This is a genomic window from Paenibacillus sp. J22TS3, assembly GCF_018403205.1.
Lineage (GTDB): Bacteria > Bacillota > Bacilli > Paenibacillales > Paenibacillaceae > Fontibacillus > Fontibacillus tuaregi.
The window spans coordinates 57,672-115,342 of sequence record NZ_BOSF01000004.1 but is presented as its reverse complement, the minus strand read 5'-3'; the positions used below and the strand labels follow the sequence as shown (position 1 = coordinate 115,342).

Genomic DNA, 57,671 nt, shown 5'->3' with positions numbered 1-57,671 from the left:
GTATGGCAGGAAGCCCTGGAGACTCCAGGACCGGTATTGGTTGAGTTCGTGGTACGCAAAGGGGAGAATGTGTACCCGATGGTTACGCAGGGTTCCGCCATTGATCAAATGTTGATGGGGGATAGCGAATGATGACGATGACTAAGAATCATGCCATTGCGGTATTAGTGAATGACCAGCCGGGTGTGCTGCAGCGGGTATCGGGATTGTTCGGACGCAGGGGCTTCAATATTGAGAGCATTACTGTAGGCCAATCTGAAGAAAAAGGATTATCGCGCATGGTCATCGTAACCCATGGTGACGATAAAACCCTTGAACAGATTGAGAAGCAGCTTTACAAGCTGATTGATGTTATTAAAGTTGTGAATTTGAGTTCCAAACCGATGGTAGCCAGGGAACTAGCCTTAATCAAGGTGAAGTCGGAGCCTTCTGACCGGCCTGAAATTATGGGTCTCGTTGAGACCTTCCGTGCGGCGGTTGTAGATATCGGAACCCACAGCCTGATGGTTCAGGTAGTGGGCGATACCGAGAAGATTGATGCTATGATTCAACTTCTTGAGCCGTACGGAATACGCGAATTATCCCGGACAGGGGTAACCGCAATGACCCGCGGCAATGCGTAATTCATATTAACCTTAACGATAGTCATAGACCCGCCCTAATGAGCGGGGGTTTGAGAGAGCTACCAAAAGGGCACTGCCGGTAATTCTTTGAAACACCCGTTCATTAAGTGGAGGGTTAGTACACTCGGCGGTGATCTGGAGGCATCTTGCGATCTTCAGGGCATCGACCAATAAATTTTTAGGAGGACAAACGAATATGGCAGTAACATTGTACTATGAACAAGATGCAGAGCTTAGTGTGTTGAAAGGGAAAACCATTGCAATCATCGGATACGGCAGCCAAGGGCATGCCCATGCGCAAAACTTGCGTGAAAGCGGATTGAACGTAGTCGTGGGTCTTCGTGAAGGTAAGTCTTTTGATAAAGCTAAAGAAGACGGTTTTGAAGTACTGTCCGTTGCTGAAGCAACCCGCCGTGCGGATGTCGTGCAAATTCTGATGCCGGATGAAACACAGGCTTCTGTGTACAATAGCGAAATTGCTCCTAACCTGAAAAAAGGTGCAGCGCTTCTGTTCGCACACGGATTTAACGTACATTTCGGTCAAATCGTACCTTCTAAAGACAATGATGTTCTGCTTGTGGCACCTAAATCCCCAGGCCACATGGTTCGCCGCACTTATGTAGATGGCTTTGGTGTGCCTGGACTTATCGCGGTTCATCAGGATGCAACTGGACAAGCCAAAGAAATCGGACTCGCTTATGCGAAAGGCATCGGCTGTACCCGCGCAGGGGTTATCGAAACTTCGTTCCGTGAAGAAACTGAAACCGATTTGTTCGGTGAACAGGCTGTTCTTTGCGGTGGTGTAAGTGCCTTGATCAAAGCAGGCTTCGAAACTTTGACTGAAGCTGGATATGCCCCTGAAATGGCTTACTTCGAGTGCCTTCATGAACTCAAGCTGATTGTTGACCTGATCTATGAAGGTGGACTTGCAACTATGCGCGACTCGATCTCCAACACAGCGGAATACGGTGATTATGTAACAGGTCCTCGCGTTGTGACTGAAGAGACGAAGAAAGCCATGAAAGCCGTACTTTCTGACATTCAACAAGGTAAATTTGCACGCGACTTTATCCTTGAGAACCAATCTAACCGTGCATTCCTTACAGCTACCCGCCGCAATGAGGCGAATCATCCGATTGAAGTTGTGGGTGCGGAACTTCGCGGTCTGATGCATTGGATCAAGAAATAATATTAAAGTGATACTGTAAAATATCCGGAGACTCTGAAGGCAGTTGATCTGCCGTACAGGGTCTCTTTTCTATATCGCCCTGCCAGGCTTATAGCCATAACCTATTGAGTTCATAGATTCTATATCTTAGTCTAACCATGCCGGATATGTTACAACAGAATGAGAATGTAAATTGGACTGAAGCAGATAAAAAAGGAGTGTACAATTATGGCAGATGTAAAAAAAATTGCGGTTATTGCTGGGGACGGCATCGGACCTGAGGTTGTGGCGGAAGCGGAAAAAGTGTTAAAGCGTACGGAGGAGCTGTTCGGATATCAATTCGAAACTGAACATGCGCTGTTCGGAGGAATTGCCATTGATGAGAAAGGGACTCCGCTGCCACAGGAAACGCTGGAAATATGCAAATCCGCAGATGCGGTACTGCTTGGTGCGGTAGGTGGACCGAAGTGGGATTCTAATCCGAAGGAGCTTCGCCCTGAGACAGGATTGCTGGGCATTCGCAAGGCGCTTGGTCTGTTCTCCAATCTGCGTCCAGCAGTCGTGTTCGACTGCCTGAAGGATGCTTCCACCTTGAAGCCTGAAGTTCTTGAAGGTACGGATTTAATGGTTGTCCGTGAACTGACTGGCGGGATTTACTTCGGTGAGAAGTTCCGCCGTGAAACTGAGAACGGTCAGGAAGCTGTGGATACCTGCGCTTATAATGTCTCTGAAGTGGAGCGTATTGTGCGGCAGGCTTTCGAAATCGCCCAGAAGCGCCGCAAAAAGCTGGCTTCAGTGGACAAAGCCAACGTACTTGAAACCTCTCGTTTATGGCGCGAAGTTGTAATCCGTGTAGCTCCGGATTATCCGGATGTGGAACTGGAGCATGTGCTTGTTGACAACTGTGCGATGCAGCTGCTCAGACGTCCGTCAAGCTTTGACGTTATTGTCACCGAGAACATGTTCGGAGATATTCTCAGTGACGAAGCCGCGATGCTGACCGGGTCCATCGGAATGCTATCCTCAGCTTCGATGGGGGAAGGCAGCTTCGGTTTGTACGAACCGGTTCACGGCTCAGCGCCTGACATTGCCGGACAGAATGTGGCCAACCCGATAGCTACGATCCTCTCTGTTGCCTTGATGTTCCGCTTAACCTTTGGTTATGCCGACGCGGCAGACGCGATTGAAGCGGCGGTTGCAGAGGTGCTGGATGCAGGACACCGTACTGGAGATATTGCCGTAGACAAGAGTCAGGCGATCAGCACAACGGCAATGGGCGATTTGATCGTTGCGGCAATGAAGAAATAATCAGTGAAAAGTTCGCTAAATTGACTTTGTTTATAATAATTATAAAAAAGAAATCCTTCTAATCTTGACTTTGCATTTTTCGGATGATACCATTTGTAATGTAGATTTGGAATTGCAATAGTTCATAGGGAGAACAGCTTCGGCTTGTTTTCTTACATATTTTAAAGGAGGATTTTAATCATGGCAGAACGTTTGGTAGGTAAACCCGCTCCGGATTTTGATCTTGAAATCGTAACAGGAGACGGTAAAGAATTTAGTCGTGCAAAATTGACGGATTACCGCGGTAAATGGTTGGTATTCTTCTTCTATCCACTCGATTTCACATTTGTATGTCCGACTGAAATCACAGCTTTGAGCGAAGCTTATGAGCAGTTCAAAGCATTGGATACAGAAGTTCTTGGTGCCAGCACAGACTCTGTGCACAGCCATAAAGCTTGGATCAACACACCTAAGGACAGCAACGGTCTGGGACAATTGAACTTCCCGCTTGCTGCTGATATTACGAAGAGTGTTGCCCGTGATTATGGTATTCTGATCGAAGAAGAAGGCGTAGCGCTTCGCGGCTTGTTCATCATCGATCCAGAAGGCGAACTGAAGTACCAAGTGGTTAACCACAACGATGTGGGACGCAGTGTTGATGAGACACTTCGTGTGCTTCAAGCTCTGCAATCCGGCGGATTGTGTGCGATGAACTGGAAACCAGGCGACAAAAACCTGAACGTTTAATTTTTTAGATTTGGACATGTTATGAGAAGGCCCCCTTATGGTGCTTTAGCGCCAGCCAGGGGGCTTTTTATCCCATATACCGGGACTATTTCCTCAATATTCTAGATTTTCTCAGTAGGAAGAGGAATTTACAATCCAGTTACCGAATACGTTATAGGAATCCAAAATGAATGAAGCGCTTCATAATTGAACCTAATTAAGGAAGGTGAAGGGGAATGAGTTTTTGCTGTGGAGCGAGTATGGTTGGAACGAAAGGTACATTGAAACATTATCGTACGCAAGTCCATAATGTTCCCCTGCTCTTCTGTCCGGTCTGCCACCGGGTGGAGGTTCATTATAAAGTAGAGAACGAGTATGAGATTCTGGCTGAATATGCGCATGATGATGGGGCAGCCGAAGTTGATTTCCAGGATTTTGTGATGGAAGATGAGGAAACGATCTTCGGAAACTGTGTCAATTATGAGAGCGAGGACCCGCTTGATATTGTGCAGAGCCAGATTGATATGTCCCTGGACTTATTGACGGTGGCGAAGCAGATCCAGGATGAGAAGTGGGAAAGCGAATTGAAGAAGCGGCTTGCGGTTATGAGTCAAAGACGGACCAAGCTGCTGAATAAAAAAAGCAAGGGCAGCACCAGATAGCTTCAGGTAATGGCCCTGATAAATAGATATATAATAAAATTTTAGAAACTCGGGCCTTTTTGGTTCGAGTTTTTTTGGCTTCATTCACTCAATTAAGCGAGGGTCTTATTTCTTTTTTTTGAAAATGGCTCAATTTGCGCATATCCCACCTTTTTCGACACTTTTTCTGATTGACGAGTTTTGACTTAGTTAATATGATAAATATAGCGGATTTCTAAGTTTTTCCAAGCTGTACAAGCTTAAGATTGAATGGGCCGAGAGAGCCCTGGCGGCAGAACTCAAGTTCTAACTTCTTTCGCAATATGGATTGAATAACATATGGACTACATAGCCTTCAGCTTCCAATCACAGCACATGAGAATCAGGCATCGTTAAGTTCATTCCATATGGATGATGGAATATTGTCGGATAGGCAGGTACATCATTAGTCAGAAAAGGGGGGATCAACTTGTTGAGTGAGTTTCAAGAAACTTTGCTTCAATCCGTTCAGGCATTTCAATCAACAGAGCTTGTCAAAAACAAGTATGAGAACGTACTGCAGCATCTTGACAGTGGTATTCTCTTGTTCGACAGCGAGGGTGTCTTAACATTCATTAATGTTCAAATGGCTAAGCTGCTTGAGCTTCCCCGTCAGTCTCTGATTGGCTGCAATCTGCTTCAGCTTCTGCGTCATCCTTACTTAAGCAGGTTTAAGCAGAAGAAGATCGTCAGAATCTACAGAGAGACGATATTTCACCGGCGCAAGTATCACGAATTGATTGATGAATATGGACGCCACTGGCTCATTACGGTTACCTATGGCGATCAAATGGATGGGGATTTTCTCCTCAGTGTGAAGGACGTTTCCGATTACAAGCAAATCGAGCAGACGGCTTATCAGAATGACAAGCTGGCCATGCTTGGGAAGATTTCGGCTGCAATCGCTCATGAAATTCGTAATCCTCTTACAGCTATACGCGGTTTTATTCAGCTTCTGCGTCCTCATCTTCTCCAACTGGGCAAGGATGAATATGCCCGCATTATATTGATGGAGATTGACCGGGCGAACGACATCATACATGAATTTCTTAACTCCTCTAAGCCTTCCGCCCCCCAGAAGACGGTTGTCTGTGTATCTTCCTTATTAAAGGATACACTGCTGCTTACAGAAAGTGAGGCTTTGATGATGGGCTGTGAAATGCGGCTTCATCATATCAGCGAAGAGCTGTTTGTCTCTATTGATGTTAAACAGATCAAGCAGGTTATTTTAAATATTATCAAGAACGCCATGGACGCTATCGAAGAGGTTGAAGGCGATCATGCGGGAATGATTGAAATAGGTGCAAAGCAGGAAGGAAACTATGTGAACATTTCTATTAAGGACAACGGTAACGGAATGGACAAGACCCTGCTAACCCGGCTCTTTGATCCTTTCTTTACAACCAAGGAGAAAGGCACAGGCCTTGGACTGTCCGTCAGCTACAAAATTATTAAAAACCATGGCGGAACCATCTCGGTCGATAGCATGAAGGGAGAGGGCACGGTTTTTATGGTATCGCTTCCATTAAGCGGCAGGTTTAAAGCTGAGTAATAACATGAACATCCTATGCAAAATGCTGTCAAGATGAGCACCCAAAGGTGCTTTTTCTTATGCTCATTTGGACATTTTAGGGATTTAAAGCGTTTATCCAAGTCCAGAAGTGGGAAATGTTGTTCATTTGCTCTAAATATCTTGGATATTGCCTTTACATTTGCTTTTGGCTTCAAGTAAGATGAATAGTAAAACAGATGAGAGAAGGTAACTTTGCGGATGAAGACGAATCATTGTAAAATTGTCGATTGCACAATTAGAGACGGCGGTCTCGTGAACAACTGGGATTTCAGTGTTGAGTTTGTTCAGCAGCTGTACAAGGGGCTGAATGAAGCTGGCGTTGACTATATGGAAATTGGATATAAAAACTCGCCTAAATTATTGACAGGCGCAGATTCGGCAGGTCCTTGGCGTTTCCTGAACGACGAGTTCCTTCGGGAAGTGATCCCGCAAAAAGGTACAACCAAGCTGTCTGCACTGGTGGATATCGGCCGTGTGGATGAGAATGATATTTTGCCGCGCTCGGAGAGCATGCTGGACCTGATCCGTGTGGCTTGTTACATTAAAGACGTGGACAAAGCGCTTCAGCTTGTACAGACCTTCCATGACAGAGGATACGAAACGACTCTGAACATTATGGCCCTGTCCAATGTAATGGAGAATGAGTTGATGGAAGCATTTGAGATGATTAATGAAAGTGTTGTAGATGTGGTTTACATCGTAGACTCTTACGGAAGCCTTGATTACAAGGATATGGAATACCTCGTACAGAAATTCAAGACCTACCTCCCGACCAAGAAGCTTGGGGTTCATACCCATAACAATATGCAGCTTGCTTTCTCTAATACTTTGGTGGCTGCCCAGAACGGCGTTGAGTTCTTGGATGCTTCTGTGTATGGAATGGGCCGCGCCGCCGGGAACTGTCCGACTGAACTGCTCGTTACACATCTGAAGAATACCCATTATAAACTCCGCCCTGTGCTGGAAGTCCTTGAGAACCTTCTTATTCCGCTGCGTGAAAAAGAAGAATGGGGTTACTTGATCCCTTACATGATCACCGGGACCCTGGACGAGCATCCACGTTCTGCAATGGCGATCAGAGCCTCGGCAGATAAAGACAAGGTTGTTGGCTTCTACGACAAATTGACGACACCTGAAGTCAGCTTTGAGAAAAAATCATAACTATAGATGAAACCGGAGGCGAGAAGCCTCCGGTTTTTTTTGCCAAAAAAGAAGGATAACCGCGAAAGATGTGGAATTTATGAGAAACATAGATTCTACATCTGGGGGTCGGAATAGCAATGCGGATCAGAACAGCAGAGAAGATGACAATATACCAGTGGTTGATAGGCTTTGTCATCTTGGTCTGGGCAGGAATGATTCCAGCTTCAGTATACAGCAGGGAAACTTACGAATGGTTCGGGAATCTTCACGTTATTGCCCTATTCTTTGCGGGGGCGTTCTGCTTCGCGATCTTTATTCAAGGCTGGATGCTGTTTACGGACAGGCTGTCCAGAATCAGGCTGTATAGTTCGGTGCTATTCGGGGCCCTTGGTCTAATCAGTCTGCTTAGAATGCCTGCCTATGGCAATATGGACTTTTTGAAGGACATGGGTTTGCAATTGAATACGTTGGTCTGGCTCACGCTGATTTCCCATGGACTCAGCGCTGTTGGTATACTTATTATCTTCAGCGGGAATGACGAAGAAGTCTCACGCAAACATAAATTTCTAACGGCCGCCCTTTCGGCAATTGTACTGGCCGGGGGCCTTTATGTTGTGTTTTCTTTCCAGGACAAGCTTCCTGAGCTGCTGCCCGCTTCGCCATCTAATCCGTGGATGATGTTTGTGAGTGTGGGCATCATGATTGCTTATGCCGCTTCATTTACTGCTATTCTGTACAAGAACAGAGTTGAACGTTCGGTTTCGGTATTATCAGTAATTACTGCATTAATTTTTATGATGATGGGGCATTATTTGATATTCCTGGCTGAGCCGGAGGTGCTAGGAATACAGCATTTGACCGGGGAAGCCTTCATGATGATGGCTTACTACTTTGTACTTAAAGGGGTGTATAAGCTCACTGTTGAGGAACCCCTGCGCTACCAGCAGGCAGCTGAGGCGAAGATCAAACATCTGGCTTTCTATGATGATTTAACTGGACTTCCAAACCGCCACAAATTGAAAATAACCCTCCAGAACCAAATCGAGAGGGCCTCCGGCACTGGGATTCCCGCTGCAGTGATTGTCGTGAATATTAACCGGTTTAAAGCGATCAATGACTCACTCGGTTATTCTGCTGGGGATCGGCTCCTATGTTTAATGGGTGAGAGACTCAGTCGGCTCTGCACCTCATCCGAGGAGGTGTTCCGTATGGGAGAGGATGAGTTCGCTCTGATTGTTGGCGGAGCTTCCAGCATTGAGGATATTCAAGATCGAATGGACCAGCTGCTTGTGTCTATGGAGTCTTCGCTTCTTATTGATAATTCGGAATATCATGTGTCCGTAAGCTTGGGACTGGCTGTATTTCCGGATGACGGCAGCTCTGCGGACCAGCTTCTTCAGAATGCGGATATGGCCGTGCATAATGCTAAGGAACAGGGCATAGAATTCAGCCGGTATACCCCGTTCATGCAGCTCCATGCCCAGTCGCGTTTCAAGCTGGAGAACGATTTGCGCAAAGGAATTGAAAGGCAGGAGTTCTACCTCGAGTTTCAGCCGCAGATTCATTTGGACACCGGCAAGATTGTTGGTTTGGAAGCCCTTGTTCGTTGGAATCATCCGGTCCGCGGGGTGATCTCGCCAGCTGAATTTATCCCGCTGGCTGAGGAGAGTGGACTGATCGTGCCGCTCGGAGACTGGGTTCTTCAGACGGCTTGCAGACAGAATAAGAAGTGGCAGCTTCAAGGGTATGAACCAATCTGCATCTCGGTGAATCTCTCCATGAGACAGTTCCGCCAATCTCATTTGTCTGAGCATATTGGCATGATGCTTGAGGAGATTGGACTTGCTCCCGAATATCTGGAGCTCGAAATAACAGAAAGTATGACCTTTGATAAGGAAGCGGCGTTTGAGCAGCTTCAGCGCTTGAAGGAGCTTGGAGTACATATCAGTATTGATGATTTTGGTACAGGGTATAGCTCGCTTCATTATTTAAAAAGCCTGCCTATCGACCGCCTAAAGATTGACCGGTCCTTTGTTAAGGAAGTTATGGAGGACAACAATGATGCGGCGATTGTGTCCACAATCACTTCCATGGCACATCACCTCAAGCTGAAGGTGACGGCTGAGGGCGTGGAGAACCAGGAGCAGCTGGAATTTCTGAAGCAGCAGCGGTGTCACGATGGGCAAGGGTATTTATTTAGCAAGCCTACGGCAGCAGCGGAGATCGAGAAGCGCTTCCTGAGCAGATCAGCCGGATAAAGAAAAAGGGCCAAGAAAGTAAATCTTGCTTGGCCTGTTTGAATTGATTTTATGTAAATTGTAAAAAACAGTTGCAAAATTAACCGTAAGATGATATATTTATTTTTGTCTTTACGAAATGTAATGCAAGATGACGGGACGTAGCTCAGCTTGGTAGAGCACCTGGTTTGGGACCAGGGGGTCGCATGTTCAAATCGTGTCGTCCCGACCATGATCATTTTGCGGGTGTAGTTCAATGGTAGAACTTTAGCCTTCCAAGCTAATAGCGTGGGTTCGATTCCCATCACCCGCTCCATACACAAACGACCAGGTTCTTCCTTTAGGAAGGGCCTTTTTTTTATGTCGAAAAAGTGTTGTTTTTCTCCGATTTATGGAGATACTATATTTAGTAAAACTGAGCAGAAGAGGTGGAATACACGCATTAAACGAACATAGCAAGTCAGATTTCAAGGATGAAACGCTAACATTATGTCAAATCCGTAAATTTATTGACCTTCGTTCATTAATGTGTGGATTTAATTTCGTTTTAATTGTATAATTTGGTCGACAGACCATGCTTTACATTTCTAAGGGGGATTATAAACATGAAAAAGACTTTTAAATTGTCGATGGTCATGCTGCTGGCTCTTACTGTAGTGCTTGCAGGATGCGGCAACAAAAAAAGTGAATCAAACGGCAACGCGGGTACTGAAGGTGGCAAATCCGAGGTCAAAATCGGTATGGTTACCGATGTGGGCGGGGTAAACGACAAATCGTTTAACCAATCTGCTTGGGAAGGTCTGCAGCAGATGAAAGCTGAAAAAGGGGTAGCTGTAGAGTATCTTCAAAGTACTAAAGCTGACGACTACAATACAAACCTGAATAAATTCGTTAAAGGCAAATATGCTTTGACTTGGGGTATCGGGATGAGCTTGGCTGATGCTGTTGGCAGCGTAGCTAAACAAAATAAAGATGCAAAGCTTGCGATTATCGATGCGGAAGTAGATCAGCCTAACGTTAAATCCGTAACTTTTGCTGAGCATGAAGGTAGCTTCCTGGTTGGTGTAGTAGCTGGTAAAATGACAAAAACTAATAAAATCGGATTTGTCGGCGGCGTTAAGCTTCCGGTAATCGAGCGTTTCGCTGCTGGTTTTGCGGCCGGTGTTAAAGCGGTTAATCCAAACGCAGTTGTAACCAATAACTTCACTGGCGCATTTGACAAGCCGGATCTTGGTAAGACTGCGGCTGCAACTCTGTACAACGATGGCGCGGATATCATTTTCCAAGCTGCCGGTGGTACAGGTACAGGCGTATTTAACGAAGCCCTTGGACGTGCGAAGAGCGGTCAGAAAGTATGGGTAATCGGTGTGGACAAAGACCAATCCATCGAATTCCCGGACGTAACTCTGACTTCCATGGTTAAGCGGGTTGACGAAGCTGTAAAACGTGTGAGCCAAGAAGTAATTGACGGTACCTTTAAAGGTGGTCATGAAACTCTTACCCTGAAGGACAACGGTGTAGGTATCGCTGATACTTCCAGCAAAACAGTTCCTGCTGACGTGCTTAAAATTGTTGACGAGTACAAAGCAAAAATTATCAGCGGAGAAATCAAAGTTCCTGAGAAGTAAGATTTGCTAATTGCGCTATCCACAATTTTCGAGTTTCGCTTAAACGTAATATAGGCTATATTTATAGAGCAAGGCTGGTTATTTAACTAGCCTTGTTCACTTGTTAAACAAGGTATTTCAAAGTCCTGTCCAGACTATCTTTATGAGAAGGGTGATCTCATGTCAGCAGCGACTCCTGTTCTGGAGCTTAAGGGAATTACCAAACGGTTTCCCGGTATCGTAGCTAATGACTCCATCAGTTTAAAGCTTAACAAAGGTGAAATTCATGCATTATTAGGTGAGAATGGTGCCGGTAAATCTACCCTGATGAACATTGTGTTCGGGTTGTACCAACCAGATGAAGGCAGTATTGAAATGAATGGTCAGCCTGTGCTTATTGATAATCCAAACAAAGCCATCGATCTTGGGATCGGGATGGTGCATCAGCATTTCAAGCTTGTGGAACCGTTTACCGTCACTGAAAATATCATTTTGGGAATGGAACCTCGCAAGGGATTGAATCTGGACTATAAGACAGCAGCAGCCAAAATTAAAGCTCTCTCGGAACAATATGGACTTAAAGTAAATCCACATGCCAAGATTCACGATATCTCCGTGGGTATGCAGCAGCGTGTTGAGATTCTTAAGACGTTGTACCGTGGTGCGGACATTCTTATTTTCGACGAACCTACTGCGGTTCTGACACCCCAAGAAATTTCCGAACTCATGGAGATCATGCGCCGGCTGGTGAATGAAGGCAAATCCATCATTTTGATTACACATAAGCTTAAAGAAATTATGCAGATTTCTAATGTGGTTACCATCATCAGACGGGGCAAGGTTATTGATACGGTGAAGACCTCCGAGTCAAGTCCGCAGGAATTGGCGGAGAAGATGGTCGGAAGAAATGTAACCTTTAAAGTTGAGAAGAAGCCTGCTGAGCCTAAAGAGAATGTGCTTACGATTGACAATATTTCAGCCAAGAGCAAGGATGGAGTTCCTGTTCTTAATGGACTCAGCCTGAACCTCAGAGCAGGTGAGATTCTGGGTGTGGCTGGAGTAGATGGAAACGGTCAAAGTGAATTGATCGAAGCGATCACAGGCCTTCGCAAGGTGGACAGTGGGACCATCAAAATTTTGGATAAAGACATCACGAACCAGTCGCCAAGAAAGGTTATTGAAAGTGGTGTTTCCCATATACCGGAGGACCGTCATAAACACGGGCTTGTTCTTGACTTCTCTATGAAGGAGAATCTGGTTCTGGAGACTTATTACAAAGAACCTTATAACAAGAAGGGCTTCTTGAATTATGACGCCATTGGAAAGCAGGCTTCACGCCTGATTGAGCAATTTGACGTTCGTACGCCGAGTATGGACACACTTGCAAGATCCTTGTCAGGTGGTAACCAGCAGAAAGCAATTATAGCCCGGGAAATAGATAAGAACCCGGACCTGCTGATTGCCGCACAGCCAACACGCGGACTCGATGTCGGAGCGATTGAATTCGTACAGCGCCAATTGATTGCCCAGCGGGATCAAGGTAAGGCCGTGCTTTTGATTTCTTTTGAACTGGACGAGATCATGAACGTTTCGGACCGCATTGTGGTTATTTACGAAGGGAAGATCGTCGGCGAAGTGTACCCGGAATCCACCAATGACCAGGAGCTTGGTCTTATGATGGCGGGCAGCACAGCAGGAGGTAAGGCACATGAGTAAATTGTACAAGATGTTTACTGGAAGCATCGTTATTCCTCTGGTTGCCATTGTGTTTGGTCTGATCGTTGGGGCAATTATTATGCTTGTGGGCGGTTATGATCCGCTGCTTGCTTATCAGTCCCTGTTCGAGCAGGTATTTGGGAATTTGTATGATTTCGGGGAGACGCTGCGTGAAATTACACCACTCATTCTAACGGGGCTTGCTGTGGCTTTCGCATTCCGTGCCGGTTTATTTAATATCGGTGGGGAAGGACAATTTATTGTCGGCATGACGGCTGCAACTTTTGTGGGTGTAAAGGTAACAGGGCTTCCTTCAATCATCCATGCTCCGCTTGCACTTATTGCTGGTGCCCTGTGCGGCGGCTTATGGGCGGCAATTGCCGGATATCTGAAAGCGAAGCGGGGTGTGAACGAGGTTATCACCACCATCATGCTGAACTGGACGGCTTTGTATTTGGGGAACTACATTGTAAATGCATTTATGCTTCCAGAAGGAATGGACCACTCCGAGGAGATTCAATCCACGGCTTCTATCTCTATCCCAAGTCTGGTTAACTTCTTCAATGATGCCCGTATGCACTGGGGGATGCTGCTTGCCGTACTGGCTTCTGTGTTCTTCTACTATTTCATGTGGAAGAGCAAGCAGGGTTACGAACTGCGTGCAGTTGGTCATAACCCGAATGCGGCTGATTACGCAGGTATGAACGTTGGCCGTAACGTAGTAAAGGCTATGTTTATCAGTGGTATTTTCGCGGGTCTGGCTGGAGCCGTTCAAGTACTGGGCGTGTTCCACTATCAGTCGATTATGTCAGGCTCACCGGGGATTGGCTTTGACGGAATTGCGGTTGCTCTGATCGGTATGAATCATCCGTTTGGTATTCTGCTTGGAGGCTCTTTGTTCGGGATACTGACCTATGGATCTGCTGGAATGAGCTTCGGCGCAGGAGTGCCGCCGGAATTGATCCGTATCGTAATAGGTTCCATCATCTTCTTTATTGCCGCACAAGGCATCGTACGCTGGGTGCTTAAACCTCTTTACTCCAAACGCAAGAAAGAGAAGGTGTTGTAAATGGATTGGGTAACTACATTAGGCCAACTTGTAAATACAACGCTTGTATTTTCAACGGCGCTTATTTTTGCAGCCTTGGGCGGCATCTTCTCAGAGCGTTCAGGGGTAACCAATATCGGTATTGAGGGTCTAATGACCTTCGGGGCCTTCTCAGCAGCGATCGCAACTTATTATGCGGACCAAGCTGGCATGGGGGCAGGTGCTCCTTGGGTGGGCTTGATCGCAGCTATTATCACCGGGGTTATCGCCTCACTCATTCATGCTTTGGCTTCGATTACTTTCAAGGCAGACCAGATTATCAGCGGGATAGTAATTAACTTTCTTGCGGCCGGTAGTACACTGTATCTCGTTAAGTTGATCTTCAACGGCAACGGGGAGACTCCGCTACTGAAGGTTGTAAGCAAATATCCGATCCCTGGTCTGTCTCAGATTCCAATTATCGGAGAAGGGTTGTTCAATAACTACCCAACCACATATTTAGCCATTATTCTGGTATTCGTGGCTTATTATGTGCTTTACAAAACCCCATTTGGGCTTCGTCTTCGTTCTGTTGGTGAGCACCCAAGTGCCGCAGATACCGTAGGGATCAACGTCCGCCGGATGCGCTATATCGGCGTGATGATCAGTGGTGCGCTGGCTGCCCTTGGGGGAGCCACAGTTACTTTGACAACAACCAGTACTTTTGCGCATAATACCATTTCTGGTCAAGGTTTTATCGCGATCGCTGCGATGATCTTCGGGAAATGGAATCCAATTGGAGCGTTTGGAGCGGCTGCGTTCTTCGGCTTCTCTCAAGCGATCCGCAGTTATGTTACGCTGTTCTCCTGGTCGAGCCACATTCCGATGGAATTCATTTATATGCTTCCATATGTGCTGACCATCATCGTGCTCGTTGCTGCGGTAGGGCGTTCCTCCGCACCATCAGCCCTTGGACAGCCGTACGATCCGGGCAAGAGATAAACAGAATAGAGCTTCAAAGAACAAAAGCAGAGCTTCCGAATGGAGCTCTGCTTTGTTGTTTTAGCTATAAGTTGAATTAATGATTTACACGTAAGGCAGATAGGTGAAATCTTCTTTAAGGTCGTTGTTGCTCTCAGACTTCTTGAATTCAACCGCCCTCTTTTAAATCCAACGCTCGTAATGTTAAGATTTGTCCGCTGCTATCACCTTTTGGGGCTACACATGCACTGTCTTAACTCTGCCTACCTGACCGTCTTCCAAGCGGACTTTGATTCCATGCGGATGGGTAGGGGAGTTGGTAAGAATGTCCTTCACAACACCCCGGGTAAGCTGTCCGGTGCGCTGATCTTTCTTGAGTACGATGTCCACGGTCCGTCCCGGAATAATGTTCTTGCGTTCTGTTCCATTCATAGCTGTGGGCTCCTTTTTCTGTAAATATCATTAACCATAACATACCCTTGTGGGAAACCAAAGCATACAGGGAAGATACGACTTGCCAATATGCTCATCTTTTGCATATAATATTGAACATAACATATGGATCGGCTTGTTCTTAGCCTAAGGTCCATGATGCATGACATGAAAATGCGATGATGGAGAAGAGTAAGCAGTGCCTCTATACAGGGAGGGAGCGCCGCAGATTGAGAGCGTTCCTACAGAATCAGGCTGTCTGAAGTTCGCTCCGGAGCAGCGCCTTGAACCGGAACCTTAGGGTTCACACATTAGAGGCTGCCGGCCGACGAACCGTTATTTCGAAAGAGTGAGTGAAATATCTTCATATCTGTAAGCCATAATGGCTTAACAGGGTGAGGTTATGGATCTAACAAGGGTGGTACCACGGTCTTTTCGTCCCTTACGGGAGAGAAGGCCTTTTTTTGTTGTCCTATACAGGTGCGAATACGCCTTAGGATACATGAGAATGGATACGTGGGTGTAAATATCGAAGGAGGGTCATACATGAAAGAACGTTTGGAATCGTTGAAAGCTGAAGCGTTAGAGCAGTTGAAGAATGTTGCGGATGCGGTGCAGCTGAATGATCTGCGGGTGAAGTATCTAGGCAAGAAAGGAGCATTAACCGAAATACTTCGGGGCATGGGTTCTCTAAGCGCGGAGGAGCGTCCAGTAATTGGCCAGGTGGGCAATGTGGTACGGGCTGCAATTGAGGAAGTTATCGAGCGCAAGCAGCAGCATTTCCAGGAGAAAGAGACGGAGCTGAAGTTAGCCTCCGAGAAAGTGGATGTTACTCTGCCTGGACGTCCGCTTCGCCAAGGCGGTGTTCATCCGCTGAATAAAGTAATTCAAGAGATCGAGGATATCTTCATCGGTCTGGGTTACCGCATTGCGGAGGGACCGGAGGTGGAGACGGACTATTACAACTTCGAAGCTCTCAACCTGCCGAAGAACCATCCGGCGCGGGATATGCAGGATTCCTTCTACATCACGGAGGACATCCTGATGCGGACCCAGACTTCCCCGGTTCAGGTTCGGACTATGGAAGCGATGAAGGGTGAAGTGCCGGTCAAAGTCATTTGCCCGGGCAAGGTATACCGCCGCGACGATGACGACGCGACACACTCGTTCCAATTCAACCAAATTGAAGGACTGGTAATCGGCAAGGGAATTCGCATGAGCGACCTGAAAGGGACCCTGCTCCAGTTCACCCGGGAGATGTTTGGCCCCAACACGCAAATCCGCCTTCGTCCAAGCTTCTTCCCGTTCACTGAGCCAAGTGCGGAAGTGGATGTCACCTGCGTGAAGTGTGGTGGTTCAGGCTGCCGGATGTGCAAACAGACAGGCTGGCTGGAAATTCTGGGCTGTGGTATGGTTCACCCAAGAGTGCTTGAGATGGGCGGTTACGATCCGGAGGAGTATACGGGCTTTGCATTCGGCATGGGCGTGGAGCGCATTGCGATTCTGAAATACGGCATTGATGATATTCGTCATTTCTACAGCAATGATCTGCGGTTCCTGCAGCAGTTTGCTCGATATTAATTAGCGAAGGGAAGGGACATATTCATGAAAGTATCAACCGAATGGTTGTCTGACTATATATCTTTGGAGAATGTGGTAGCGGAGGAATTGGCTGAGCAGATTACCCGCTCGGGGATTGAGATTGATTCCGTAGAGAAGAGAAGCCCAGGGGTAAGCCTGGTTGTTGTCGGGTATGTGAAGAGCAAAGAGAAACATCCGGATGCGGATAAGCTTAATGTGTGTGTGATCGATGCGGGACAAGGAGAAGATCTGCAGATTGTCTGCGGGGCGAAGAATGTTGATGTCGGTCAAAAGGTTCCTGTCGCACTGGTGGGCGCCAAGCTTCCAGGCGGTCTTGAAATCAAGAAAGCCAAGCTGCGCGGTGTGGCTTCCCAAGGTATGATCTGCTCTGCGAAAGAGCTCGGCTTGAATGAGAAATTTGTTCCCAAGGAGCAGCAGGAAGGGATTCTTGTTCTGCCGGAAGACACGGAGATCGGTGTTCCGATCAACGGCGTTCTCGGATTGGATGATGAGATTCTTGATTTCGATCTCACGCCGAACCGTTCTGATTGTCTCAGCATGCTAGGGGCTGCTTACGAGGTTGGAGCGATCCTTGGACGGGAAGTGAAGATTCCTGAGCCGGAGAAGAAGCTGATTGAAGTGGCGGAGCCGGCCAGCAGCCATATTCAGGTCCATGTGGAGGCACCTGATTTGTGCCACCACTATGCGGTACGATATTTTTCCAACGTGAAGATTGGGCCATCCCCTCAGTGGATGCAGAACCGTCTTGCTGCAGCTGGAGTTCGCCCGATTAATAACATTGTAGATATTACGAACTATGTCATGATGGAATACGGCCAGCCGCTGCATGCTTTTGATGCGGATCAAATCGCTGGAGGCTCGATCGGCGTACGCCAGGCAGTTCAAGGAGAGACGCTGGTAACGCTAGATGGGCAGAAGCGCAAGCTTGAGGCTGGAGCCCTGCTTATTACGGACGGGGAAGACAAACCTGTTGGCCTTGCCGGTGTAATGGGCGGATTGAATTCCGAGGTTACAGATGCAACCGTGAACATTGTACTAGAGTCTGCTCATTTCGATGGCGGGTCGGTGCGTAAGACTTCACGTCAATTGGGACTTCGTTCCGAAGCATCCCTGCGGTTTGAGAAAGAAGTGGACCCAAGCCGCGTCATCCCAGCGCTTAACCGCGCCGCGTCACTGATTGCAGTATACGCCGGTGGAACAGTACACCAAGGAATTGTCGAGTCTGTTGTCCGCACTTCAGAAGAGATAAGAATTGTGCTATCGCTGAACAAGCTGAACGGATATCTGGGAACAGACATTTCTATGCTTGAAGTGAAGACCATCTTCAATCGGCTGAATTTCGAAAGTGCCGAGCGAAGCGGTGAAATTGAAGTTCTGGTGCCAACACGTAGAGGAGATATTACCCGTGATGTGGATTTGATTGAAGAGGTTGCCCGTCTTCATGGGTACGCCAATATTCCTACCACGGCAATTGAAGGACCGACGACACCGGGGACCTATACGAAGGAACAATTCCTTCGCCGGAGCTTGCGGAATTTGCTTACTCATGGCGGCTGGCAGGAAGTCATCAGCTATTCCTTCACCCATGAGTCGTCCATCGGGCTGTTTCCGGATCTTTCAGGAGGCAGCCGGGGAGTGAAGCTGGCGATGCCGATGAGCGAAGACCGCAGCATTCTCCGCACGAGCACTTTGCCGCAGCTGATGGATATCGCCGCTTATAATCGTAACCGCAAACAGGATAATCTTGCTGTATTTGAGATCGGAAGTGTGTTCTGGACCGAGGAAGAGCAGTTAACCAGACAGCCTAAAGAGCTTCCGGTGCTCGGTTTCTTGTTAACTGGTCTCCGTCAGGAGAAGCAGTGGAATATCACTGCTGACAAGGTAGACTTTTTTGATCTCAAGGGTGCGGTTGAGAGTGTGACTGAATATCTAGGACTCAAAGAGAAGGTTGCTTACGTGGCGGACCGGCCAAGCGGCTTCCATCCGGGCCGTTCGGCTTCTATCTATCTAGAGGCCGGTGGGGAGAAGATCCGCATAGGTGTCATCGGACAGCTGCACCCTGATGTGCAGCGCCAGAAGGATCTGGATGATACTTACGTGGCCGAACTGCTTCTAGCTCCGCTGTATCAGTACTCAGACAGCACGATTGAATACCGGGAGCTGCCTAGATTCCCTTCCGTGGAAAGGGATATCGCTGTCGTGGTGGATGCTGATGTTGAAGCAGGCGCTCTGATCAAGGCAATTCAATCGGCTGCCGGAGAACTACTGGCGTCTGTTCAAGTCTTTGACGTGTTCACAGGTAGCAAGCTTGGTCACAACAAGAAGAGTGTGGCTATTTCCATGGTGTACCTTCACAAGGAGCGTACCCTGACCGAAGAGGACATTACCACGGTTCATGATCGTGTTCTGGAAGTCCTTGAACAAACTTTTGCCGCAGAACTTAGAAAATAGAAGGAAATTACAGAAGTCACATCGAATCTTGTATAATGGATTGAGTTGAAGAGTAACTATGTTGATTCATTCCCCATTACATGAAGATTTCATGTGACTTTTGTACAATTCATACAACAGGATCAGGCATAAGAATTGAAGGAGGTAACTCGCTTTGACTAAACCCGACAGAACCAGTGTTACCGTGGAGATTTACGGAACTTCTTATAAAATTGTTGGCAGCAGTGCTGATTATATGAAGCAGGTGGCCCGTCAAGTTAATGATCGTATGCATGCGATCGCCAGAGCGCACGCCTATTTGGATATTCCCCGAATCGCTGTTCTAGCGGCCGTACATATGGCAGAGGAAGTCCATAAGCTGGAAGCCTTGGAGAGAGAGCTTGCAGCCTTGACCGAGCAGAAGAGAATGCTTGAACAGAAGCTTGATGATCAAGGAACCCAGTATAGTGAACAGCAGATTAAGCTGGGCACACTTCAGGAATCCTTCAGCCGTCTCCAGGTGGAGAAGACAAGTCTGGAGGAATCATTGAAGACTGCGGGTGATGCCTTAAAGGTTCAAGAGAGCGAAATGAGCAAACAGGCGTCACGCATTCAGGAGTTAGAGAAGCAGCTCCGTGAAGAGCGCGGGAACAACAGCACTTTGGAAGAGAAGCTCAAAACCGCGGAGCTCAATCTGGGCAAGGAACGTGAGAATCTTTCCAAGCTGAATGAGCAGCATAAACAATCACTCCGCCGGGAAGAGCAGCTGACTGCGGAGTCGAAGCGGACCAAGGAGCAGAATGCCCATCTTGAGAAGCAGCTTAACGAATCGCTTGAAGCTTCAAAGGCTGTCCAGATCAAGCTGAACGGGCTGCAGCAGTCGCTTCAAGCGGCCAAAGTGCGCGAAGACAAGCTGCAAGCGGATTCAGCCAAGACTATGGAGGAAGCTGAAGCTTTGCGTAAGCTTGCCGAGAAGCGGCATGAGCAGATCAACCGGCTTGAAATTGAGCTGCTGGAGGCTGCCGAGCATAATGAGGCTTTGGAGCAGGGACTCAAGGTTTCCCAAGATGAAGTTGAGTCGTTGAAGGACCAGCTTGATAAGCATGGTAAAGACCGGCAGCAGCTTCAAGATGAGCTTGACGGGCTGCATAAGAAGTATCATGAGCTGGAAGAGGCCCATGAGAGTCTGATTCAGCGGGAGTTGGAATCGGAAGAGGAACAACAGGCTCTTCAAGAGGAAGCGGCGCAGCTGAAGAAGCAGCTTGAGGAACTTCAGATGAGCCTTCGGGAGAGCCGGGAGCAGGTTCAGAACGCGAAGAAAGCTCTGGAGGAAGCGGAGAATCGTGAGCTTGAATGGCAGATCCGCTGTGAAAGTGCTGAGGAAAGCTATAATGCGCTCCGTGAAGCGGAATCCGTGCTGCAGCAGCAGCTTGAAGATTGGCAGCAGCAGTGTGCCGCGGCAGGAGATTCATTAAACGTTGTCACAGAAGAGAAGTCGAAATTGACTCAGGAGAAGGACGCACTTGCCGCTCAACTCGAGGAAATCGGCGGACAGTTTGAACTGATCTCTCATGAATACAGACTGCTCAGCACAGAACGCGAGATGGAGCGTGAACGTATGCAGGCGATTCAGGAGGAGCATGGAAGACTGAAGGATGAGTATGCCAAGCTCCAGGCGGAATACAATGAATGGATCGAGCTGATTGAACAGGACCAGACATAGAAGGCTGCCCGGTGAGCAATTCCTTCCAGATATGAAAGTGTAATATAAAGGACACATCATGAGACAATTGATTATGCCTAAAGCCCAGTTCGAGGACATCCGAACATGGGAATGGAAATGCGCAGTCGAATGGCTATTCCTTGTCTGCCATTTTAGTATCAGCATATAAACGAAGTCGTCTCAAAAGCAAGTCATCTTACAGCAGAATGGACGTTTTTTTGCAAAAAAGTAGGCAATGCGCCAGTTCAAGGGGTTATCCCTGGGCTGGCGCTTTGCTGTGTTCTTCGAAAGTTACTTTGTAGATTCTCGCCATACCAGGCTTGTCTCCAGATATACTGTTTCGTTATGCCGATCGGGCTGGTCAATTCTGTTCAATAGAGACTCGACAACACGTTTACCCAATTCATAAGGGTAGGTATGGACAGTAGTTAGGGCTGGTTCAATAATTGCGGAATTTGGAATATCGTCAAAACCTGTAACTTCAATGTCAGCAGGAATGTTATACCCAAGACTTTTAAGAGAACGGATTACACTGATGGCAATATCGTCGTTTGCACATACAAAGGCCGTAGGCAGCTGATTCAAAGCTTTAATTTGTGAGGTCATCCAATCAACGGACAAATAAGGATTTGTATCTTCAAGCTGGATACTGAATTGACTACAGTCGCCTAAACCGCTATGGGACAGGGCGCGAGTGAAGCCAAGCCAGCGTTCATAAAAGCTTCTGCAATGAGCTGCGTCTCCAATAAAACCGATATTCTGATGGCCGTGCTCTATCAATAATTGGGTAAGCTGATAAGTTGACAATTCATTTTCCACCATAATGACATCATATTTGTGGAGTTCGAATACGGAATTGGGCAGTGAATCAATAAAAACCGTAGGGATACCAGTATTCAGTACTTTCTGCATGTAAGGTTTATCAAAAATTTCAACGCTGATGATCCCGTCAAGATTTGACTGATGTATGTTGGCTGGCAGGGTGCCTGACCGGATATCCTCTGGTTTCACCAGAGTCAGAATCAAATTGTAGCCATTTGCACTCAGACTTGTTTCAATCCCCCGAATCGTCTCGGAGTAAAAGCTGATCGTATTGATATCCCCCCTGGTTAGCAGAGCGATATTTCCCATTTTTAGTTTGGAGTAGTTTTTGTATTTAAGGTCTGCCGCTTTTTGAATGATTTTATCCCTCGTTTGCTCTGGAATTTGAGGGTGGTTATTAAGCGCTTTGGATACCGTATTTCGGGATAGTCCAAGGGCATTAGCGATATCCTGAATGGTTACTTTCTCTGCCATATGATTTACTCCTTTAATAAAAGCAGTTTGTGCTTTTTTATCAGCTGCTAGTCAATATAGTAACACAAAATTGTCCATAGATTTCGACATATCTATACTCATGCGCTGTCTAGTGGCTATCCCATTTGAATTCAAAAGTGATTGACACCACTATAATGTAAGCGTATACTTCAACATTGAACACTATTTGTTTACTTTTGTAATTAAAAATGTAAACGTTAATGAAAACTAAATGTTAATTAAATGGCAACTGAATACATCGTCTTAAATGAGTTATGTTTTAAACTTCTTCAATTCGACAGGGCAAGGAGGTGATTCGTATGTGACAATATTCTGGCTGATGCAGCTGCAAGTTTTCATGGCAAAGTTTTAATAGCGATATTCATGTTTGTTAAGCGGGGAGAGGGATAAATTATGAAACAACAGGCTTATTCAGCATTGAAACCACTGTTATCCGCAATAATGATCATCTCCATCATAATTCCTGTTAACGCTTATGCTGAAGCAGAGCCGTTAAAGAAGGGGGTACCCATGGCTAAACAATCTATTGTAAGCGTAACCAATACAAATACGAATCTTGCAGATTGGCACGTTGCGGGAGCGGGGAGGATGAGCGATAGCCCTGAGGGAATTCTGTTAACTTCTAATTCCGATGAGAACGTGATGGCTATCTCTGCCACGAAATCAGAGGATTTCATTTATGAAGCCGATGTGATGGTCAAAGACGTAAAGGCGGATGCCAGCTTGCTTTTTCGCTCCAATAATGATGGACAATCGTCCTATATGCTGCAAATTGTTCCAAGTGCCGGACTGCTCAGATTGCGAGACACAAATGAGGGAGCTGGAAGGCTAAACGAAGAACGTAAAGTCGAACTGAAGCAAGGAGAGATTTATCATCTAAAAGTCAAAGCGGAAGAATCTAATCTGAAGGTATATTGGGGGGCGAATTATAAACCAATTATTGATGTTAAGGATAAGGCTTATTCCACAGGCTTTCTGGGACTGCATGTGCGGAATGGCTCCGCATTATTTCAGAATATTCAGGTCAGTGACCTGCACACCAACCTGAATAATGAGATCTTGACACATGGGGAGTGGCTGCCACATTTAAAGGGATACAAAGCAACAGCCCAGAGCCGGGAAAAGGCGGTTAAGGTCTATGGCACCACGGCAAATGATTTTGAGATGGAGGGAGATGTCACGCTTCATGCTGGATCTTCAAATACCAACGCAGGGCTATTATTCAGAGCGAATAAGGATGGGTCAACAGGATATGTAGCTTCTATTGCGGGTCAGGGAGACCAGATCCAAGTTCTCTTAATGAAGGCTAATGGCACGATCGTTAGCAAGTCTGCACGCCTGTATCCTGGAGAGCGTGGCAGCAAGCATCATCTTGAGGTTAATGCCTCGGGCGATCATATACAGATATTTATGGACGGCTATACACCCGCAGCAATTGATATTAGAGATAAGAGCTATACGGACGGTAATTCTGGAATGATTGTTAATCAAGGCACCGCTTATTTTCAAGACGTCTATCTGACGCAGGCGACTGATTATTATACCGAGAGATACCGCCCGCAGTATCATTATTCCCCAGCAAGGGGATCGGCAAGTGATCCCAATGGCCTGGTATATTATGAAGGAGAATACCACTTGTTTCACCAGGATGGCGGGCAATGGGCCCATGCAGTTAGCAAAGATATGATTCATTGGAAAAGGCTCCCGATTGCTCTGGCCTGGAATGATCTAGGCCATGTTTGGTCTGGATCTGCTGTTGCGGATCTAACCAATGCCTCTGGACTGTTCACTAACACAGGCGGAAAAGGCTTGGTTGCTTACTATACTTCTTATACACCTGACATGCAGAACGGGAACCAGAAGATCGGCTTGGCCTATAGTACAGATGCTGGCCGAACATGGGCTTATTCGAAGGAACACCCCATTGTTATTCAGAATCCCGGCAAGAATGGTGCCGACCCGGGTGGATGGGATTTCCGGGATCCGAAAGTTGTACGTGATGAGGCCAATAATCGTTGGATCATGGTTGTATCCGGTGGGGATCACATTCGATTCTTCACCTCCAACAATCTAATCGACTGGACCTTCACGGACAGCTTCGGTTATGGAGAGTATGTCCGCGGCGGAGTTTGGGAATGCCCTGACCTTTTTCAGCTTCCGCTGGATGGGAATGGAGCCCGCAAGTGGGTATTGATGATCAGCACAGGAGCGAATCCAAAGACGGGCGGCTCGGATGCGGAGTATTTTATTGGCGATCTTACGGCGGACGGAAAGTTTAAGAATGACAATCCTGCCGGGAAGGTATTAAAAGTAGATTGGGGCAAAGAATTTTACGCTTCGATGTCTTTCTCGGATGCTCCTGGAGGACGCAGGATCATGATGGCCTGGATGACGAACTGGGATTATCCATTCAGCTTCCCTACGACTCCTTGGAAAGGGGAATTAACGATCCCAAGAGAACTATCATTGAAATCAACGGACTCGGGAATTCGGCTGGTTCAGACGCCAATAGCCGAATTAACTCCGCTCCGTAAGCCTCTTGCCACCGTCAAGAATCGTATAGTTACAGAAGCACAGGAGAACCTGCTTGAAGGCGTGGGCTCAGGCGCTTATGAAATCGAGGCCGTCATCCAGCTGCCCGAACAGGATGCTGCCTCAGAGTTCGGATTTAATCTACGAACAGGTGGAGATCAACGTACTGTAGTTGGTTATAACCAAGAGAAGCAAAAGATGTATGTAGACCGGTCAGCATCAGGAGCAACGGATTTCTCTAATCTGTTCACCACGTTTCATGAAGCACCGCTTGCCCCATCTGGTAATCAGGTGAACATGCGTATATTCGTGGATGAATCCTCGGTAGAAGTCTTCGGCAAGGATGGAGAAGTTGTAATCTCTGATGTCATTCTGCCGGATTCGGCACGAAGGGGAATGAGTTTTTTTACGAAGGGCGGTGCTGTGAAGGTCATCTCTCTGAAGGTGCATTCGCTGGATAATATCTGGAGGGTTACCGAATCATCTGCTCCTAGGGTTATAATGGACCGTCCAGAAATGGAACTGACAAGCGGACAAACCACAACTTTATTTGCCAGTTTAGAGAAATCCAAGGGAGTGAAAGAGCCGCTCACCTGGAAGTCAAGTAACCCGAATGTGATACAGATTATTTCTTCAGATAATGAAACTGCTGTAATCCGGGCAGTCGCAGCGGGAGAAGCTGCAATTACGGCCGCTTCAAGCCAAGCGATTACTGGGATCTCCCGTATTACCGTAAGCAGCGGAGAGTTCAAGACGAATCTTACTGGATGGAAGCCGCAGCCTTCCTCTTCGCTGTGGACATTAACACCTGAGGGGATTCGCGGCAGCTATACCAGTGATGCCAATTATATGGCAGCCGAGAGAGCAGGAAACTTCACTTATGAAGCGGACATGAAGCTGGCCAAGAACGGCGGGGCAGGGTCAATCCTATTCCGGGCCAGTGCGGATGGGAATAGCGGATATTACTTTAATTTAGATCCAAATATGAAATCTATCCGATTGTTTTATAAAGTAGAAGGCCGGTTTGAGGAACGCCAGGTGCTTGCCAAAGTGAGCCGGTTTATTCAGAGTGAGAGAAGGTATCATGTGAAGATCGTAGCAGATGGTCCTCATCTTCAGATCGATCTTGATGGGGAACGGGTTATAGACTTGAAGGATGGGACATTCGCCGAGGGACATTTCGGGGTCAATGTGTTTGGAGGGCAGGCTTATTACCAGAATGTCATGGCGACTCATACATCCGAGGCAGGTCTCGCTAAGTTGCATATCAAGAATGAGAACTCAGGCAAATCCCTATACTATGGAAGTTCAACTAACGGTGCGCCCGTAACTGTTATGGATGATGATGCTAATTCTGCAAATCAGGTATGGGTTTTTGTGCCTGTAGGTGATGGAACTTATACCATCAGAAACTTGGAGAACAGAGCTCTGGATCTCGATACTGGACAGAACCGGATTCAGCTGTATAACTACCTTGGATTTGACAACCAGCGCTGGACTAAATCAGAGAACGCCGATGGAACGGTAACGATACTCTCCGCATATAACGGCAAAGCTTTGGAAGTCTCCGAAGAGGGAACGGCGCTGGAGCTTAGAGAGGTTGTCCCTGGTTCCGCTCGGCAGAAATGGCGTCTGACCGAAAGCAGAACAACCACCTTAGCGCTGCCATCTACCCCGTGAGAATGTAAGAAAGGGGCCATTCGAAAAACGATTGTGGCACAGGCCGACCGGCTTGGCGGGGAAGAAAACTACGCCTTAATTAGCAAAGCGCCAGCCCAAGGATACTCCCTTGACCGGCGCTTTGCTTACTTTTTTGCAAAAAAGCCATTCACTCTGCTGTAAGCTTACTTGCTTTTGTGACGACCCCTTCATTAATAAAGAATGAAGCTCAGAGCTGTTATTCTACCACAATCTTGGAAATCATTTGACTGTGACCGGTTCCGCACATAACGGAGCAGGCTATTTCAAATTCACCCGTCTCCTTGGGAGTAACCACAGCGGATTTATGCTCACTGTCCAGCTGAAGATTCAGCTTAGGAATCAGAACACCGTGATTTCCAGATTCATTCTCGAATACAATCTTAACCGGAACATCTTTCTTCAAATGGTAGACCTGTTGATCGAACTTATAATTTGTGGCTTTAATCACAAGCTCCGCTTTTGGAGTTACATTGGTCTCCCCTTGCGAGCTACTGCTGTCCTTTGCAGCACCGCAGGCGGAGAGTATTACAAGCAGCACCGATGAGAGCACAAGTGCAATAGTCTTTTTCATCATTATCCCCTTTTCTTAGCAATATTCTATTACAATATCATAATACAAATCGGCACTAGACGGACAGTTAGGGTTTGAAGGATTCGTGAACTTCGGATGTGCCTGCCGGAGCTTTCATTTGGTACAGTTTGACTCAAAAAATTAGTAAGCTGGACATGGCGGAGGATTAAGAGATATAATTTTTTCAAAACACATCAAAGTAGGGGATTCTCATCAGTGGTCGTACACAGCACAGAGTCAGATTGTCCTGGAACCGAAGATTGATGAATGGATATTGGGCTTCGTTCCTGGTATTACTGACTGCCCAATGCTTACTGCCCAGTTCCGGACATGCTTTCTTCTCCCCTGAGACCTATGTATCCACATTTGACCTGCCTTATCTTGTATCCGATTTCTTAATTGTCCTGTTCCTTGCCGGCACAGAAGTATGGTTAAGATTTAATTATAAATATGCGCATAATCTCGTGCTCGTCTCCGGACTTGTAATAAGCTATCTTGGATTCTACGTTCTGTTTCCGTTTGTGAATGGAGCAGAAATTATTCTCATTCTGCCCGTACTGCTTGCTTTGGTACACTTCAGCCGTGCGGTCCTGTATATATCGGGCCTTTCCAGTATTGTGTTTCTCGGTTTGACCTATTTATCTGCCCATTCTTATAACCCAAGGATAGATTGGTTAGGTTTTGGCATCGCTGTCATTTATATAGTGCTCGGGGTATTAGTCGGACGTGCGATCCTGGAGCGCTCCCAGGAGCTGCGAAGCAGCATGGAGTCTCTCGTGAAATCCGAACAGAAGCTGATTGTCGAGAAGGCAATCTCAGACAAGCTGCTCAAGATGGATGCTTTGACCGGCTTGTATAACCATAAAACCTTTCATGAGTACTTGGAGAATCTGATTCTGCACTGCGATACGAACGGTGTGCCGCTTCATCTGGCCCTCTTGGACATAGATAATTTCAAAAAGGTCAACGACACGTATGGCCATTGGGTTGGAGATGTGGTTCTGAAGGATGTGGCGGGATGTATAACTGAGCTTCTGAGCCCGAATAATTTTGCAGCCCGTTATGGCGGGGAGGAGTTTGCGGTGATTTTTACCGACACATCCGCAAGGCAAGCGGCAGAGGAAGCCGAGCAGATCCGCAAGGCGATTGAGGACCTGCCGTTAACGCATAGCCGGGCGCATCCTGTTACTGTAAGTATTGGCCTGTGCAGCTATAGGCCTGGTTCGGGCAAGGAGACTTTGTTCCGCAACACGGATGATGCCTTATATCAGGCTAAACGCTCGGGGAAGAATAAAGTTGTACTGTATGAGCCTGCAGACCAGTGAAGGTCAACGACCAAAAGGAGGCCCCAGTTATGAACTGAGGGCCTCCTTTGATGAATGCAGGGGCTTAAGCCCGGCGTGAGTCATTGAATGGCGTTGCCAGCGGGGTGAACAGGTCAATAATGCCGATAACCAGAGCTGCGAGCAAAGCGCCAATAATGGTTACCGAGACGTGCGGAATAATGAACTGCGCAAGCCAGATGACAAGCGCGCTGGTAAGGAAGCCAACGATGCCGCGTCCAAAAGGGGTAACCTTGGTTCCAACCACGAGTTCAATGACCCATCCGATCAAGGCAATGGCTACAGCCAGCAGCAGCGCGCTTCCAAATCCGCCTACCGTAAAGTTCGGAACCAGCCAGCCTACAAACATTAATACCAAGGCGGATACAATAAAACGGATGAGATGTCCCAAGAAACGCATGTGAAAATGAGCCTCCTTCCTAAGAATCAGTCTTAATCTCCGGCTTTAGGATATACACGCAAGTTTAAGTTTATGTGTCTGGGCTACACTTGAACCGGCGTATGAAATGGCGTTAAGCGCAGCAGATCGTTTATAATATATGCATACCCGAGAGGAGTTGTGAACGTCCTTGGACGAGAAAATTCTGCATACCCTAGAATATCAGAAAATTATAGATAAATTGACGGGCTTTGCCCAAACCCAGCTTGGGAAGGAGCGTGCCGGCAAGCTGAGACCGGTCACCCGGCTTGAAGATGTTAAGCAGCTTCTGCAGGCTACAGATGAAGCCTTCAAGATAGACCGGCTGAAGGGAGCACCTCCTTTTGGTGGAATTGTCGACATTACGATGCCGGTTAAGCGTGCCCGTATTGGCGGAACCTTAAATCCGCATGAGCTGCTGGGGATCTCTACCACGCTTTATGGGGCACGACGTCTGAAACGATACATCCTGGCCATCCACGAGGAGGACGAAGTGCCTCTCTTGTACAATTTATGCACTGAGCTCAGCGAACAGAAGCCGCTCGAGAATGCAATCAAGCTGTGCATTAATGAGAGCGCCGAAGTGATGGATTCGGCGAGTCCGGAGCTGGCTCAGATCCGGCGGGAGCTTCGTGGGGGCGAGGTCAGAATCCGGGAGAAGCTGGATGCCATGATCCGTTCCACGTCGGTATCCAAAATGCTTCAGGATCAGCTGATTACGATCCGGGGAGACCGATTTGTTATTCCGGTTAAGGCGGAATACCGCGCTCATTTCGGCGGGATTGTGCATGACCAATCCGGCTCCGGGGCTACCTTGTTCATAGAGCCGGAGTCCATCGTGGCTATGAACAACAAGCTGCGGGAGACGCGGCTGCGTGAAGAGTGGGAGATCGAAGTGATTCTTCAGAAGCTGACCGCTCTTGTAGGCGAGCAGACAGAACTCCTGGAGTACGACTGTGATGTGCTGGGCCAGCTCGATTTTATTTTTGCCAAAGCCCGCCTTGCCCGTGAAGTTAAAGGCACACTTCCGATGATGAATGACCGCGGCTTTATGAAGCTGAAGAAAGGCCGTCATCCATTGATTGCGATGGATAAAGTGGTTCCTATCGAAGTGGAGCTTGGCAATCAGTACTCCTCCATTATTGTGACAGGTCCCAATACAGGGGGGAAAACGGTAACCCTGAAGACGATCGGTCTGCTCAGCCTGATGGCGATGTCCGGCTTATTTGTCCCAGCTGAAGATGGGAGCCAGCTGTGTGTGTTCGATGCCATTTACGCGGATATCGGCGATGAACAGAGCATCGAACAGAATCTGAGTACGTTCTCCAGCCATATGACCAATATTATTTCGATTCTTCGTAAAATGACACCTAAAAGCTTGGTGCTTCTGGACGAGGTGGGAGCCGGAACAGACCCTGCCGAAGGTTCCGCGTTGGCAGTGGCCATCCTGGAGCATATTCATGCTCTTGGATGCCGTATGGTCGCCACCACCCACTACAGCGAACTCAAGGCCTATGCCTATGAGCGCAAGGGAGTCATCAATGCAAGCATGGAGTTTGATGTGAATACGCTAAGCCCCACATACCGCCTGCTGATAGGGGTTCCAGGGCGAAGCAATGCGTTTGCCATCGCGGAGCGCCTCGGACTGCCTTCGGGCATCCTGGAATTCGCACGTGGCGAAGTCAAGGAAGAGGATCTTCGCGTGGAGCATATGATTGCTTCATTGGAAGAGAACCGGCTTACCGCCGAACAGGAGCGTGAGAAGGCCGAGAGGCTCCGCAAGGAGATGGAGGCGCTTCGCAGCCGCCACGAAGAAGAGCTTGAGAAGCTGGAGCAGCAGCGGGACCGGCGCATCGAGAAGGCGGAGGAAGATGCCCGGACAATCATTGACAAGGCTAGAAGTGAAGCTGAGAAGATTATCGATGATCTGCGGAAGCTTGCGCTTGAGGAAGGGGCCTCGGTCAAGGAGCATAAGCTGATCGCCGCCCGTAAGCAGCTCGATGAAGCCGAACCTGCGAAGCGCAAGAAGGCCGCCGCTGTGCGTAAGGCAGCCAAGCAGACACGCTCCATTGAACCTGGCGATGAGGTTAAGGTACACAGCCTGAATCAGAGAGGGCATGTGGTTGAACTTTCCGGTAAAGAGGCTGTGGTTCAGCTCGGCATCATGAAGATGAAGGTGTCGCTGGACGATCTGGAGCTGATTCAGCAGGCGCCTGCCGCAGCGGTGCAGCAGCGCACGGTCACAACGCTTAAGAGGACACGTGACGACCGGACACGTACTGAGCTGGATCTTAGAGGTGCGAATCTGGAAGAAGCGTTAATGGAAGCCGACCGGTTCATTGATGAAGCATTTCTCAGTAACCTTGGGCAGGTGTACATTATTCATGGCAAGGGCACGGGAATTCTGCGCACCGGCATTCAAGAATATCTTCGTAAGCATAAGAACGTAAAGAGCTATCGTACAGGAGATTACAGCGAGGGAGGCACCGGGGTAACCGTAGCCGAATTGAAATAACGATAGAGGAGAATGCGTGTTGTTGGAATCCGTTGATCCGCTGCTGGAGCATCCTATAGGGATGACCTTGGGCTTGTTCTCGGTAGCTATTTTGGAACTGATCGTATTTCTATCTTGTTTCGAACTGGCGGCCCGCTACCGGTGCTGGGAGGAGATCAAACGGGGGAACATGGCGGCTGCGCTTGCGACGGCAGGCAAAATCTTCGGAATATGCAACATCTTCCGGTATGCGGCCTCCTATGGTTCCATCTATGATTTCATGATCTGGTCCAGCATTGGGACAGCGCTGCTGTTCGTCTCGTACCTTCTCTTTGAATTCGTAACCCCTGTATTCCGGATTGATCGTGAGATCGCTGAGGATAACCGGGCTGTGGGAATCATTGCTCTCGGAATATCGGTCTCGTTATCGTTTGTGATTGGAGCTAGTCTGAAATAATGAGATTTGCCCTGAATACACGTATATCGCTAACGGAGGACATATGATCAAAAATTTGGTCCGCGTATTGTTTGCAGCCGCAGTGCTATTTATAATAGCGGGTATTATCTTTTTAATGCGCTCTTAAATTTTGTTGAAAGAAGGAACTTGTGATATGGAAACTACCGTATGTCCTTGGTGTCAGACCGAGATTGTATGGGATGAGGAAATCGGACCTGAGGAAGAGTGCCCACACTGCCAGAACGAACTGAAAGGTTACCGTACCCTTCAGATTAACCTTGGGGAGGATGAAGAGCAGGAGCAGGACGAAGACCTTGATGACAGCCAGGATCCCCTTGGTTTTTGGGACGAGCAGGACGGCGGTGATTTGGGAACGGTAAGACGTGTCCATTCATTTGCCGAGGCGGGTGCTGACCTGCTGGAATATGAGTCGGCCGTAGAGCGGATACTGGACTCGCAGGATGAGGTTCCTGAATGCCCGCACTGCCGGGAGTATATGGTTCTGGCGGGACAGGAGCAGGTAGATGGAGTTCAATCTGCTGCCCAGAAGGGGACTCTTTTACATGTGCCGTACACTCTTAATGTATATGTGTGTTCCTCCTGTTTCTCGGTCAGCCGGTTCCTGGCTGAGGAGGACAGACTTCAATTTATACGCACAATCACGGAAAGTGGCAAACAAGCCTAGAAAGATTAAGCCCTGCTCAGGATTCTGAGCGGGGCTTTATTCGTATAAACAGGAGGGTTCAGGTCATACTATGATTGCAAAAACATACAGCAGGAGGGATAGATCACATATGAACCAAAGCAATCTCCAGCCGCTCACAACCAAGGAGCTCAATTATATTGCCGACTCCATCATGAATGAGGACCTTCTGATTAAGCAAAGTGTAGCCGCTGCGGCTGTATCTCACAGTAATCAGGTACAGCAGGCGCTGAACCAGTATATTCAAACGCATCAGAAGCATCTTTCCATGCTGGAGGAATCTCTTAAAGCACATCAGAATGTAGCCCCTTCCCAGACCCAATAAATAAGGAGGACCTAACCGTGACCAATCAGGTGAATTTACCCGAACAGGATATCCTGAATACGATTCTGGCGGACCTTAGAAGAACGGCCCGTGAGTATACTACGGCGACCACAGAGTCTGCCTGTCCATCTGTCCGTCAAATGTTCTCTCAGCTTACTGACAGCACTCTTCGTCTGCAAGGAGAACTATATCAATTAATGCAGCAGAACAGCTCTTACCAGGCTCCCCCACATGCGCCGCGTCAAGAGGTAGACAAGCTGGTGCAGCATGCAGCCCAAACCCAGCAGAAAATCCAGCAGTTCGCCCAGCAAAGTGGCATCCAGATAGGCTCATCATTACAACAGTCTAACGTGATGCAGCATCAACCCAATGTAACGCCCCTCAGTTAACTGCCCAGGCACAAACCCCTTGGTAGGAAAGACTTTCCAAGCGCCGTCCTTGCCGTGAAACCTTACACGGAAGGACGGTTTTTGTTTGCAGGAGCCATAAAATCATGTAATATAGATACAACGAACTTCTGATTTCCCGGCTGCTCCACTAGGGTACTTATTGCGGGGAAAACAGGCACTGGAGGTATGAAATGAAAGCGTTGAATGAACTGAAGCTGAAAGTGCTGGATCTTCTTAGAGAGGATGCGAGACGCAATCCTGAACTGCTTGCAACTCTTCTTGGAGCCTCATTGGAAGAAGTGAAGACGGCGATTCATGAGCTAGAAGAAGATCATGTCATTGTTAAATATGCGACCGTGGTAAATTCAAGCAAGATTGATGACGAGAAAGTAACGGCATTGATCGAGGTTCAAATTACACCTGAGCGCGGGCGGGGCTTTGAAGCCATCGCCGAGCGAGTCTATTTATTCCCTCAGGTCAAATCGGTATATTTGATGTCGGGTGCTTACGATTTACTAGTTGAAGTTGAGGGACGGAACCTGAAGGAAGTGGCGAGCTTTGTTTCTGACAAGCTGTCTCCGCTTGACTCAGTACTGTCTACCAAGACTCATTTTATTCTCAAAAAATATAAACAGGACGGGATTATCTTTGAAGATCATGAAGAAGATCACCGCCTTGTGATTTCGCCGTAAAGGAAGTCATGTCATGATATCAAAACCAGGTCAGAGATCAGAGCAGGCAGTGGGCAAGTCGATGAACTCGTACTTGGCACCCCGGGTGCAGGAAATTCAGCCCTCAGGAATCCGGAAATTCTTCGATTTAGCAAGCGGGAACAAAGATATTATTACGCTTGGCGTGGGCGAGCCGGATTTTATTACTCCATGGCATGTTCGCGAAGCTACGGTATATGCCCTTGAAAGAGGATATACCAGCTATACCTCGAACTCAGGTACGCCGGAATTACGCGAAGCTATTGCGCAATACTTGTATGATAATTATGAAGTTGCTTATGAACCCAAAGATGAGATTCTCGTTACGGTAGGGGCAAGCGAGGCTATTGATTTGGCACTTCGGGCGCTCATCTCACCGGGCGATGAAATTTTGGTCCCAGCTCCTTGTTACATCTCTTATTCTCCGATTACCGCAATTGGCGGTGGTATTCCTGTCGAGGTAGAGACCTTCGCCAAGGATAACTTCAAGCTGATGGCCGACAATCTGTCAGCCAAGATTACACCAAAGACCAAGGTGCTGATCCTTAATTATCCGAGCAATCCGACCGGCGGCATTATGACCTATGAGGACTGGCTGCCAATTGCTAAGATCGTCGAGGAACACGATTTGATCGTAATATCAGACGAGATATATTCTGAGCTTACTTATGGGCAGAAGCACGTGAGCTTTGCTTCAATTCCAGGAATGAAGGACCGCACCATTCTGGTTAACGGGTTCTCAAAAGCCTTTGCCATGACAGGATGGCGGATGGGGTATGCTTGCGGACACCCGGATCTTATCTACGCGATGCTCAAAATTCACCAATACACGGTGATGTGTGCGCCGGTTATGGGCCAGGTGGCAGCATTGGAAGCACTGACGAATGGGCTAGAGGAAAAGGACCGCATGATTGATTCCTATAATCAGCGCCGAAGACTCGTAGTTCAAGGGCTCCGGGATATCGGACTGGATTGCCATGAACCGCAAGGGGCCTTTTATGCTTTCCCAAGCGTTGCTTCCACAGGGCTGTCATCCGATGAATTCGCACAGCGTCTGCTTGTTGAAGCCAAGGTTGCTGCCGTGCCCGGAAATGTGTTCGGGCTTGGTGGAGAGGGCTTCCTAAGATGCTCTTATGCTACGTCGGTAGCCCAGCTGAATGAGGCGATTCATCGAATGGGCGAATTCGTGAATAAGCTGAAACAGGGATAATTAACAATTTTTTCATGATCTAATTGATTATTGAAGACTTTCCATGGTATAATTTTGCTTTGGAAGAGACCAAACATGACATTTTGTGGTAATGAGGCCTGACTTCCAACTTTACAAGGAGGGATCGCGCGAGTGCGGAGCGGAGATTACAGCCTGTCTAACCAATACGGATATTATATTGCCGAAGACGATAAAGATGAATCATGGACAACGGAAGAGAATAGCCCCGCTTCATCAGATTCCGGCTCCTTGGAAGATGAAATCCTGGTCCTCCGAAACCAAATGGAAAGACTCTTCCTGCAAGAGCAATCATTCACCTCAGATATTGTGATTGAGGTTAGCAGTCTTCTTGATTTGAAGATCAATGAATTTATGAAGAGTAATAAGAAATAATAATGTACACTTATTAAAGGAGATCCTCCAGAGGGTCTCCTTTTTTCGGGACTATGCTACTACGATTAATAGGAGGTATACGGGAATGTCCATATATACACGAACAGGGGACGAAGGCAAAACGTCTATTATTGGCGGCCGGGTGATGAAAGATGATGAGCGGATCGAGGCTTACGGGACTATAGATGAGCTGAACTGCTTTGTAGGACAGGCGATTAGTCAGGCTGATCCCAAGCAGTTTGCCGATATGAGACAGCATCTGCTTCAGATCCAGCATGAATTGTTTGATTGTGGTTCAGATCTGGCATTTGTAAACTTAAGTGAGAGCCGGTATAAGGTGACTGCGCCGATGGTTGTGGCTTTGGAGAAGTGGATTGACCTATATGAGGAGGAGAACCCGAAGCTGGAGCGGTTTATCCTGCCGGGGGGAACCCCGTTTGCTTCAACACTGCATATCTGCCGCACTGTCTGCCGGCGCGCGGAACGACGTACAGTCTCTTTGGGTGCCACACATGAGATCAATCCGGAGGTCATCAGATATTTGAACCGTCTCTCTGATTTCTTCTTCTCTGCTGCACGTACGGCTAATGCCAGAATGAACTTGTCCGATATAGAATATGAACGAAGTGCAAAGGTGTTCCGTGGCTGATGACAACTTATTACGATCCGATCATTTATGAAGTAAAGGCAGCGGACAGCGGGATGCTGCTGAAGACCGTGCTGCAGCGGAGATTGGGTGTGTCGCGCAAGCTCATGTCCAAAATCAAGCTTACTGAACAGGGAATCACGCTCAACGGGAAGCGTGTGTATATCAGTGTACCTGTTCAAGAAGGGGATCTTGTTGCGATACGTATGCAGCAGGAGGAGTCGGATGATATTCTGCCTCAGCCTATTCCTTTTGACATTCTGTTCGAGGATGAAGCACTGCTTGTGGTTAACAAAGCCCCAGGGATTATTGTTCATCCAACACATGGACATTACACGGAGACCTTGGCCAATGGGGTAGTCCACTACTGGAAGGAGCGCAACCAGAAATTCCGGTTCCGGCCGATACACAGGCTGGACCAAGAAACCAGTGGTGTGTTGGCGATTGCCAAGAACGCTTATGTCCATCAGCATATTTCCGAGCAGCTGATTGCCGGGCAGGTAACCAAACGGTACAAAGCCCTTGTTCATGGTGTTCCTGACTCCTTGGAAGGCAAGCTGGATGGACCAATTGACCGCGACCCGCTCGAGCCGCATCGGAGGATTGTAACTCCATCGGGATACCCGGCCCTTACCTTTTATAAGACAACTATGCAGTTCCGGGACGCATCCCTGGTGGAAATCCGGCTCGGCACGGGCAGAACCCACCAGATCCGGGTTCATATGTCTTCAATCGGTTGTCCGTTAATTGGCGATAAGATGTATGTTCACCCTGACTGGGATACTTTCTCTGAAGATAAGCGGAAGGCCGCAGGCATGCTGGATAACATGATGGGCAGGCAGGCACTTCATGCCGCCGAGCTTGGTCTAAAGCATCCGCTAACAGGGCAAGACATGCTGTTTGAAGCCCCGCTGCCTGAGGATATAACCGGGCTTATTACGGAATTAACACGAGACCGATCTGAACAAGAGCGTTAAATGTCTCCGGTGAAGAAATAGCATTTGTCCATGTTGCCCGGTGCTGCGACGGGATACAAAACTTTAAGAAATCCTAATGGAGCAGCGATCCAGGCGACACCTTTACCGGCTTCAAATGCTGAACCTGGATATGAAACCATTCAATACATGTTAAAAAACAGGAGGTTCATCATGAGTAAACTTACCGTTTATCAATATCCCAAGTGCGGGACTTGCCGCAATGCGGTGAAATGGCTGCAATCGGCAGGCCACGAACTGGAGCTGCATCATATCTTTGATGCCCCTCCTAGTGAGAAGGAACTGGCATCACTTATTGAACTGAGCGGACTTGAGGTTAAGAAATTTTTCAATACTAGTGGCGAGGTATACAAAGAAATGGCTTTAAAGGACAAGCTGCCTTCGCTATCGAAAGAGGAGCAAATTGCCCTTCTCGCATCGAACGGCCGGTTGATTAAGAGGCCTGTCGTAACTGACGGGAAGAAAGTAACGGTTGGCTTCAAAGAGGCTGCCTATCAAGATGTATGGAGTCAACAATAGCCATCGAACACCTGCTGCTTGTATGATATACTGAAGTATATACGCCCAGATTGATTATGCTGGGCTAGGAAGCAATTAAGGAGAGAGTAATTTGACTAGTGGAAGAGAAACTTTATTGCTGGTAGACGGTATGGCACTGATGTTCCGGGCTTATTATGCCTCGGCAGCCAGCGGTTATATCCGGCGGACCAAAGCCGGCCTGCCCACGAATGCGATATACGGATTCATGCGGTATTTCTGGGATGCGGTGGAGAAGTTCTCTCCTACCCATGTGGCCTGCTGCTGGGATTTGGGAAGCAAGACCTTTAGGACCGAGCAGTTCGCTGCGTACAAAGGAAATCGTTCCGATGCTCCTGATGAGCTCATTCCCCAGTTTGCCGTGATCCGGGAGGTGATGGACAGCCTCGGAATTCCGAATGTTAGTGCGCCAGGATATGAGGCGGATGACTGTATCGGCACCCTGGCCTCGATCTATTGTGAGGATATGGATGTGCTGGTGCTGACCGGAGACCATGATATGCTGCAGCTTGTTAATGAATGTACAAGCGTAATTATTATGAAGAAGGGCCATGGTAACTACATGGTGTATACGCCCGAGAGCTTGATGGAAGAGAGACAACTGACCCCACGTCAGATTATAGACGTTAAGGGACTGATGGGCGATCCTAGTGACAATTATCCGGGAGTGCGCGGGATCGGGGAAAAGACAGCGATTAAGCTGGTGCAGGAGTATCATGATGTTGAAGGTATTCTTGCCAATCTGGACAACCTTTCCAAGGGGGTCCGGACCAAAATTGAGACGGACTTGGAGATGCTGCATCTGTCCAGGGAACTGGCCACGATTAAGTGTGACGTCGAATTGGCTTGTCCGATCGAAGACTGTCTGCTTGAGCTTAATCATGCCGTAATCGCTTCTAAATTTGAAGAGCTGGAAATGAAAAGTATCTGTTCATGGATGGGAGTTGCAATCAGTTAGATGAGATCAGGATCAGGCAATCATACATTAACTTGGTTTAAAGGTTTTATTACCGCCCTTGCGGTTCTATTGGCGGTGACTTGGAGCGTTGGCATACAGCCGGCAGAAGCCAAAGCGGCGATCAAATCTTCGGTAAGCAAGGTGAAGGTGGGAGGAAGAACTTTTACCGTTCAGACCGTATCCGTTCCTAAAGGTACCCCGGTAACTCTCGGTCTGGCCAAGCGTCAGGTAGGACAGACGGAGGCATTCACCAGCATCGTCAAAAATTATCATGCGGAGGCTGCGATTAACGGTGCCTTCTTCAACGCGTACGGAGGTCCGGCTGATCCATATGGCACGTTAATCCTTCAGGGACGGGTAGCTCATTTTGGCGGATATGGGACCACAATCGGGTTCTTGAAAGACGGAACTGCACTTATGTCTTCCCTGTATCATTCTCTTACAGGTAAGGTTACGGATGATAAGGGCAATTCGCTGGGGTGGTATGCCGTGTTTATGAACCGGACACCTGCAGATGGGGCGAGCACGATTATTAAATATACCCCGGACCGGGGCAGCCGGGTTGGGTTCACAGGCGGAATCGCCGTAACTATTGTGAACGGCAAAGTCACCAAGAAAGAAGTTAATGCAAACAGCCTGATTCCGAAGGATGGTTATGTGCTCGTATTCACAGGGACTGAGAAAAAGAGCTCTGACCGGTTCCACGTGGGAAATTCGGTTGAGGAGAAGCTGGTCTACAAAGATGCCAAGGGCAATTCTATCCCTTGGGAGAACGTTGTGACTGCGGTTGGGGCGGGGCCCCGCCTTGTGCATGATGGCAGAGTTGAGCTGAACGCCAAAGCGGAAGGCTTCAATGATCCGAAAATCCTGACAAGCGCTGCCGCCCGGAGCGGCATTGCCATTATGCCAGACGGCTCTGTTCTGCTTGCGACCGTACAGGGAGCGACCATGCAGCAATGGGCCGCAATTATGAAAGCACTTGGAGCGAAGCAGGCCATGAACCTTGACGGAGGCGCCTCTTCCGCGCTTTATGCTGGCGGCAAGGTGCTTACTCAGGCTGGACGGCCGCTCAGCAATGTGCTTGTATTTGGGAGCAATGTGAAGTAAATCTGACTTGTAGATCCATAGTTCAACTTAGTATAAAAGAAGGGTGTTCTCCAACTGCCATACTGTGGCAGCCGGGAACACCCTTCTTTTGCTGTGCCTATTTGGCTTGATCTGCGGATTCCTCGCCTTTTTCAATTTCGCGTTCGGCTTGCTTGCGGTGGGCAATCCGGCTGCTGGCTGAAGCCGCAATCGCACCGACAATATCATCAAGGAACGTATGAACCGGTCCTAAGGATTTGTCATTTAGGCGCTCAAGCACGCCGGGCTTCAGCTTATCCACATATCCATAATTGGTAAAACCGATGCTTCCATACACATTGACGATGGAGAAGGCGAGGATTTCGTCCACCCCATATAATCCTTCATCATTAGAGATCATATCCTGAAGCTCAGGGATGAGCAGGCCCTGCTCCGCCAGAATATCCAGCTGGATGCCGGTGAGTACGGCATTTTGGACTTCTCTCTTCGTCAGCACCTGCTCCACATTATGGATGCATTCTTCCATGGTCAGATCAGGATAGTACTTCTGCTGGAGCAGCATGACAAGCTCGGCAATCTCCTCAATTTTGACGCCCCGCTTATCAAGCCACACTCTTGTGGCGTCGGCCACTTTTTTACTGTTCAAGCTGTAAGGGATTTTCGAATGTTCCATGACCTTCACCTCAACTCCTAACATATTCAGTCCGTGTGTGTTATGTGCAGTGTGTCCATTTCCCGCAAATTCTAGTTATTTTCCCAGTGGAGGGCTCGTATATATAGTAATACAAACCGTTAGAAAATGTTAGGGAGGAACGAAAAACCTATGAAATCATTACCAAAAGTAAAGACCTCCGCTGCTGTTGGCCTCGTGGCAATCCCTTTATTATTATCGGGGTGCGGTCTCTTCGGATCGCAAGGTGCGGCACAAATTGATCCTCCGCCAGCTGATGTGGAATCCCAAATGCTGCAGACGGTTGATCCGGCCAGTAAGACAAGCTTAGGCAAGACAAGCCCGGCCAACACGGAGCATGCTACCGTGTATCTCAAGAATGAACAGGGGATGCTTGCCCCGGTAACGTTAAATCTTCCCCAAGGAGGCAAGGAGGGCAAGCTGAACAGACTGATGGAGTCTCTCGTTCAGGATGGTGCTTATGCGTCTTCGTTCCCGCAAGGGTTCACCGGAGTGCTTCCTAAAGGGACTGAGGTCACCCAGGTCTCTGTGGACAAAAAACAGAAGCTGGCGGTTGTTGAGTTTACGAAGCCTTTTGCCAAGTATGACACGAAAGATGAGCGTAAAATTCTCGAGGCTATAACCTGGACTTTGACTGGAGATCCGGACGTTCAGAATGTTCAACTGTGGGTGGACGGGCAGAGACTGACAGAAATGCCGGTTGGTCATACGCCGCTCAGCCAGCCGCTCAACCGTACGGTTGGGATCAATCTTGAATTGACTGCAGGAGCAGCAGTATCCCAGACAAGCCCGGTAACCGTATACTTCTCCGCAGTTACGAAACAGGGTGTCCCTTATTTTGTGCCGGTAACGAGACTTGTTCCTGCAGGAGAGGACACGGTCAAAGCGGCTCTTGGCCAATTGATCCAGGGTCCGGTACAGGGAGACGGTCTGCAGCAGGTGCTGACCGCGAATACCTCTATTGATTCTGTGGAGACCGCCAAGGATGGGGTGGTTACCGTATCTCTGAAGGATGATATGTTTCAGTCGGGTGAGAAGGTTCCGTCAGAGTTCCTTCAGTCCCTTGTGCTGACCGTAACGGAGAACGCGCCAAGTGATAAGGTTAGAATCTGGATGAACGGGAGCAAGGATGTGGTCGGTGATGACGATCAGAAGTACAGCGAGCCTGTATCCCGGCCAGAACTGATCAATAACATCCCAATTTAATAGGGTTCGGGGCCTGCTGATGGAGGCTCCTTTTTTTATTCTGGAGCGAAAATGGCCCTTAGGGTGCTTTTGGGGGATCACTTTGGTAAAATAGGGGAAGATTAGACAGGATGAAATGTAGGAGGCACATGGTTATGAGAATAAACGGACGCCTGGCAGATGAGCGCAGGCCCATGAATTTGACGGTAAACCCTAATAAATATGCGGAGGGCTCCGTATTTATCGAAGTCGGTGACACGAAGGTACTGTGCACAGCAACGGTTGAAGAGAAGGTCCCTCCTTTTATGAAAGGACAGGGGCGGGGCTGGGTTACGGCCGAGTATTCCATGCTTCCAAGGGCAACACAGACGCGGAACCAGCGTGAATCTGCCCGTGGTAAGCTGAGCGGGAGAACGATGGAGATTCAACGTCTGATTGGCCGTGCGCTCAGATCAGTTGTGAATCTTCAGGCTCTTGGTGAGCGCACAGTTATCGTGGATTGCGATGTCATTCAGGCGGATGGCGGAACACGCACAACGTCCATAACAGGGGCTTTCATAGCCTTGTCCATGGCTGTGAACAAGCTTGCCCAGAAGCATAACCTTCCGGTATTTCCGGTTACGGACTACCTGGCCTCGGTTAGTGTAGGAGTAGTGGGCGAAGAGCTGCTGCTGGATTTGAACTATGAGGAAGATTCTAAAGCGAAGGTTGATATGAATGTGGTCATGACCGGGGAAGGTAAATTTGTGGAGATCCAGGGAACCGGTGAGGAGAGCCCATTCTCCCGCGAAGAAATGAACGGCATGATGGAGCTGGCCGAGCAGGGAATCCGCGAAATGATTGCCCAGCAGCAGGAAGTGCTTGGACCGATTGCCCTAAAGATTGGCTCTGGACAGGCAGGGAAGAATGTATGACGGCAGGCCTGGATAAAGTGATCATCGTAGCCACCAAGAACCAAGGAAAAGTGAAGGAGTTCGCCCATGCGCTGTCCGCTCTCGGGACGGTGCGGAGCATGTATGATTATCCCGAGCTTCCTGAGGTGGTAGAGGATGGGGATACGTTTGCGGCGAATGCCCGCAAGAAGGCTAAGACGGTTGGGGATGCGCTTGGCAAGCCGGTGCTCGCCGACGATTCCGGCCTATGTGTAGATAAGCTTGAAGGGGCTCCTGGAGTATACTCGGCACGGTATGCGGGCGAGAATGCCACAGATCAGGAGAATAATGAGAAGCTTATCCGTGAGCTGGAGAAGCTTTCGGAAGGGCAGGACACCGAGCAGCCGCTGCTCAGCCCAGCCCGCTTTGTATGCCACTTGGCGCTGTATGATCCCGCTACAGGTGAGTTTACGGAAGCTGAAGGCTCCGTGGAAGGCATGATTATGGCTGAGCCGGCCGGCAGCGGCGGGTTCGGGTATGATCCACTGTTCTATCTGCCGGCTTACGAGAAGTCAATGGCGCAGCTGACCATACAGGAGAAGCAGGCCATCAGCCATCGGGGCGCAGCACTGCGCCAGCTTCAGGAGAAATTGGGCATAACCCGGTAAATCGAAAGAACACACCCAGTAATAATATTCACCCTACACGAAATAAGGGCGGTTCCTTTTTGAAAGGAGCCGCCCTATTGTTATTCTACCGATATCCATCAGGAGGTTGAGGTATCCATGATCTTGTTTGAAAGCAGCAGCCTGCAACAAGCTCAGACCATCCGGATGGCTCAGACTTGAGGCATATCAGCTGTTTTTGATCGCTACTACCGTAAGCCTTACGTAATCTGCATACAGAGAGCCGTCTCTCCAAAGCTTGGGAATCAGCTTCGCTTTAAGCTTGGCGTAGATTGCGGACTGATCCGCAGCTGAGAACTGTTGGAAGAAATCACCGCCAAAATTCGCGAGCCAGCTCGCCAATCCCTCCTGCCCATCCGGCAGCTGGGTAGGGCGTTCATAAAGCCGCGCGTACTCGACTCGGAAACCTTCGGATTCCAGCAGGGAAGAGTATTCACCAATGCTGGGGAAGTACCAGGGATTGAGTTTGGTTGCATCCAGGCTGTATTCATCGCCCAGGACCTCATAGATGGCCTGGAGGATCGTATTTACGTTTCCTTTTCCCCCGAATTCAGCAACAAATCTCCCATCTTGCTTAAGAACTCTATGAACAGAGCGAACGACATCCGCGGCATTCTTCATCCAGTGCAGGGCCGCATTGGAGAATACCGCGTCATAAGATTTATCATCGCTCAAGGCCTCCCCATTTCCCACCTGAAATGCAAGCTGGGGGTATTTCCTGCGGGCGGTCTCGATCATAGCTTCCGAGTAATCAACACCTGAAACCTTGGCACCGGCTTTGCTGATCTCATAGGTCAAATCTCCAGTGCCGCAGCCAAGATCGAGAATTAATTCGTTCTTCTTCGGGTTTAAAAGCTCAACAAGACTTTTTCCATACTCCGAGACAAAAGCAAGTTTCGAATCATAAGAATCGGGCTTCCACGTGTTTACTGAACTCATGGGCATGCAGCTCCTTAAATGGGATAGCCCCATTATGGCACAGCGGAAGCTATACATGAAATATATAAATGATATCAAGCTTATAGTTTATATCTATTATGCTAATTGGCTGATCGGATGTGCTGCTGCCAAGCAGCCTAACGAATAATCACTTTGTACGTCTTGAGCCAATGGTTTACCTGGGTCAGATAAGCAAACAGCTGGGGACCGGACATCAGCTGCCCGAACCAGGGAAGATTTGATGAAGCCTCTGGGGATGCGGCGATTTCTCGTATTTTAGCGCTGTTGATTAAAGGAAGGATCGGGGAAGAACTATCATCTAATATGTTCAGAATCTGCTGCCTGACCATATTTAAATAGGCTGGATTGTGTGTTTTGGGGTAAGGGCTTTTCTTGCGGTACAGCACATCTTGGGGGAGAATTCCTTCCAGGGCTTTGCGGAGGATGCCCTTCTCCCTGTCTCCAGCCGTCTTGATCTCCCAAGGGATATTCCACACGTATTGAACCAACCGGTGGTCACAGAAAGGAACACGAACCTCCAGACTGGCCGCCATGCTCATTCTATCCTTGCGGTCGAGCAGCGTAGGCATGAAGCGGGTGATATTTAAGTAGGACATAATCCGCATCCGGGCCTCTCTCCTCGTCTCTGCGGCCAGTTTGGGCACTTCGTTGACCGCATCCTGGTAACGGTCCTGGATATATTCTTCGGGTCTAATCCAATCCTTGATTTCCGGTGCAAGCAGGTCGGAACGAAGATCGGTGGCAACGGACCATGGGAAGGTTCCCGAGTTCAGAAGCTCTTCCCGGTGAAACCACGGGTACCCGCCAAAGATCTCATCGGCCGCCTCTCCAGAAAGGGCTACGGTTGCATCCTTTTTGATTTCCCGGCTGAACAGATAGAGGGAGGAGTCCACGTCGGCCATGCCCGGCAGATCCCGGGCCTCAGTGGATGCGTTAAGCGCCTCGACAAGCTCAGGCGTATCAAAGCGAATCCAGTGATGCTGTGTACCGAGTTCGTCAATCATTCTCTGAATCCATGGAGCATCCGCACCAGGCTGATAGCTGTGCTCCTGGAAATATTTATCGTTATCCACATAATCCACGGAATAGGTATGAAGCTGACCCTGTCCGCTCCGATTGTAATAATCTACCGCAAGTGCCGTCAGGGCACTTGAATCGAGTCCCCCTGAGAGCAGAGTGCACACGGGCACATCGGACAAAAGCTGCCGTTCGGCTGTATCCCGGAGCAGCTCCCGCAGCTTGGAGGCGGTGGTGTCGACATCGTCTTCGTGTTGGTAGCTTTCGAGCTGCCAGTACGTATATTTCCGCAGACCGCTGCGGCTGAAAATCATGGCGTGGCCGGGCCGCAGTTCCTTTAGCTGTGTATAGACGCCATGGCCAGGTGTACGGGCGGGTCCAACAACAAATACTTCCGCCAGTCCCTCTGCATCTACTATCGGCTCTACTTTTGGATGTTCCAGAATCGCTTTGGGTTCAGAGCCAAAGATTAGTGCCCCGTCTATTTCGCTGTAGAATAAGGGCTTAACCCCCAGCCGATCCCTGGCCAGAAATACATGCTCCCTTACACTGTCCCAAATGGCAAAAGCAAAAATCCCATTCAGCTTATAGACGCAGTCAGGCCCCCATTCGATATAAGCTTGCAGCAGCACCTCGGTATCACATTGCGTGCGGAAGTGATATCCGCGCTGCTGAAGAGCCTGCTTAAGCTCGGGGGCGTTATATATTTCCCCGTTGTAGACAACGGTATAGACATGATTCTCCTCCTCAATCACCATGGGCTGCGCCCCATTGGCCGGGTCCATGACACTCAGCCTCCTGTGGCCAAAAGCGCAGGGACCGGAAATCCAGGTTCCGCCTGCGTCGGGCCCTCTTTTGCCCAGCGTTTCGGTCATGGTGAGCAGAAGGGCCGAATCCTGGGTCAAATCACGATTCCATTCGATAAAACCGGTAATTCCGCACATGTATGGATCCATCCTCTCTAATCTTTTCTCTCATCTATATGGTTCTCCGCTGGTGATAACAAATTATGCCGAACAAGGGCATAAAATGTCTGTCCTTTATGGAAAACTATGCTGTGGAAGCATGAAAGGAGCTTGGTCGTGAAAAAGACGTTTTATGTATCGGTTCAGGGCCGCTCGGTATTGGAAGACCCCAAGGCGGCATCCTACGAATGGGTAATTGAAGCGGAACCGGAGGAGGCGGAGGAACTGAGAAGACGGCTGTCTTCAGTTCAGGAGGCCGAGGAGGATAGCTTCATGAGTTATGTCTATCCTTGGCCGGATTCACCGGAAGGCAGAGTTAACGCGGCGTACTCCGATTCTTTAAATCGGGTATATAGGGAGATCTACCGCTTGGGGTCCCCGGCTACCCGAAACCAGATGGAGCAGGGCCGTCTGGTGCATGGAGAACTATAACTTGCTTATAAGGAGCGATAGACATGTATGAGATTAAAAATGCCAAATTGACAAGAATGACAGAATATAATGGAAAGCCATGTGCGGAAATTGAAATTAACCTGGCGTCCCAGCATCAACCCGGCCTATTGGCCTTTATTGCGAGAACCCCAGATGGCCAGGATTTTGAAATAATCCGAATGGTACGTAACGAATCGGATCTCGCGATCGATTGGTATAACAACAATTTGCATAATGCCTATGAAGAAATTGCGGAGGAAAATTTCGGGGATGCAGGGGAACTGGATGCGCCGCTGCAAAGAGAACAGTTCCGGAAAAGCCTCTTGCAATCGGGCAGCATCCTGACCCAGCTTGAGCAGGCGCTGCCGGCTGAGGGATAGACGGGAAGAACAAAGCGTTATCCGATCCATCCATATAACAAAAACACCTTCTTAATGAATAGGAGGTGTTTTTGCGCTTATAAGTATTTTAATAAGGCTCCGGCCAGCCGCCATTGGACAAGACGCGAATTCCTTGGACAATATTGTAGAGAAATGAGCCAAAGTAGATCACGGCGAAGAGAATAATATACAGCAGGATAGAGCCGGGATGCTGAGCCGTGAACATAAAATAAAACATGGGGATTGCGGCAAGTATCGGGAAGATGTGGGAAAATAGGGCCTTTCCCGCATGCCTCCGGACATAGACGTCATTGCTGACAAACCACACTACCACAGGCAGCAGAAAGGGAGCAAAGAAAATGCTGAAGTAGGATAGCGAAGCCAGGACAGGCCGCATAGAGATCACGCTCCTTAATATAGAGGACTTGCCAGTATATTACCCATTTGCGAACCAAAGTATTTGAGGTTACATCCAATTGTTGAGGTTCCTCAAAAAAATCCCTTTGACATTCATTCAAGATGCGTTATAATAAATAACGCATCGTTTTTTTCTAGCTTCACCCGCAGCAGGTTGTTATACATATGTCCCAGTAGCTCAGCTGGATAGAGCAACGGCCTTCTAAGCCGTCGGTCGGGGGTTCGAATCCCTCCTGGGACGTCACAGAAAAACTCTCCGTATGGAGAGTTTTTTTCGTCCCTTAGTAGAGGGATTTGAATCCCCGGTGGGGGTTCGTCGGAGCAAGGTCCCCTGGGCCGAATGGCCGGGGTCAGAGCGGAGTCTCGAGCCAAGCGAGAGTATCCCTCCTGGGACGTTAAAAGTAAGCTCCCAATTAAGGGAGCTTTTTTACGTCCCCTAGAAGAGGGATTTGAACCCCCGGTGGGGGGTTCGTCGAAGCAAGGTCCCCTGGGCCAAATGGCCGGGGACAGAGCGGAGTCTCGAGCCGAGCGAGAGTATCCCTCCTGGGACGTTAAAAGTAAGCTCCCAATCAAGGGAGCTTTTTTACGTCCCCTAGTAGAGGGATTTGAACCCCCGGTGGGGGGTTCGTCGGAGCAAGGTCCCCTAAGCCGGATGGCCGGGGGCAGAGTGGAGTCCCCCTCCCCGGCATTACTCCGACCGGTACACAAAGCTGAAGCGTGCGCCGCCGAGAGCGGAACGCTCGCAGCTGATGGTCGCGCCCAGCCGCTCTGCAATTTGGCGGCAGATGGCCAGCCCTAAGCCGGTAACGCCCTCGCGCCCTTTATAGAAGCGCTCAAAGATCGCTTCGCAATCTTTCTCCGCCACACCCTCCCCGTCATCGTCGATGTGAAAGCTCCAGCTTTTCTGCAGGAGGGACTCGGAGCTGCTTCCGGCTGGCCCGGCATTAAGCTCGATGACGACCTGGCTGCGTGCGTACCGGACCGCATTTTGAAGCAGGTTGAGCAGTACTTGAAATATCTGTTCCGCAGGGAGAAGCGTGTTAATGGAGGAGCTTCCCGTTATGCTCAGGGTAATTCCCTTCTCCGACGCAGCAGGGGTAAGAAGATCTACCGCCTGTTCGGCCATATTTCTAAGATCCTCCTGGCTGAATGTCCAGACATCCTCTACATATTCAAGCTTGGAGAGCTGCAGCAGCCGCTCTACCATATGAACCATCCGCTGGGCCTCTTTATGAATGACGTCCAGACCCTGGTCCACCGTAACCACCTGATCCTTAATGGCCAAGGCGTAGCCTTGTATGGACATAAGCGGGGTACGGAGCTCGTGGGACACATTTTGAAGAAACTCAATCTGGTAGCCGTGGTGCTTGTCAATCCGTTCCGACATCTCCTGAAAGGTGTCAATAAGTTCGCCAATTTCGGTGCGGTCAGCCTTGGGCAGGACCGGATGATGAGAACGGTAAGGCTCATATTGGCTTACAGCCGCCGTCAGCTTTTTAAGCGGCCGGGTCGTTTTCCAGATGGCGAGCAGGCCGATCGCTAACACAAACAGGAAGCTGCCCAGGATCGCGATAATGGTGGTACCCAGCAGCTGGCCGACAATCGTCCGAAGTGAGGAGAGAGGAGCGAACACCACGATTTGCAGCTTCTCATCCTCATCGAGAGTCTTGGTCGCATAGAGCATTTTGCGGTGGTCCAGCTCCATAATTCCGTCTTCCTTCTCCAGAGGGACATGAATTACGGCGTTGATCCTTTTGGCGTCACTTGCGGCAACAATCTTGTGCTGCTCATTCAAAATAAAAAAGTCGGCATAGTACAGCCTGTCTTTGAATTTCAGCTTTAAGTCCTTATCATCAATGTCATGGATATCGCCGTCATCCAGAATTTGAATGGCTTTATCAATTTGACTGTGAAGCTCGGTCTTTGCCTGGTCAATCGTAAGGCTGTGAATGAGCTGGACAAATAAAAACACCGTGATGCCCACGGTAATGAACATCCCGGCAATCAGAGAGAACAGCAGCCGTCCGCGGAGTGATCTCATCCGGTTTTGACCTGGGCTTTGTAACCGAATCCCCAAAGTGTATCAATTTGAAAAGTCGCTCCGGATTCCACCAGCTTTTTCCGCAGCCGTTTTACCAGGTCATCCACCACCCGGACATCCCCCAGATAGTCAAAATGCCACACCTGCTGAATCAGCTGCTCGCGGGTAAACGGTCGTTCCAGATGCTTGGCAAAAAAAATCAGCAGCTCATACTCTCTTGAGGTTAACGCCATCTCGGCCTCATCAACTGATACTTTGCGGTATTCTTCGTTAACCTGCAAATTTCCGGCATGGACCAGCTTGGCAGCGGCTCCACTATCCTGATCTGAACCCAGTCTTACCAGCCTGAGCATCGATTTGACCCGGCCAACGAGCTCACGCGGATTAAAGGGTTTGGACAAGAAATCGTTGCAGCCCAGCTCCAGACCAATAATCCGGTCCATCTCATCCCCCCGGGCCGAGACCATAATGATTGGCATTTCTGTAAAAGTCCGCAGCTCCGTCAGCAGCGTCAAACCGTTAACCCCCGGCATCATAATATCAAGAATCAGAAAGTCCGGCCGTCCGAGCCGCACCTGCTCAACCAGGTTTTGGCCATCCGCATACTCCGTCACCTCAAAGTTTTCTTTCCTTAAATACTCCGAGATCAGGCGAAGGATGGAAGGATCATCATCCACTACAAATATATGTGTCACTGCTAAGAATCCCCTCTCCCAGAAATAACCTTATTCTTGTACTAATTTAGCAAAAACAAAGAAAAACGGGAAGGCTGATTTACCCTCCCGTGATCTCAGCTTATTTTTTTGTGCTCTTTTTAGCTGGAGCCTTGCTTACAGATTTTTTATGATGAGCTTTTTTAACAGTCTTATGATGATGTTTGATATGATGTTTCGCATGATGTTTTGTCACGGCATGAGTTTTTTTAGCCGGCGCTTTTTTGGTGCCTTTCTTTACTGCCGGTTTAACGGCTGGTTTAGCCGCCGTTTTTTTGGCTGAAGCTTTCACAGCCGACTTATTGGCTGCCGCTGTTGTTTTGGAAGCCTTCTTGGTCTCGGTCTGCTTCTTAGCAGTGGTTTTAACTGCGGTCTTTACTGTGACGGCCGGAGTCGCTTTAACAGCAGGCTTGGCAGCAGGCGCAGGGTTCGCAAATGCACTGGCAGCTCCACCTCCTGCAAGGCTCACTACCGTAAGGATGGATACTAGACTCTTTTTCCAATTCAACATGATTATCACTCCTTCATAAGATTGATTTCATCTTATCAAGGGTTTATGAGAGCCTAATGGGAGAATTGTGGAAAAAGTATATGAAACTTATATCCTGCTATTTGGCAGCAAGTCCGTGCATGATCAACTGGATAGTCATCTCAATTTCCTTCTCCTCATCCCAAGGCATGTCGGGAGCGAGCATAAGGTGCATGACAAACAGACCAACGGCTGAGAAAGCGGCAAAGCGGATTGCGGTGAAGGAGGGAACCTCGATCAGCTCGCCTTTATCTTGGAAATGCTTGATCACTAATTGAAAGCGGTCATAAATTTTGGCGCCAATGTGCTCTATGAACTGTTCCTTTAAGGCAGGCTGGAACGGAATTTCTTGCAGAAGAATCTTAATAATTTTGAGGTGCTTGCGGGCGAAAGCCAGCCTGTTGTGAAGCACCGCTCTTAGAAAATCCTCAAATGTGGGATAATCCTGCTCCAAGACCTCGTTGAAATTGTTAAGTATGAATGGGGCAAGCAGCTTGCCCATCATAGGGGTCACAATGGACAGAAGAAGCTCTTTCTTGGTCTTATAGTGGCGGAAGATGGTTCCTTCAGCGACTCCGGCCATCTGCGCGATCTCACTTGTGGATGCGGCGGCATAACCCTTCTCTGCAAAAACCTCCACGGCCGACTCCAGAATTTTAAGCTGCTTGGCGGTGAGCTTCCGCCCTTCCCCGGATTGGAGTAGTTCTTCCAGCCATGGCTCAAGCGGCTCGGACGGCTGCGGCATGATAAGTCACCCTCCTGTGCAAAATAGGTTGGATCATCTTCGTATTCTATCATATTTCATATCAGGCTTAAATTTTGCGGTATTTGCGCAGGGCGAGAATATTAAGCAGGATGAAGGTAATCGAGAAGGCTGCCAGTACAATGACATCCGAAGCGATAGCATCCCATCCTTTGCCCCGGATCATTACATCACTGAGTCCCTTGGCCCCATACGCCAGCGGCATAATGACTTCAAGCTTCTTCAGCCACTCGGGCAGCGTATCCAAAGGGAAGAGGCCTGATAAGAACAGCTGCGGCACAATAATAATGGGGATGAATTGAATCATCTGCAGCTCGTTATTTGCGTAAGCGGAGATAAGAGTTCCAAGCGTAAGGGCTGTCAGTGACATCAGCAGGGTCAGCAGAAGAACCCAACCAAACGAACCTACCATCATAATCCCAAGCACTTGAATGCAGTACCAGGAGATCAACAGGGCCTGAACTATCGTGAAAATCCCATACCCGGCTACATAACCGAGCACAATCTCCCAGCGCTTCAGCGGGGTAGACAGCAGACGCTCCAGAGTTCCAGTTGTTCGTTCTCTGAGGAAGGAAACACCTGCAATCAGGAATACGAAAAAGAAGATGAAAAAGCCGATCAGAATAGGCCCGAACTGATCGATGCTTGTCATATCGGCGGATCCGTGCAGATAGGTGACAACGGGATTGAAGGAAGGGCTGTCTTTCAGCAGATGGCTGGCCGCTTTCTGTGTGGTCTGAAGCACGGCCCGGTTAATCGTTGGATCACTGCCCTCAAGCTCGATGTGAGGAATTGGCCCATTTAATGTAATTAGCGCATCGATTTTCCGCTGTTCCAGAGCGTCTTGTGCCTCATCCAGACTGCTGAAGGTATAGGTCACTGCCCCTTCTGCCTTTAGACTTGTGTCCAGTCCCTGTACCTGATGTATGTTCAGCAGTCCAAGATTAGGCTTATACTCCTTGCCGTTAAAGACAAGGTTCATGAGAGTCAGGACAAATAACGGTGCGATCAGCATTAAAGCCAATGTGCGCTTATCCCGGCGGAATTGTCTTAGAATCCGGATGACAACAGCCCATGTTCTCATGATTGATGACCTCCATAATAGATAAATGCCTCTTCGATAGAAGCCGAGCCAGTCTGCTCTATCAAGGCTTCCGGTGTATCCACAGCAAGCAGCCGGCCCTCTCGGATCATGCCAAGGCGGTCGCATTTCTCAGCTTCATCCATAACATGGGTGGTTAGCACGATGGTCGTCCCTTGATTGCTCAGGTTCTTCAGTTCTCCCCAAATCGACTGCCGCAGAACGGGATCTATCCCAACGGTAGGTTCATCCAAAATCAAAACTTTAGGGTTATGGAGCAGGGCACAAGCCAGGGACAAGCGCCGCTTCATGCCTCCAGAGTATTGGTGCACCTCCTTGGACAGATGATCCCCAAGAGCCACAATTTCAATCACCTCAAGAATCCGTTTTTTTAACTGTGCGCCTCTAAGACCGTAAAGCGATCCGAAAAACTCCAGATTCTCCTTCGCGGTAAGCTCGGTATACAGGGCGTCGGCCTGAGCCATATAACCGATTTGATGAAGAAGCGACAGCTTTGGCATCCGCGTGCCAAGCACCCGGATTTCCCCCTGGGTAGCCTCAAGCGTCCCCGTAAACAGCTTGACCAAGGTAGTCTTCCCGGAGCCGGAGGGTCCAAGGAGTCCGAAGGTTTCTGACTCGTTTACTTGAAGCGAAATGCTGTCCAGGACGGCTTTGGGGCCGAAGCTTTTGCCTACATCCGTGGCTGTAATAACCGAAGTTGAATTGCACATGATTACACCTCTCCTCATATAATGAGTGAGTACTCACTTTTATCCTGAGTATAACGAAGTCCATCTTCCTTGTAAATGTGAAAATTAAAAAGACTGCCAGGAGGCAGCCCATTCATTTGTTACAACACTTTTATTTTTCTGGCACCGGCAAGGGCCCTTAGCTCGGCATTGATCTTTTCCTTCTCCGTATCCTCCAAGTGGAGGGATAAGCCGTAGTGGAAGAAAGGGGGCTCAATTTGACGCTGCCAGCGGATCTGGGCCTCGAATTCATACTCCTCCTCGCTCAGTTTAAGGCGCAGCATCCCTTTAATGAGATTGGATGAGGCATGCAGGTCAAGCTGTGTCCGGATTCTACATCCGCCTTTGCTGATATCGATAAGGTCCACTTCTGCCAGTCTGCTGTTTAAGGTCGTTCCATTGATCTCGGAAATCCGAATCCAGCAACTCATGGGAACTTCCATAGAGTATCTGAACGGTTCCTTTCTATTATTATCGCTCATATGACCTCCGCAATTTCGGTATGCCTTTTAATTATAGCTAAAATTTGCCTTCTTTTAAACTTTGAAAATATTTATATATCATATTTTAAGTATATTTCGCAGGACACGGGTCAAATTTCCTAAATTTACATTAGTTTTTTCAATATTTTAACAATACATTACAAACTAGCTGAATTGGTTTAACAATCTTATACGAAAATGACACTATAGCACTTATGTATTAGGAAAAGGGTGAGCTGATGAAGAAGAGTAAAGTATTCAGTATGCTGGTTGCTTCCGCAGTTGTAACCTCCGCTTTGGCGGCAGGAACTGCAGGGGCTGCAGCCGACAAAAAACCGGCTAAGCCGGCGGCAACAAAACAAACAGCAGCTAAATTCAAGGTGATTAATTCAGGGCTTACAGTTGATGGCGAGAACGCTGTCCTGAGAGCTATCGAAGTAAATGGAACCAAGCTTTACTCAGTCCGTGATCTGGCTGACGCGCTGGGGGCTGGCTTGAAGCTGGACAATAGCGCCGTAGTGCTGAATGATCTATACGGTTATCACAACGTAACCATTAAACCTAACATCAAGAGCTTGCAGGTGGACGGCGCCTCCAAGGAATTTACGGTAGCTCCGAAGCTGCAGGATGGCAATATTTATGTCGAGCTGGGCCCTACGTTGGATGCTCTGGGTGCCGAGAGTGTATCTGGCGGCGGAGTATACAAAATGAAACGGCTTGAAGGAAGCTTTACGGCTCCGATCTTTGATGAGCAGGGCAATCTTCTTGTAACCAAAGAAGATGGGGAAGTTCCACAAGTCTTCAAAATTAATACGTCCCTCGGAACCCCGTCCCAAGTGTTCAACTCCAACGAAGGAGCTGCAAATGCAGTAGTATCTCCGGATCACAAGCTGGGTGCTTTCACAGATGAGAACGGCCAATTGTTTGTTTATGATCTTGGTACGGGGCATGTGAATCCTGTAGGTTCCGATACTTCGGTTAAGACGGATTTGACCTGGTCTGCAGACGGCAAGAAGCTGTACTTCATTCAAGGAGATAAGCAGGAGAAGATTTCCTACATAACGCTGGACAGCGGCAAAATTACCGAAGTCCTTGCCGATAAAGTGGAGAACAAATCCGACCTCCAGGTAACGAATGACGATAAGAAAATCGCTTATTTCGTTAACGTAACAGGTGTTGCCAAGAACGATGCGGACAGCACAGAGGACTCTCTTACGATTGACTACACTGGTGCTGGAGCCCAGCTCTATTCCCTGGATCTGGTTGCTAAAGGCGCTAAACCGGTACAGCTGACTAAAGGAACAGACAATAAACTTCTGCCTTCATTCCTGTCTGACGGAAGCCTTGTTTATATCAGTGCTGACCCGGATGGCAAAGACGTAAACAGCGTTCTTAAGAGCATTTCCGTTGATGGCTCCAAAACAACCGATCTGGTTGCGGATATTGATGTGAACTTCGATCTGGTTACGAAAGAAGGCAAACTGCTTGTAGCTGGTATCAAGGCAGACGGAAGCTCACAGCTGTTTGAAGTCGCTAACGGCACAAAAACAGAACTGTACAGCAGTCCGGAAGGCATCACAGAAGTGGCTGTGTCCAAAGACGGTAAAATCGCTGTGATCAGCGGCGGTAAAGTTGTTATGGTTCAAGGCGGTAAAGGCACTGAGCTGACTAAGTAATTTAAATTCGAGAGGAGTAATTTAATCATGAAATTATTTAAAAAAATCTCTTTGGTAGCTGTAGCTGCCGCGTTCATTCTGTCTTCCGCAGGTGTAGGATCATCTGTGCAAGCCGCAGGTTCGGTATCTGGCAAAATTACAATTAACGGTTCCACTGCGCTTCTTCCACTTTCCCTGCAAGCAGCTAAAGAATTCCAACGTTTGAATCCGAAGGTGAAAATCGCCGCTTCCGGTAAAGGTTCCGTTACAGGACCTCAAGCTGTAAATAAAGGGATCGCACAAATCGGTGCTTGTGACTGGGATGCCAGCACAGACGTTCCTGGATTCAAGGCTTTTGCTGGACAGGTAGCCAACAAAGTAGCTGTGATTCCATTTGCTACAGTAGTTAACAAAAACGTTGGTGTGGATAACCTGACTACAGAGCAGCTTAAAGGAATCTTCAGCGGCAAAATCACCAACTGGAAAGACGTTGGCGGAAGCGACGCAGATATCGTAGTGATCACGCGTGCATTCGGTTCCGGAACACGTGTTAACTATCAAGCCAAAGCTCTTGGCGGTGGAGACATCGTAAAGAAAGCTAAGAACTATAAAGAAGTAGGATCCAGCGGAGATATGAAAACAGCGGTTTCCACAACTCCGAACGCGATCGGATATATCGATCTGGTGTATGTAAGCGGCGATTTGAAAGCTGTTAAACACAACGGTGTGGCTGCTACTACAGAGAACGTAATCAAAGGAACTTATAAAGTGTGGTCTTACGGTTATTACATGACCAAAGGCCAGCCAACAGGTGCTACTAAGGCGTTCATTGACTATGTACAAAGCAAAAAGTTCCAAGAAGGTTCACTGAAAAAGCTTAAATTCATTCCGATTTCCGCTATGAAATAATTTTGAAGTTATAACATTTTATTTGTAAATGCTAACCGGCCAGCCCCGCAATGGGGCTGGTTGCTGTATGGGAGGAACCAGAACACGATGAGTACGCCAGTTCACGATTTACCGGCGCAACAGGGGGCCATGAAGAAGCAGCCTGCCCATCCATCCAGATGGAAGCGGAGCCGTGGCACCAGAGTCCGGATAACCAATGGACTATTTAAATATTATTTTTTATTCAGCATCCTTGCGCTTTGCTTTGTGCTGGCCCTGGTCATTTTCTTTATCGGCAAAACCGCATTTCTGACCTTTAACGATATTTCCCTGTCACAGTTCTTCCTGTCATTTGACTGGACCCCGGAAGAAGGGAAATTTGGCGCAGCCTCTTTTATCGTAAATACATTTTCGTTGACTGCACTCACGCTGCTGTTTGCTGTTCCGCTATCCATTGGCATGGCGATCCTGATTGCCGAAATAGCGCCTAAATGGCTGAAATCGTTCATACGCCCAATTCTCGACCTGCTGGTCGGAATTCCGTCTATTGTTTACGGCTATTTGGGACTCACGGTTCTGATTCCAATCATACGCAGTGTAAGCGGAGAAAACCTTGGGGACGGGTTGCTAGCTGCTTCACTGGTATTGACGATTATGATTCTGCCGACAGTAAGCCGGATCAGTGACGATGCCATCAGTGCTGTGCCCAAAAAATACCGTGAAGCAGCCTATGCTCTAGGTTCCACCCGGCTTCAGGTGATCATGAGGGTTGTTCTTCCGGCCGCAGGCCGGGGGATTGCCGCGGCGATTATTCTGGGCATGACCCGGGCGATCGGTGAGACCATGGCCGTAGTCATGGTTATTGGGAATACTGCGCAGCTGGCTAAATCGCTCTTCACCCCAGCTTCGGTGTTAACGAGTAATATTGTGATGCAGATTTCCAACGTCGAATTTGATTCGACCTGGAACTATGCCCTTCACATGATGGCCTTCCTTCTGCTGGTTATTTCGTTTGGTTTGATCTTAATTATCCGCTTAATCAGCAAGAAGAGAGGAGACGAGGCCGCATGAGCAGTTTCACACCTACACGCAAGAATAAACGGGCGCTGGTATGGGATAAAGCGGCTACCGGCCTCTTCTATGCGCTTGGCGCATGTATTCTTCTGTTTATTTTCTGGCTGCTGTATACGATTCTCAGCAAAGGGCTGCCGGGCATTAATCTGGAATTTCTGACCAAGCTGCCAGAAGAGATTGATGTGGGCGGAGGGATCGGGCCGGTCCTGTTCAACTCGTTCTACATCTTGATCCTGTCTCTGATCATATCAATTCCGATTGGCGTAGGCTCAGGGATTTATATGGCCGAGTACGCCCCCAAGAATAAATTCACGGAAGCGCTGCGGATGTGTGTGGAGACTTTGTCCTCCG

At 48.5% G+C, this 57,671-nt stretch carries 55 protein-coding genes and 3 tRNA genes (2 of these 58 cut by a window edge); 43 read left to right on the top strand and 15 right to left on the bottom strand.

Translation table 11 applies throughout. The features are described from left to right. From ilvB to KJS63_RS13855, 15 genes are all read left to right on the top strand, one after another. Positions 1–132, top strand: the 3' portion of a protein-coding gene (gene ilvB / locus KJS63_RS13925; protein ID WP_213619684.1) for a biosynthetic-type acetolactate synthase large subunit. 1,614 nt of this gene lie to the left of the window's left edge; 132 of the gene's 1,746 nt are visible here — the last part of the coding sequence; the start codon falls outside the window, past its left edge; its stop codon occupies positions 130–132. A 5-nt stretch (positions 133–137) separates the two neighbouring features. Then, a complete protein-coding gene (gene ilvN / locus KJS63_RS13920) occupies positions 138–623 on the top strand; it encodes an acetolactate synthase small subunit (protein ID WP_068622033.1) in 486 nt (161 codons plus the stop codon). A gap of 196 nt (positions 624–819) precedes the next feature. Further along, positions 820–1,812 (top strand): ketol-acid reductoisomerase, encoded by a 993-nt coding sequence (ilvC, locus tag KJS63_RS13915; RefSeq protein WP_068615583.1) that lies wholly within the window; start codon positions 820–822, stop codon positions 1,810–1,812. 207 nt (positions 1,813–2,019) lie between these two features. Further along, entirely contained in the window at positions 2,020–3,099 is a 1,080-nt protein-coding gene (leuB, locus tag KJS63_RS13910) for a 3-isopropylmalate dehydrogenase (RefSeq protein WP_068615585.1), read from the top strand. Positions 3,100–3,279: 180 nt separating this feature from the next. Next, positions 3,280–3,825, top strand: coding sequence for a peroxiredoxin (locus tag KJS63_RS13905; protein WP_068615587.1), 546 nt, complete (start codon positions 3,280–3,282; stop codon positions 3,823–3,825). A gap of 215 nt (positions 3,826–4,040) precedes the next feature. Further along, positions 4,041–4,466 carry a hypothetical protein gene (locus KJS63_RS13900; RefSeq protein WP_068615589.1) on the top strand — a complete coding sequence of 142 codons (426 nt, stop codon included), beginning with the start codon at positions 4,041–4,043 and terminating at the stop codon, positions 4,464–4,466. A gap of 448 nt (positions 4,467–4,914) precedes the next feature. Further along, positions 4,915–6,036: an ATP-binding protein gene (locus tag KJS63_RS13895; RefSeq protein ID WP_213619683.1), complete on the top strand. Its 1,122-nt coding sequence runs from the start codon at positions 4,915–4,917 to the stop codon at positions 6,034–6,036. Positions 6,037–6,255: 219 nt separating this feature from the next. Further along, entirely contained in the window at positions 6,256–7,218 is a 963-nt protein-coding gene (locus KJS63_RS13890) for an aldolase catalytic domain-containing protein (protein WP_068615593.1), read from the top strand. Positions 7,219–7,337: 119 nt separating this feature from the next. Continuing rightward, positions 7,338–9,458, top strand: a complete 2,121-nt coding sequence (locus tag KJS63_RS13885) for a putative bifunctional diguanylate cyclase/phosphodiesterase (RefSeq protein ID WP_213619682.1) — start codon at positions 7,338–7,340, stop codon at positions 9,456–9,458. 134 nt (positions 9,459–9,592) lie between these two features. Continuing rightward, a tRNA-Pro gene (locus KJS63_RS13880) sits at positions 9,593–9,669 on the top strand. Between the two features lie 10 nt (positions 9,670–9,679). Next, positions 9,680–9,753 (top strand) — tRNA-Gly (locus KJS63_RS13875). 289 nt (positions 9,754–10,042) lie between these two features. After that, positions 10,043–11,065: a BMP family lipoprotein gene (locus KJS63_RS13870; RefSeq protein WP_213619681.1), complete on the top strand. Its 1,023-nt coding sequence runs from the start codon at positions 10,043–10,045 to the stop codon at positions 11,063–11,065. Positions 11,066–11,224: 159 nt separating this feature from the next. Then, complete coding sequence (locus tag KJS63_RS13865) at positions 11,225–12,760, top strand: ABC transporter ATP-binding protein (protein WP_213619680.1); 1,536 nt, start codon at positions 11,225–11,227, stop codon at positions 12,758–12,760. Beyond that, a complete protein-coding gene (locus tag KJS63_RS13860) occupies positions 12,753–13,829 on the top strand; it encodes an ABC transporter permease (protein WP_213619679.1) in 1,077 nt (358 codons plus the stop codon). Before KJS63_RS13865 ends, KJS63_RS13860 begins: the two co-directional genes overlap by 8 nt. Further along, positions 13,830–14,789 carry an ABC transporter permease gene (locus KJS63_RS13855; protein ID WP_213619678.1) on the top strand — a complete coding sequence of 320 codons (960 nt, stop codon included), beginning with the start codon at positions 13,830–13,832 and terminating at the stop codon, positions 14,787–14,789. 216 nt (positions 14,790–15,005) lie between these two features. Here the strand turns inward: KJS63_RS13855 and KJS63_RS13850 are convergent, their stop codons facing one another. Beyond that, entirely contained in the window at positions 15,006–15,200 is a 195-nt protein-coding gene (locus KJS63_RS13850; protein WP_068615605.1) for a YwbE family protein, read from the bottom strand. A 546-nt stretch (positions 15,201–15,746) separates the two neighbouring features. Here KJS63_RS13850 and pheS point away from each other — a divergent pair. From pheS to zapA, 3 genes are all read left to right on the top strand, one after another. After that, positions 15,747–16,781, top strand: a complete 1,035-nt coding sequence (pheS, locus tag KJS63_RS13845) for a phenylalanine--tRNA ligase subunit alpha (RefSeq protein WP_213619677.1) — start codon at positions 15,747–15,749, stop codon at positions 16,779–16,781. Positions 16,782–16,805: 24 nt separating this feature from the next. After that, positions 16,806–19,253, top strand: a complete 2,448-nt coding sequence (gene pheT / locus KJS63_RS13840; RefSeq protein WP_213619676.1) for a phenylalanine--tRNA ligase subunit beta — start codon at positions 16,806–16,808, stop codon at positions 19,251–19,253. A 154-nt stretch (positions 19,254–19,407) separates the two neighbouring features. Next, a complete protein-coding gene (gene zapA / locus KJS63_RS13835; protein ID WP_213619675.1) occupies positions 19,408–20,955 on the top strand; it encodes a cell division protein ZapA in 1,548 nt (515 codons plus the stop codon). A 291-nt stretch (positions 20,956–21,246) separates the two neighbouring features. Here the strand turns inward: zapA and KJS63_RS13830 are convergent, their stop codons facing one another. After that, positions 21,247–22,251 (bottom strand): LacI family DNA-binding transcriptional regulator, encoded by a 1,005-nt coding sequence (locus tag KJS63_RS13830; protein ID WP_213619674.1) that lies wholly within the window; start codon positions 22,249–22,251, stop codon positions 21,247–21,249. A gap of 531 nt (positions 22,252–22,782) precedes the next feature. On the opposite strand from KJS63_RS13830, the gene KJS63_RS13825 reads away from it, so the two are divergent. Continuing rightward, a complete protein-coding gene (locus tag KJS63_RS13825) occupies positions 22,783–26,484 on the top strand; it encodes a GH32 C-terminal domain-containing protein (protein ID WP_213619673.1) in 3,702 nt (1,233 codons plus the stop codon). A 217-nt stretch (positions 26,485–26,701) separates the two neighbouring features. On the opposite strand, the gene KJS63_RS13820 is transcribed toward KJS63_RS13825, so the two are convergent. Then, positions 26,702–27,076 (bottom strand): cupredoxin domain-containing protein, encoded by a 375-nt coding sequence (locus KJS63_RS13820; RefSeq protein WP_213619672.1) that lies wholly within the window; start codon positions 27,074–27,076, stop codon positions 26,702–26,704. Between the two features lie 263 nt (positions 27,077–27,339). On the opposite strand from KJS63_RS13820, the gene KJS63_RS13815 reads away from it, so the two are divergent. Beyond that, on the top strand, positions 27,340–28,401 hold the full coding sequence (locus KJS63_RS13815; RefSeq protein ID WP_213619671.1) for a GGDEF domain-containing protein: 1,062 nt from the start codon (positions 27,340–27,342) through the stop codon (positions 28,399–28,401). 64 nt (positions 28,402–28,465) lie between these two features. On the opposite strand, the gene KJS63_RS13810 is transcribed toward KJS63_RS13815, so the two are convergent. Continuing rightward, positions 28,466–28,819: a phage holin family protein gene (locus KJS63_RS13810; RefSeq protein WP_213619670.1), complete on the bottom strand. Its 354-nt coding sequence runs from the start codon at positions 28,817–28,819 to the stop codon at positions 28,466–28,468. A 169-nt stretch (positions 28,820–28,988) separates the two neighbouring features. Between KJS63_RS13810 and KJS63_RS13805 the strand changes: the two genes are divergently transcribed. The 13 genes from KJS63_RS13805 (at position 28,989) to KJS63_RS13745 (ending at position 39,761) form a co-directional block, all read left to right on the top strand. Further along, positions 28,989–31,352: an endonuclease MutS2 gene (locus KJS63_RS13805; RefSeq protein WP_213619669.1), complete on the top strand. Its 2,364-nt coding sequence runs from the start codon at positions 28,989–28,991 to the stop codon at positions 31,350–31,352. 61 nt (positions 31,353–31,413) lie between these two features. Next, a complete protein-coding gene (locus tag KJS63_RS13800) occupies positions 31,414–31,788 on the top strand; it encodes a DUF350 domain-containing protein (RefSeq protein ID WP_068622036.1) in 375 nt (124 codons plus the stop codon). Between the two features lie 154 nt (positions 31,789–31,942). Continuing rightward, on the top strand, positions 31,943–32,473 hold the full coding sequence (locus KJS63_RS13795) for a hypothetical protein (RefSeq protein ID WP_213619668.1): 531 nt from the start codon (positions 31,943–31,945) through the stop codon (positions 32,471–32,473). Between the two features lie 109 nt (positions 32,474–32,582). Further along, complete coding sequence (locus KJS63_RS13790) at positions 32,583–32,816, top strand: hypothetical protein (protein ID WP_068615636.1); 234 nt, start codon at positions 32,583–32,585, stop codon at positions 32,814–32,816. 17 nt (positions 32,817–32,833) lie between these two features. Further along, positions 32,834–33,205 (top strand): spore coat protein, encoded by a 372-nt coding sequence (locus KJS63_RS13785; protein ID WP_082926813.1) that lies wholly within the window; start codon positions 32,834–32,836, stop codon positions 33,203–33,205. Positions 33,206–33,396: 191 nt separating this feature from the next. Beyond that, entirely contained in the window at positions 33,397–33,897 is a 501-nt protein-coding gene (locus KJS63_RS13780) for an Lrp/AsnC family transcriptional regulator (protein ID WP_068615643.1), read from the top strand. 13 nt (positions 33,898–33,910) lie between these two features. Continuing rightward, on the top strand, positions 33,911–35,125 hold the full coding sequence (locus KJS63_RS13775) for an aminotransferase class I/II-fold pyridoxal phosphate-dependent enzyme (RefSeq protein WP_213619667.1): 1,215 nt from the start codon (positions 33,911–33,913) through the stop codon (positions 35,123–35,125). A gap of 132 nt (positions 35,126–35,257) precedes the next feature. Then, positions 35,258–35,518, top strand: coding sequence for an aspartyl-phosphate phosphatase Spo0E family protein (locus KJS63_RS26525; RefSeq protein ID WP_068615645.1), 261 nt, complete (start codon positions 35,258–35,260; stop codon positions 35,516–35,518). A gap of 85 nt (positions 35,519–35,603) precedes the next feature. Beyond that, positions 35,604–36,167 carry a cob(I)yrinic acid a,c-diamide adenosyltransferase gene (locus KJS63_RS13765; RefSeq protein WP_213619666.1) on the top strand — a complete coding sequence of 188 codons (564 nt, stop codon included), beginning with the start codon at positions 35,604–35,606 and terminating at the stop codon, positions 36,165–36,167. Continuing rightward, the gene (locus KJS63_RS13760; protein ID WP_213619665.1) at positions 36,167–37,141 is read left to right on the top strand and encodes an RluA family pseudouridine synthase; all 975 of its coding nucleotides are present in this window, start codon (positions 36,167–36,169) and stop codon (positions 37,139–37,141) included. The genes KJS63_RS13765 and KJS63_RS13760 overlap by 1 nt, the downstream gene beginning before the upstream one ends. Before the next feature lie 171 nt (positions 37,142–37,312). Then, positions 37,313–37,678 (top strand): arsenate reductase family protein, encoded by a 366-nt coding sequence (locus tag KJS63_RS13755; protein WP_213619664.1) that lies wholly within the window; start codon positions 37,313–37,315, stop codon positions 37,676–37,678. 91 nt (positions 37,679–37,769) lie between these two features. Next, complete coding sequence (locus KJS63_RS13750; RefSeq protein WP_213619663.1) at positions 37,770–38,654, top strand: 5'-3' exonuclease; 885 nt, start codon at positions 37,770–37,772, stop codon at positions 38,652–38,654. Then, positions 38,655–39,761, top strand: a complete 1,107-nt coding sequence (locus KJS63_RS13745; protein WP_213619662.1) for a phosphodiester glycosidase family protein — start codon at positions 38,655–38,657, stop codon at positions 39,759–39,761. Positions 39,762–39,858: 97 nt separating this feature from the next. Here KJS63_RS13745 and KJS63_RS13740 read toward each other — a convergent pair whose 3' ends face one another. Further along, on the bottom strand, positions 39,859–40,413 hold the full coding sequence (locus KJS63_RS13740; RefSeq protein ID WP_068615655.1) for a phosphatidylglycerophosphatase A family protein: 555 nt from the start codon (positions 40,411–40,413) through the stop codon (positions 39,859–39,861). A gap of 150 nt (positions 40,414–40,563) precedes the next feature. Between KJS63_RS13740 and KJS63_RS13735 the strand changes: the two genes are divergently transcribed. From KJS63_RS13735 to KJS63_RS13725, 3 genes are all read left to right on the top strand, one after another. Then, entirely contained in the window at positions 40,564–41,637 is a 1,074-nt protein-coding gene (locus tag KJS63_RS13735; protein WP_213619661.1) for a GerMN domain-containing protein, read from the top strand. 134 nt (positions 41,638–41,771) lie between these two features. Then, positions 41,772–42,530, top strand: coding sequence for a ribonuclease PH (gene rph, locus KJS63_RS13730; RefSeq protein WP_213619660.1), 759 nt, complete (start codon positions 41,772–41,774; stop codon positions 42,528–42,530). Beyond that, complete coding sequence (locus tag KJS63_RS13725) at positions 42,527–43,156, top strand: XTP/dITP diphosphatase (protein WP_213619659.1); 630 nt, start codon at positions 42,527–42,529, stop codon at positions 43,154–43,156. The genes rph and KJS63_RS13725 overlap by 4 nt, the downstream gene beginning before the upstream one ends. A gap of 186 nt (positions 43,157–43,342) precedes the next feature. On the opposite strand, the gene KJS63_RS13720 is transcribed toward KJS63_RS13725, so the two are convergent. Together KJS63_RS13720 and asnB are read right to left on the bottom strand one after the other, a co-directional pair. Next, on the bottom strand, positions 43,343–44,113 hold the full coding sequence (locus KJS63_RS13720; protein ID WP_213619658.1) for a class I SAM-dependent methyltransferase: 771 nt from the start codon (positions 44,111–44,113) through the stop codon (positions 43,343–43,345). A gap of 137 nt (positions 44,114–44,250) precedes the next feature. Continuing rightward, on the bottom strand, positions 44,251–46,095 hold the full coding sequence (gene asnB / locus KJS63_RS13715; RefSeq protein WP_213619657.1) for an asparagine synthase (glutamine-hydrolyzing): 1,845 nt from the start codon (positions 46,093–46,095) through the stop codon (positions 44,251–44,253). A 138-nt stretch (positions 46,096–46,233) separates the two neighbouring features. Between asnB and KJS63_RS13710 the strand changes: the two genes are divergently transcribed. Both KJS63_RS13710 and KJS63_RS13705 read left to right on the top strand, forming a co-directional pair. Further along, the gene (locus KJS63_RS13710) at positions 46,234–46,548 is read left to right on the top strand and encodes a hypothetical protein (RefSeq protein WP_244862604.1); all 315 of its coding nucleotides are present in this window, start codon (positions 46,234–46,236) and stop codon (positions 46,546–46,548) included. 23 nt (positions 46,549–46,571) lie between these two features. Further along, positions 46,572–46,928, top strand: coding sequence for a hypothetical protein (locus KJS63_RS13705; protein ID WP_213619655.1), 357 nt, complete (start codon positions 46,572–46,574; stop codon positions 46,926–46,928). Positions 46,929–47,016: 88 nt separating this feature from the next. Here the strand turns inward: KJS63_RS13705 and KJS63_RS13700 are convergent, their stop codons facing one another. Next, positions 47,017–47,325, bottom strand: coding sequence for a magnetosome magnetite crystal formation protein family (locus KJS63_RS13700; protein WP_213619654.1), 309 nt, complete (start codon positions 47,323–47,325; stop codon positions 47,017–47,019). Between the two features lie 187 nt (positions 47,326–47,512). On the opposite strand from KJS63_RS13700, the gene KJS63_RS13695 reads away from it, so the two are divergent. Continuing rightward, positions 47,513–47,586: transfer RNA gene (locus KJS63_RS13695), tRNA-Arg, on the top strand. A 447-nt stretch (positions 47,587–48,033) separates the two neighbouring features. Here the strand turns inward: KJS63_RS13695 and KJS63_RS13690 are convergent. The 7 genes from KJS63_RS13690 to KJS63_RS13660 all read right to left on the bottom strand — a co-directional run bounded on the left by KJS63_RS13690 (position 48,034) and on the right by KJS63_RS13660 (position 53,664). After that, positions 48,034–49,386 (bottom strand): sensor histidine kinase, encoded by a 1,353-nt coding sequence (locus tag KJS63_RS13690; protein WP_213619653.1) that lies wholly within the window; start codon positions 49,384–49,386, stop codon positions 48,034–48,036. Beyond that, the gene (locus tag KJS63_RS13685) at positions 49,383–50,081 is read right to left on the bottom strand and encodes a response regulator transcription factor (protein ID WP_213619652.1); all 699 of its coding nucleotides are present in this window, start codon (positions 50,079–50,081) and stop codon (positions 49,383–49,385) included. Before KJS63_RS13685 ends, KJS63_RS13690 begins: the two co-directional genes overlap by 4 nt. Positions 50,082–50,181: 100 nt before the next feature. Next, on the bottom strand, positions 50,182–50,610 hold the full coding sequence (locus tag KJS63_RS13680; RefSeq protein ID WP_213619651.1) for a hypothetical protein: 429 nt from the start codon (positions 50,608–50,610) through the stop codon (positions 50,182–50,184). A 97-nt stretch (positions 50,611–50,707) separates the two neighbouring features. Further along, a complete protein-coding gene (locus KJS63_RS13675; RefSeq protein WP_213619650.1) occupies positions 50,708–51,373 on the bottom strand; it encodes a TetR/AcrR family transcriptional regulator in 666 nt (221 codons plus the stop codon). A gap of 67 nt (positions 51,374–51,440) precedes the next feature. Beyond that, entirely contained in the window at positions 51,441–52,475 is a 1,035-nt protein-coding gene (locus KJS63_RS13670; protein ID WP_213619649.1) for an ABC transporter permease, read from the bottom strand. Next, positions 52,472–53,203 (bottom strand): ABC transporter ATP-binding protein, encoded by a 732-nt coding sequence (locus KJS63_RS13665; protein ID WP_213619648.1) that lies wholly within the window; start codon positions 53,201–53,203, stop codon positions 52,472–52,474. The genes KJS63_RS13670 and KJS63_RS13665 overlap by 4 nt, the downstream gene beginning before the upstream one ends. A 119-nt stretch (positions 53,204–53,322) precedes the next feature. Beyond that, positions 53,323–53,664, bottom strand: a complete 342-nt coding sequence (locus tag KJS63_RS13660) for a PilZ domain-containing protein (protein WP_262363165.1) — start codon at positions 53,662–53,664, stop codon at positions 53,323–53,325. Positions 53,665–53,942: 278 nt separating this feature from the next. Between KJS63_RS13660 and KJS63_RS13655 the strand changes: the two genes are divergently transcribed. The 4 genes from KJS63_RS13655 to pstA form a co-directional block, all read left to right on the top strand. After that, on the top strand, positions 53,943–55,379 hold the full coding sequence (locus tag KJS63_RS13655; protein ID WP_213619647.1) for a stalk domain-containing protein: 1,437 nt from the start codon (positions 53,943–53,945) through the stop codon (positions 55,377–55,379). Between the two features lie 27 nt (positions 55,380–55,406). Continuing rightward, the gene (locus KJS63_RS13650) at positions 55,407–56,267 is read left to right on the top strand and encodes a phosphate ABC transporter substrate-binding protein (protein ID WP_068615692.1); all 861 of its coding nucleotides are present in this window, start codon (positions 55,407–55,409) and stop codon (positions 56,265–56,267) included. 87 nt (positions 56,268–56,354) lie between these two features. Next, the gene (pstC, locus tag KJS63_RS13645) at positions 56,355–57,317 is read left to right on the top strand and encodes a phosphate ABC transporter permease subunit PstC (protein ID WP_213619646.1); all 963 of its coding nucleotides are present in this window, start codon (positions 56,355–56,357) and stop codon (positions 57,315–57,317) included. Then, positions 57,314–57,671, top strand: partial view of a phosphate ABC transporter permease PstA gene (gene pstA / locus KJS63_RS13640; RefSeq protein ID WP_068615695.1) — the start only. Its footprint extends 524 nt past the window's final position; 358 of the gene's 882 nt are visible here — the first part of the coding sequence; it begins with the start codon at positions 57,314–57,316; its stop codon lies off the right edge, out of view. The genes pstC and pstA overlap by 4 nt, the downstream gene beginning before the upstream one ends.

Excerpts from the sequence above, each read along its gene's own strand:
- pheT (WP_213619676.1), top strand. The coding sequence starts at position 16,806 with ATGAAAGTATCAACCGAATGGTTGTCTGACTATATATCTTTGGAGAAT.
- KJS63_RS13735 (WP_213619661.1), top strand. The coding sequence starts at position 40,564 with ATGAAATCATTACCAAAAGTAAAGACCTCCGCTGCTGTTGGCCTCGTG.
- KJS63_RS13820 (WP_213619672.1), bottom strand. The coding sequence starts at position 27,076 with ATGAAAAAGACTATTGCACTTGTGCTCTCATCGGTGCTGCTTGTAATA.
- ilvC (WP_068615583.1), top strand. The coding sequence starts at position 820 with ATGGCAGTAACATTGTACTATGAACAAGATGCAGAGCTTAGTGTGTTG.
- asnB (WP_213619657.1), bottom strand. The coding sequence starts at position 46,095 with ATGTGCGGAATTACCGGTTTTATCGAATGGAATCGTGATTTGACCCAG.
- KJS63_RS13800 (WP_068622036.1), top strand. The coding sequence starts at position 31,414 with ATGACCTTGGGCTTGTTCTCGGTAGCTATTTTGGAACTGATCGTATTT.
- KJS63_RS13810 (WP_213619670.1), bottom strand. The coding sequence starts at position 28,819 with ATGCGTTTCTTGGGACATCTCATCCGTTTTATTGTATCCGCCTTGGTA.
- KJS63_RS13790 (WP_068615636.1), top strand. The coding sequence starts at position 32,583 with ATGAACCAAAGCAATCTCCAGCCGCTCACAACCAAGGAGCTCAATTAT.
- KJS63_RS13860 (WP_213619679.1), top strand. The coding sequence starts at position 12,753 with ATGAGTAAATTGTACAAGATGTTTACTGGAAGCATCGTTATTCCTCTG.
- KJS63_RS13655 (WP_213619647.1), top strand. The coding sequence starts at position 53,943 with ATGAAGAAGAGTAAAGTATTCAGTATGCTGGTTGCTTCCGCAGTTGTA.
- KJS63_RS13700 (WP_213619654.1), bottom strand. The coding sequence starts at position 47,325 with ATGCGGCCTGTCCTGGCTTCGCTATCCTACTTCAGCATTTTCTTTGCT.
- KJS63_RS13850 (WP_068615605.1), bottom strand. The coding sequence starts at position 15,200 with ATGAATGGAACAGAACGCAAGAACATTATTCCGGGACGGACCGTGGAC.
- KJS63_RS13720 (WP_213619658.1), bottom strand. The coding sequence starts at position 44,113 with ATGAGTTCAGTAAACACGTGGAAGCCCGATTCTTATGATTCGAAACTT.
- KJS63_RS13795 (WP_213619668.1), top strand. The coding sequence starts at position 31,943 with ATGGAAACTACCGTATGTCCTTGGTGTCAGACCGAGATTGTATGGGAT.
- pstC (WP_213619646.1), top strand. The coding sequence starts at position 56,355 with ATGAGTACGCCAGTTCACGATTTACCGGCGCAACAGGGGGCCATGAAG.
- KJS63_RS13890 (WP_068615593.1), top strand. The coding sequence starts at position 6,256 with ATGAAGACGAATCATTGTAAAATTGTCGATTGCACAATTAGAGACGGC.
- KJS63_RS13650 (WP_068615692.1), top strand. The coding sequence starts at position 55,407 with ATGAAATTATTTAAAAAAATCTCTTTGGTAGCTGTAGCTGCCGCGTTC.
- KJS63_RS13905 (WP_068615587.1), top strand. The coding sequence starts at position 3,280 with ATGGCAGAACGTTTGGTAGGTAAACCCGCTCCGGATTTTGATCTTGAA.
- KJS63_RS13705 (WP_213619655.1), top strand. The coding sequence starts at position 46,572 with ATGTATGAGATTAAAAATGCCAAATTGACAAGAATGACAGAATATAAT.
- KJS63_RS13675 (WP_213619650.1), bottom strand. The coding sequence starts at position 51,373 with ATGCCGCAGCCGTCCGAGCCGCTTGAGCCATGGCTGGAAGAACTACTC.
- KJS63_RS13690 (WP_213619653.1), bottom strand. The coding sequence starts at position 49,386 with ATGAGATCACTCCGCGGACGGCTGCTGTTCTCTCTGATTGCCGGGATG.
- KJS63_RS13740 (WP_068615655.1), bottom strand. The coding sequence starts at position 40,413 with ATGGAACATTCGAAAATCCCTTACAGCTTGAACAGTAAAAAAGTGGCC.
- KJS63_RS13665 (WP_213619648.1), bottom strand. The coding sequence starts at position 53,203 with ATGTGCAATTCAACTTCGGTTATTACAGCCACGGATGTAGGCAAAAGC.
- KJS63_RS13660 (WP_262363165.1), bottom strand. The coding sequence starts at position 53,664 with ATGGAAGTTCCCATGAGTTGCTGGATTCGGATTTCCGAGATCAATGGA.
- KJS63_RS13900 (WP_068615589.1), top strand. The coding sequence starts at position 4,041 with ATGAGTTTTTGCTGTGGAGCGAGTATGGTTGGAACGAAAGGTACATTG.
- KJS63_RS13830 (WP_213619674.1), bottom strand. The coding sequence starts at position 22,251 with ATGGCAGAGAAAGTAACCATTCAGGATATCGCTAATGCCCTTGGACTA.
- KJS63_RS13725 (WP_213619659.1), top strand. The coding sequence starts at position 42,527 with ATGACGGCAGGCCTGGATAAAGTGATCATCGTAGCCACCAAGAACCAA.
- rph (WP_213619660.1), top strand. The coding sequence starts at position 41,772 with ATGAGAATAAACGGACGCCTGGCAGATGAGCGCAGGCCCATGAATTTG.
- KJS63_RS13865 (WP_213619680.1), top strand. The coding sequence starts at position 11,225 with ATGTCAGCAGCGACTCCTGTTCTGGAGCTTAAGGGAATTACCAAACGG.
- KJS63_RS13825 (WP_213619673.1), top strand. The coding sequence starts at position 22,783 with ATGGCTAAACAATCTATTGTAAGCGTAACCAATACAAATACGAATCTT.
- KJS63_RS13765 (WP_213619666.1), top strand. The coding sequence starts at position 35,604 with ATGTCCATATATACACGAACAGGGGACGAAGGCAAAACGTCTATTATT.
- ilvN (WP_068622033.1), top strand. The coding sequence starts at position 138 with ATGACTAAGAATCATGCCATTGCGGTATTAGTGAATGACCAGCCGGGT.
- leuB (WP_068615585.1), top strand. The coding sequence starts at position 2,020 with ATGGCAGATGTAAAAAAAATTGCGGTTATTGCTGGGGACGGCATCGGA.
- KJS63_RS13870 (WP_213619681.1), top strand. The coding sequence starts at position 10,043 with ATGAAAAAGACTTTTAAATTGTCGATGGTCATGCTGCTGGCTCTTACT.
- KJS63_RS13755 (WP_213619664.1), top strand. The coding sequence starts at position 37,313 with ATGAGTAAACTTACCGTTTATCAATATCCCAAGTGCGGGACTTGCCGC.
- KJS63_RS13760 (WP_213619665.1), top strand. The coding sequence starts at position 36,167 with ATGACAACTTATTACGATCCGATCATTTATGAAGTAAAGGCAGCGGAC.
- KJS63_RS13885 (WP_213619682.1), top strand. The coding sequence starts at position 7,338 with ATGCGGATCAGAACAGCAGAGAAGATGACAATATACCAGTGGTTGATA.
- KJS63_RS13745 (WP_213619662.1), top strand. The coding sequence starts at position 38,655 with ATGAGATCAGGATCAGGCAATCATACATTAACTTGGTTTAAAGGTTTT.
- pheS (WP_213619677.1), top strand. The coding sequence starts at position 15,747 with ATGAAAGAACGTTTGGAATCGTTGAAAGCTGAAGCGTTAGAGCAGTTG.
- KJS63_RS13855 (WP_213619678.1), top strand. The coding sequence starts at position 13,830 with ATGGATTGGGTAACTACATTAGGCCAACTTGTAAATACAACGCTTGTA.
- KJS63_RS13780 (WP_068615643.1), top strand. The coding sequence starts at position 33,397 with ATGAAAGCGTTGAATGAACTGAAGCTGAAAGTGCTGGATCTTCTTAGA.
- KJS63_RS13815 (WP_213619671.1), top strand. The coding sequence starts at position 27,340 with ATGAATGGATATTGGGCTTCGTTCCTGGTATTACTGACTGCCCAATGC.
- KJS63_RS13775 (WP_213619667.1), top strand. The coding sequence starts at position 33,911 with ATGATATCAAAACCAGGTCAGAGATCAGAGCAGGCAGTGGGCAAGTCG.
- KJS63_RS13670 (WP_213619649.1), bottom strand. The coding sequence starts at position 52,475 with ATGAGAACATGGGCTGTTGTCATCCGGATTCTAAGACAATTCCGCCGG.
- KJS63_RS13680 (WP_213619651.1), bottom strand. The coding sequence starts at position 50,610 with ATGTTGAATTGGAAAAAGAGTCTAGTATCCATCCTTACGGTAGTGAGC.